This is a genomic window from Streptomyces sp. NPDC004111 (assembly GCF_042874215.1).
In the GTDB taxonomy this organism is placed as follows: domain Bacteria; phylum Actinomycetota; class Actinomycetes; order Streptomycetales; family Streptomycetaceae; genus Streptomyces.
This window is the reverse complement of the sequence record NZ_JBIAMU010000004.1, coordinates 372,890-430,560: the sequence shown is the minus strand read 5'-3', so window position 1 is coordinate 430,560 and position 57,671 is coordinate 372,890. Positions and strand designations below refer to the sequence as shown.

Below are 57,671 nucleotides of genomic sequence, written 5' to 3'. Positions count from 1 at the left end.
CGACGACTCGGCTTCCGACCACCACTGCCGAGTCGCCCGTGAACGTAGCCGTACTCGAACACCCGTCACAAGTCGATGCAGTGCAGATCACGCGAAGGTCACAGTGCTGAGGAAGCGTCAGTTCCGGTGCGCTCCGGCCCGTCGCCGAACTCGACCGGGAGCGTGCGCAGTCCGCGCATGATGAGGCCCCCGCGCCAGCGCAAATCGTCAGGTTCCGCCGCGAGTCGCAGGTCAGGACAGCGGGTCAGCAGGGTCGCGAGTGCTGTCTGGGCTTCGAGTCTGGCGAGTGGTGCACCGAGGCAGTAGTGGATGCCGTGGCCGTAGCCGAGGTGCTGGTTGTCCCGACGGCCGAGATCGAGGTTGTCCGGATCCTGGAACCGCTCCGGGTCCCGGTCGGCCGCCGCGAGGACCACGAGCACCGGGTCGCCGCTCTCGATGCGCTGCCCGCCGAGCGTCAGCTCCTGGGTCGCGTACCGCCAGGTGGCCAGCTCCACCGGGCCGTCGTAGCGCAGCAGTTCCTCGACTCCGGTGGCGAGCAGTTCCCTGTCGCCCGCGGCCAGTGCCTCCTGCAGACGCGCGCGCTGCACCGGGTTGCGCAGCAGTGCGTACGTCCCGTTGCCGATGAGATTGATGGTGGTCTCGAAGCCGGCGAAAAGAATGATGAACGCCATGGCGGCGGCCTCGTTCTCCGTCAGGTGCTCGCCGTGGTCGCTGGCCCGGATGAGGTTGGAGATGAGGTCGTCGCCGAGGTCCTCGCGCTTGCGGTGGATCAGCTCGACGAGGTACGCCCGGATCTTCTTGACCGACCGCGCCACTCCGCCGCGCGGCCCGCCGCCGTGCCGGATCATCATGCCCGCCCAGTCCCGGAAGTCGTCCTGGTCCTCGCGCGGAACGCCGAGCAGGTCGCAGATCGCGTAGATGGGCAGCGGGAACGCGAACTCGTGGATGAGGTCGGCGCTCCCCTTCTCCTGGAAGCCGTCGATGAGCCGGTCGGTCAGCTCCTGCACCCGGGGCGCGAATTCGGCGACGGTGCGCGGCGTGAACGCCTTGGACACCAGCCGCCGCAGCCGGGTGTGGTCCGGCGGGTCGATGTTCAGCAGATGCGTCATCAGGTCGGCACTGCGCTCGCCGGGGATCCCGGTCTTCCCCTTGGCGTGCGCCGACTCCGCGTGGTGCACCGGGTTCTTGCTGAGCCGCTGGTCCGCGAGCGCCTGCCGGGCATCCGCGTACCGCGTCACCAGCCAGGCCTCGACCCCGCTGGGCAACCGGGTGCGGTGCACCGGCGAGTGCTCCCGGAGCCAGGCGTAGGCGGGGTAGGGATCGGTGGCGAACTCCCAGGTGAAGAGTTCGGGCGCGGGATCGGGGACGGGGCCTGCGGGGGGTGCTGTGCTCACTCCTCGACGTTAGCCTGCGCCCCCTCGCCCCGGGTTGCCGAGGTCGTGGGGGGACGTGGGGTCGTGGTCCCGGCGTTCGAGTGTTTCGTTGAGCAGTCTGATCTCCTCGTCGGTGCGGCCGGCGCCCACTCTCATGCGGGCCAGCAGGAGTGCCGCGTCGCTGTCGCCGGCGTCGGCCGCGACGCCGAGCCAGTGTTCGGCGCGGCGCTGGAGGACGCGGCCGAGCAGGCGGGCGGATTCCTTGTGGCCCGCTTCCACGGCGGCCTCCAGGCAGGTGATCGCCTCCGTCCACCGGTGCTGGATGAGCATCAGGTCGCCGAGTGCCGCCGCGGCCTCGGCGTTTCCCGCGTCGGCAGCCCTGCGGTACCAGTGGGCGGCCTCCGTCCGGTCGTCCAGCAGGGCGCCCAGCTTGACCATGCTGTGCACGTCCCCCGCTCCCGCCCTCGGGCGCAGCACCGCGCAGTACCGGCCCACCAGGGCGTCCATGTCGACGCCGTCCTCCCAGGTCGCCTCCTCGATGGTGCGCAGCCACAGGTCGTCGGGGGCGGCGGGGAGATCGGTGGTCAGGGCGCCGTGGACCCGCCAGGTGCCGCGCTCGGTGCCCGGTACGAGCAGGCTCAGGCCGGCCACCCCGAAGGAGAAGCGGGTGGCCCAGTGGCGGGCTTCGTCGAAGGTCTCCTGGGGTGCCGGGCGGGGGCCGGTGGCGGGCCCGGGTTCGTCGTCGTGGCGTTCGTGCAGGCGCTTGAGGAGGTCCTCGGAGACCGCCTCGCGCACTCCGCAGCGGGCGAGGTCGACGGCGGTGCGCACCAGGCGGTGGCCGCGCGGGTGCGCGGTGCGGGTGCCGGGGTCGTTCAGTTCGTCGCGCAGGTGGTGGCCGAGGGCCAGGTACGCGGCGGCTCCCTCGTGTCCGGAGAGGTCGGCGGCCTCGAACAGGCGCGGGTCGTGGGTCCGCCGCATCCGGTGGTGCTCGGCGGTGCTCCACCGGTGCGGGACCCGCACCGTGTCGGCCGTCGCGACCAGGCGGTCGGTGCGCAGTTCGCGGTACTCGGCGGCGGTCATGGTGGCGAGGACCACGACGCCCTGGGCGTGGAGGCGGCCGAGCAGGGCGGCGTCCAGGCCGCGCCTGCCGTCGCGCCGGCCGAGGGGGTCGTAGTGGTCGTGGAGCGCGTCGAGCCACAGGACGTACCGGCCGCTCCCGTCGCCGGTGGCCGCCGCGCGGTGCGTGCGGTAGACGCCCGGTTCGTCGGCGAGGAGTGCGGGCAGGGCGCGCAGGTCGGTGCCGGGGCCGGGGGTGTACAGCCGGCGTCCGTCCAGCCGGGTCACCGCGTTCCAGACGGTGTGCGACGTGCCGGAGAGCGGGTCGGCGAGGAGCAGGACGAAGCCGGGGTGCGCCAGCCGGTCGGCGAGTTCGGCGTCGTGGTCGCGTGCGACGTACGCCGGTACGACGGGCAGTCCGGCGACGCGGCGGCCGGGCCGTACGCCGAACTCGGCCGGGCCGACCTCGCGCACCGGTCGCCAGTCGTGCGCGGCGGGCGGTGAACCGCCGTAGTGGTTCGTGGTGTTGGTGGTGTTCTGGAAGCCGATCATGTCGCCGTGGACGGTGTTGCCGGTGACTTCGACGTTGTCGCCGGTGACGTACCGGTGGTGGTGGACGGAGCCGACGTAGCCGTACTGGCTCACCGCTTCGTTGACGGTGGTGTCGGAGAGGGTGTTGCGGATGCTGTCGATGGTGCGGGGGGCGGCGCGGGTGCGGTCCTCGGCCGTGCCGTCGGGGTCGGCGGGGGTCAGGATGCGGTGGATCTCCGTGACGCCCGCGGGGTCGGCCGCTTCGAGGCGGGTCAGCCAGCCGCGCCACTGCGCGCGGGTGGCGGTCCGGTCGCCGCCGTCGTCCTCGACGAGCAGGGCCAGGTCCCCGGCGGTGTACTTCGGTGCGACCGCGGCCTCGATCCGGCTGCGGATCCGCTCCCACCCGGCGGTGCCCGCCGCGTGCGCCAGCAGGTCCGCGAGATCGTCCAACTGCGTTGCCACGTAAGCCCCCACACCTCTCGTACGGCTCCGCCGCCACATTACTGAGACCCGTCCGTCCGGGCGACGCCGCGACGCGGGCGGGGGACGGCGGTGGCCGGCGGCCGGTCGCCGCTTCCACCGTCGCTCCCCGGGCGGGGCCGCGTCGAGGCCCCGGCGACTGCGATTGCCTGCCCGGGGCGGGGCGTGGTAGAGGCGGGGTTCACATCTCGGCGGCCGGGGGGACGGGCCGGGCGTCGGTCAGTGCGGAGCGCAGTTCGGCCAGTGTCCGGGCGGCGTCCTGGTCGCCCTCGTCGGCGGCGCGGCTCAGCTGCCGCACCCCTTCCGTGGCGCTGCGGACGCCGAGGATCTGGAGGGCCGGCCGGAACGCGGCCCCGTTGTCCCCCGTTTTCCCGGCGACCGCGAACCAGTGCCTCGCGCGTTCCAGGTGCACCTGGGAGAGGAGAGCGGCCGAGGCCGGGTGGCCGGCGCGGGCGGCCTGTTCCAGGTAGCCGATGGTGTCGGTGCCGAAGTCCGCCGCCTCGAAGAGGAGTTCGCCGGCCCTGGCCGCCGCCTCCGGGCTCCCGGCGTCCGCCGCGCCGCGGTACCAGCGCAGGGCTTCGGGGAGTGCGCCCAGCCTGCTGCGGAGTTCCGCGATTCTGATCATGGCGCCGACGTCGCCGTCCGTCGCGTCCTGGAGCAGTTCGTCGCAGTACCGTTCCCGCACCGGGGCCGGGTCGACCCCGTCCGCCTCGGTCATCCGGTCGACGAGCCAGGCCCACACCGGTTCGGTCGCCGTCGGCGGGCACGGGTCGGCCCCCAGTGCGCTGTGCACCCGCCAGGCCTCCGGTTCCTCGTCGTGGACGAGCATGCCGAGTCCGCGGATCCGGAAGTGGTCGCGGGTCGCCCAGTCGAGGGCCTCTTCGAACGTCTCCGCCGACAGTTCGTCGGCCCCGACCCCGTACGCCTCCTCGTGCATCCGCCGCAGCAGCCGCACCGGCACCGCCTGGCGCACTCCGCAGCGGGCGAGGTCGAGGGCGGCCCGGACCAGCAGGTGGCCGCGCGGGTGGGCGGCCGGGGTCTCGGGGTCCTGCCACTCCTCGGCCAGCAGGTGTCCGAAGGCGAGGTGGGCGACGACGCCCTCGCCCTCGGTGCGGTCGTACGCGGCGGCCAGCCGGGGGTCGGCGTCGGCGGACTCCTTCAGCCGGGACAGTTCGGCCGCGCTCCACTGCCGGCCGACCTCGACCGTGCGGGCCGTGGCGACCACGCGGTCGGTACGGCTCTTGCGGTATTCGCCCGTTCTCATGGTGGCCAGCACCGTGACTTCGAGGTCGGTCAGCCGCCCCAGCAGGCGTGGTTCGAGGCCGCCCGTACCGCGGTGGCCCTTGAGTCCGTCGAGCCACAGGAGGCACTTGCCGGTGTCCGTCCCCTGCTTCTGGAACTCCTCGACGAGGGCCGGGAGGGTGCGCAGGTCGGTGCCGGGGTCGGGCGCGCAGATCCAGTGTCCCGTCATCCGGGTCACCGCCCGCCAGGCGGTGTGCGAGGTGCCGGACAGCGGCTCGGCGAGGACCAGTACGAGGCCGGGGCCGGCGAGTTGGGCGGCGAGTTCGGAGTCGCAGTCGCGCTCCACGTACGGCAGTACCTCCGGCAGCCCGGGTACGCGCCGGGCCGGGCGCACCCCGTACTCGGCGAGGCTGGCCTCGGGGGCGGGGACCCAGCCCCGCGGGGCCGGCAGGACGGACCGGGGGCGGTCGTGGCCGCCGTAGTTGATGAGCTGGACGCCGCCGACCGGGCCCCGGCTGACGATGATGTTGCCGCGGGCCAGGACCATGTCGTTCCCGACCCGGGTGACGGAGCCGGCCCCGGCGGTGCGCCCGGCCTTCTCCCCGGGGCCGCCGCTGTCCTTCCCCGCCGGGGGCTCGCCGGAGGGGGCGCGCGGCGGGAGGTCGCAGGAGGGGCCGGGAGCGGGGAGCTCGCAGGAGGGACCGCGCGCGGGGAGGTCGGGTATGGGGCCCGCGCTGTGGAGGGAGTGGAGTCCGAAACCCCGCAGGAGCCGCCGCATTTCCGTGGTGCCCTCGGGGTCGGCCTCGTCGAGCACGGCCAGCCACGGCTCCCAGCGTTTCGCGCTCGTACCGTCCTTGCCGCCGAGGGTGCACAGGTCGAGCCAGCCCTGCCGGAAGTCGCACCCGTGTCTGCGGTAGACGACCTCGCGGACGGCCAGGCGGATCTCGATCCAGTGGGCGGCGTGCGTCGCCTGCTCCATCAGGTCCGCCAGCTCTTCCAGCTCTGTTGCCACACAAGCCCCCAGACATGTCGAACGGCCCTGTCGACACCCTAGTGAGCTGCGCCCCTCTCGGTGGCGACGATGGCGTCACGGTAGGCGCGCGACGCGGCGCGCAGCGCGGTCTCGGGGTCGACGCCCGCCGCTTCCGCGCGGGACGCGAGGGACAGCAGTTCGTATCCGATGCCGCCGTCGCCGGTGGGCAGGGGTACGTCGAGGCCGCCGGACCGGGCCCGCGAGGAGAGTTTCGCGGCGAGGGCGAGGGCGGGCTGGGTGAGCGGGACGCCGTCGGTGACCGAGTCGCGCTGCTTCTCGACGGCCTTGGTGCGCATCCAGTGCGCCTTCACGTCCTCGGGGGTCTCGGCGCTCTCGTCGCCGAAGACGTGCGGGTGGCGGTGGATGAGCTTGTCGATGAGCGTGGCGGCGACGTCGTCGATGGAGAAGGGCTCGTCGCCCTCCTCGCCGGAGGCCTCCTGGGCGATGCGGGCGTGGAAGACGACCTGGAGGAGTACGTCGCCCAGCTCCTCGCGGAGTTCGGTGCGGTCCTCGGTCTCGATGGCCTCGACGAGTTCGTACGCCTCCTCGATGCCGTACTTGGCGAGGCCCTTGTGGGTCTGCTGGGAGGACCAGGGGCACTCGCGGCGGATCCGGTCCATGACGTGGACCAGGTCGAGGAGGCGGGCGCCGGGCAGGTCGTAGGAGCCGGGGAGCAGTTCCAGGTCGGGCATCTGCACGCGGTTGGAGCCCGCGAGGCGGGCGAGGCCGTCGGTGAGGCGCTGGTCGCTCTCGCCGGAGGGCAGGACGACCGCGGTCCGGCCGCCCGCGCAGTAGGCGACGAGTTCGTCGGCGGCCGGGGTGCCGTGCTCGACGGTGACGCCCGCCTCGTGCAGGTAGGGCAGCTGGGGGTGCTGTTCGTCGGCGCACAGGACGCGGTCCGCGGAGCGCAGGGTCTGCCAGGCGGGCCAGGACAGCAGGCCGGGGGCGACCCGGTGGCTGGCGGTGAGCAGGACGATGCGGCCGGGGGCGTCGGGGGTCTCGGTGGTCACGGGTCGACGGTACTCGTGGGTGGGCCTGGCCGCGGCGCTGGTCCCCCGCCCGCCCCTCGCCCGTTCCGCGGACGGTGCCCCGGCGTTCCGCGGACGGCGCCCCTGGTCCTGCGGGGGTGGGCGGGGAGGTACGGGTGCGGCGGGGGCCGGTCGCGCGGTTCCCCGCGCCCCTGGCGTGCTCAGGGGCGCGGTGCGCGCCGGGGTGCCCTACTGCATCTGCTGCTCCGGCTGTCCGCCGGCCTCCGCGTCCGTGCTCTTCGTCTTCTGGGTGATCCACGGCGTGCGGTACGCGGCGAGGCCGATCTGGTCGTCGTTCCAGGCCCCGAAGCGGGGGTTGACGTCGATCTTGAGGGCCTTGGACGCCTTGGCCAGCACCTCGGTGACCTTCTGCTGTCCCTGGGGGCTGGCCAGGTCCGCCTGGTTCGCGGCGGCGAGCTTGCCCAGCAGGATCTCCTGGCGCAGTGCCTGGTCGATCTGGTCGGGGGCGTACCCCTGGCCGAGCAGCTTCGCCGCGACCTTGTCCTCGCCGCCCTCGTACCCGGCGGCGGCGGCGCGTGCGTCCTGGATCTCCTTGCGGGTGACGGTGAGGCCCGCGTCCTGGGCCGCCCGTTCCACGACCTTCGCGAAGATGATGCCGTGCAGCTTGGCGCGCCCCAGCTGTCCGGTGTTGCTGACCAGCTGGGCGCCCTGCGGGGTCTTCGCCTGCGCCGCGCGTACGTCCCTGACCTGTCCCTGGAGGGTGGACACCTCGATGCGCTCGCCGCCCACGAGGGCTGCCGCGCCGGGGTGCGCGTCGCTGCCGCACGCGGTGAGCAGGGGGGCCGCGGCGAGCAGCCCGGCGGAGAGGAGGAGTGTGGTGCGGGTGCGCGTGCGGCGGTGCAAAGGGTGCCTCCCGGGGCGGTGGTCGTGCGGCTCGGTGAACGTCGGGTGGGCGAACAGGCCTTGCGGAGTTGATGTTAGGCAGCCGGAGTGGTCCGGGCCACTGATTCGCCCAACGAGTCCAACGAGTCGCCGGGATACGGGGATGCGCCGGGGGCGGGCCGCGGGCTGGTGTTCGTCTCGCTGACCAGGAAGTGGGGGCGGCGCTTGGTTTCGTAATAGATGCGCCCGACGTATTCGCCGACGACGCCGAGCATCACCATCTGTACTCCGGAGAGTGCGGTGACGGCGACGAGCAGCGTCACATAACCGGGGGTTTCCACGCCGTTGACGAGTGCGTCACCGACGATCCACGCGGTGTACGCCATGGCGCAGCCGAGCAGCAGCAGGCCGAGATAGAGGGCGGCCCGGAGTGGTTTGTTGTTGAAGGAAAGGACGCCGTCCAGGCCGTAGTTGAGGAGCTTCCCGAAGGTCCATTTGGAACGGCCCTGCTCACGGACCAGGTTTTCGTAACTGAACGTGGCGGTCGGGAATCCGATCCAGGCGAAGAGGCCTTTCGAGAACCGGTTGTATTCGGTGAGCTCCAGTACGGCGTCCACGGCGCGGCGGGACAGCAGCCGGAAGTCGCCGACGCCGTCGACCAGTTCGACGTCGACCAGCCGGTTCACGAGCCGGTAGTAGGCGCGGGCGGTGAGGGTGCGGGTGACCCGGTCGCCGGCCCGGGTGCGGCGGGCGACCACCTGGTCGTGGCCCTGGGAATGCAGGGTGATCATGCGCTCGATGAGTTCCGGCGGGTGCTGGAGGTCCGCGTCCATGATCACGACGGCGTCGCCGTCGGCGTGCCGCAGACCGGCCAGCATGGCGGATTCCTTGCCGAAATTCCGGCTGAAGGAGACATAGCGTACGCGCGGATCGGTGGCGGCGATTTCCCGGAGGTGGTCGAGCGTCGCATCACGGCTGCCGTCGTCCACGTACACGAATTCGAATTCGGCCGTGGGGGCGAGCGGCGCGATTTCCCGTGCGACATGGGAGTGGAATCGCCGGACGATGTCCGCCTCGTGGAAACAGGGCACGACGAGGGAGATGAGCATGTGCCATGGCAACGCGGGCAGATGACGTTCCCTCACGGCGCGGGTGACGGGCGGAGGGCGATTCGGTTAACGGAATTGCGGGGTGCTGGTGAAAGCCCTGTTCGCGTGTTTACGGTCGGCCTCATGCGTCCCACCCTCCCGGCATTCTCCCCGCAGAAGCACCCCGTCGCGGCGGCTTCGCTGCTCGCGGCCTTCGTGGCCGCCCTCGCGCACTGCCTGGGGTCCGCGCTCGCCGGCAGCCAGCCGTTCGGGGCGATGAACCGGAACGTGAACGACCTGGGCACCCAGTTCGTCCCGTTCCACGCCCGCCTGTGGGACGTGCTGCACGGCCGCGCGGACGGCGGCTGGCTGATCAACTGGCAGTCGGGGTACGGCTCCAGCTTCCTGCCGGACGTGGGGACGTACCTGTCGAGCCCGTTCGCCCCGCTGGTCGCGCTCTTCCCGCGCGCGCAGATCGACCTCGCGGTGTACGTGACCTCGGTGGCGCGGATCGCGACGGCGGCGGCGGTGATGGCGTGGCTGCTGATGCTGCTGCGGCCCCGCACGGCCGCCGGGGGGAACGGCCGCTGGTGGCTGGCGGGGGTGCTGGGCGCGGCGTACGCGCTGTGCGGGTGGTCGGTGATCGAGGCCTCGTACAACCCGATGTGGCTGGACGGGCTGATCGCCTTCCCGCTGCTGTGCGTGGTGGGGGAATGGGTGCGTACGGGGCGCCGGCTGCGGGTGTGGTTCGGGTCGGGGGTGCTGCTGGTCGCGCTGGTGTGGGCGGCGAACTTCTACACCGCGTACATGGCGACGCTCGGCGCCGGTCTGGTGCTGGGCGCCCGGCTGCTGATCGACGGCGGCCCGCGCCTTCCGCGGCTGCGGACGGCGGCGCGGGCGTGCGCGGTGGTGGCGCTCGGGATCGGGGTGTCGGCGCCGGTGCTGCTGACGGTGTTCGCGGGGACGCGGCACGCCTACCCGGGGATGGGGCTGACGTTCCGGCCGGCCGGCTGGGGCGATGTGCTGGCCCGGCTGCTTCCCGGCACGTACGGCTTCAACTCTCCCGCCATGTATGTGAGTTCCGCCGTGCTGGTGCTCGCGTTCGCGCTGCCGTTCCACCGGCGGGTCCCCGTGCGGGTGCGGGTCGGCTGGGGCGTGCTGGCGGTGGCCGTGCTGGTGTCCATGCAGTGGGGGCCGACGCATCTGGCGTGGCACGCCTTCGCGGAGCCGAACGGCAGCCCCTACCGGCAGACCTTCGTGCTCAGCGGGGTGCTGGTGATCGCCGGGTGGCTGTCGGTCTGCCACGGGGTGCCGGGCCGGCGGGCGCTGGCCGCGGCGGCCGGGTGCCTGGTGCTGGTGGTGCTGGTGGCGGTGGGAAGTCCGTTCGGCGGCCGGTGGGCGTGGCTGGGCACGGCCGCCGGACTGGCACTGGTGGCCGGCGCCCTGGCGCTGCTGGGACGGGCGGGGCGCGGGACGGACGGGGCCGGTCCGGTGCGGGCCGCGGCGTCCGGGCGGCGGGTGTACGCGGCCGGGGCCGCGGTGCTGCTCGTCGGGTGCGTCGTCGGGCAGTCCGCGCTGACCACGGCGTGGGCGGCCAAGCGCAGGGTCGCCACCCAGGACGACCACGCGCCGTACGGCCCCCGGCAGTCGGCGCAGAGCCGGGTGATCGCCGGGGTCGACGACTGGCCGCGCCACCGCACCGAACCGGGGCGCACCCAGACCGTGCACAACGACGCGATGGTGGTCGGTGGTCAGGGCGCCTCGTACTACAGCAGCATGACCTCCGACGTGCTGACCCGGACGCTGAGCGCGCTCGGCGACGGCTGGAACGGCAGCGGGCGCGCACCGCACAGCCTGGACAACCCGGTGACGGACGCGCTGTTCGGGGTCGGAGCACGGCTGCGGTCGACGTACCGGCAGGGCGCCGACACCGACTTCACGGTCGTCCGGCGCGACGCGCCGCCCCTGGTGACGGTACGGGCGACCGGTGGCCCCGCCCCGCGCTTCGGGCACTCCGCCTTCGCCAACCAGGAGTTGCTGCTGGGGTCGAGGGTGTACGAGCGGCTGAACGGCACGGCGGGGGTGTGCACGGCGGGGGCGCCGGTGTTCGTGTGGGCGCCGGGGTTCAAGGGAGTGGCCCGGTCCGCGGGCGGTGACCCGGCGGGCGTCCGCTTCGAGGCAAAGAAGGGGCGGGTACGGGCGCCGATGCAGCAGGTGGGCACGGCGGCCGGGGACGGCCGGGTCCGGATCGACCTGCGCGGGACGGGCGCCCGGGGCGCCGAGGTGGCCTGCCTGCGCGAGGACCGCCTGGCCGCGGCGGTACGGGGACTGAGGGCGAGCGGCGCGGAATCGGTCGAGGCGGGCGACGGAACGGTCCGGGCGGTGCTGCCCGCACACGCCGCTGGCGGCGCACCGGCAACTGACGGCACCGGCGCGACCGGCGGCACGCCCGCGACCGGCGGCACCGGCGGCACCGGCGGGACCAGCGGAGTGCCCGGAACCGGAAGCACGCCCGGGATCGGCGGCACCGGCGGAGTGCCCGGAACCAGCAGCGCCCCCGGAACCGGCGCTCCCGCCTCCGTGGCCGGGGGGAGCGCCGGTCGGACCGCCGTTGTGGCGGTGCCGCGGATCGCGGGGTGGCAGTGCGCCGTGAACGGCGGTGAGCTGCGGCCCGCGGGCTCCTACTTGGGGTTGCTGGCCGTCCCGCTGCCCGACGGTGCGGGGGCCGGTGCCGCGGACGGCACGACGACCGGGCCGATCGAGGTGGGCTGCGAGTTCAGGCCGCCGGGGCTGCGGGCGGGCACGGCCGTGGGGGCCGGTTCCGCCGGAGTGGTGGCCGTGGTCGGGCTGCTGGGCCTGCTGCGCGGACGCAGGCGGGACCAGACCGCGACCCCCAGCAGCACCACGATCCCGGCGCCGCTGCCCGCCAGCCCGGCGGAGAGCCCGGCCTGGCGGTAGGTGCAGGTGAACCCGGTGGTGCCGGCGCCGACGGGGACCGCCAGCAGCCCCTGGAAGGAGGCGGCCGGGGACTCGGGCCGCCCGTCCGCGGCGCACTGCCAGCCGCTCACCGCCGGGACCGCCACGACCGCCGTGCCCGGCGCGGTGCCCGGCTTCAGCCTGGCCCGGATCTCGTGTCCGGACATGGTGAGCCGGTCGGGGGCGGCGGCGCGCAGGTCGCCGATCGCGGTGTGGAGCTTGGCCCGGTCGAGGCAGCCCACCAGGTGGCGGGGCAGGCTCTGGCCGGGCTTGGTGGCGGTGACGGAGAGCGTGAGGCGGCCGTTCTTCGCCACCTTGCCCAGGGTGCGGACGCCCGCGGCGGTCACCTTGTTGCCCCGGCCGAACCAGGTCTTCTCCCGCCCCTTGTCCACGGCCACCCGCCCGGCGAACCAGGGCGCGTGACCGTAGGCCGTACTGCCCGGCGTGCACGCCACCTCGAACGTGGCGCGCACGCCCTTGTGCAGCCGCCACCCGTGACGGCCGGGGGCACCGCCGGCGGCCGGGCGCAGTTCGGGCACCGCGTAGACGGCCGCCCCGATCGCGCTGTTCAGCCGGTCGAAGGCGGTGACGTCACCGCCCTGGTGCACCGGCGGCACGCTCGCGCCCTGCCGCCGCACCGTCACCAGCGGCGCGGCCTCGGCCCGCCGTACGACGGCCCTGCGCGAGCCCTCCGGCTCGTCGGCGATGTAGGTGGTGGCGCCCATCAGGGCCCGGCCGACCGGTTCGGAGAAGCTCTTGGTGTGGCGGCCCTCTATGTACCAGCCCGCGCCGAGCGCCTGGAGGGTGCGGGCGGTCTCGGCGGGGACGTGGCTGCTGTAGTACGAGCCGCCGCTGCCGCCGAGCAGCATCGGGTCGTTGTTGGCGTACTCGTGCGAGCCGGGGTCGGCCCGCTGCCAGGGGGCGGCGTCGGCGGCGCGCAGGGTGTCGCGCATCCGCAGGGTCTCCTCGTCGAGGGTCCGCTTGGGCGCGTACCAGGGGATCCGGTCCCGGACGCCCATCACGGAGTTGACCGTGTAGGCGGTGGAGAGCAGTACGGCGCAGCCGAGTCCGGCGGCGAGGAGTGCCCGTGCCCGGCGGGCGGCCGGGGCGTTCCGCGGCCCGGCGCCTCCGGGGCCCCGGTCCGCCCCTCCCCCGTACCGGTGCAGCAGCATCAGGCCCGCGCACATCACGGGGATGCCGCCGAGCGCCAGCAGCAGGGTCCGGGTGCCGACCGGCTTCTGTCCGGCGGTGAGTGCCACCAGGACGGCGAGCAGGCCCGCTCCCCACAGCAGCTCGCGCGGGGCGGGCCGGCGGGAGAGGGCGAGCCAGGCGATCATCGTGAAGATGCCGCTGAGGACGAAGGTGGCCCGGTAGGGGCTGCCGTTCGGGATGGCGAACGCGTGCCACAGCAGGACGCCCGGCTTCCACACGAACGACAGTGCGACCAGCAGCGCGAGCCCGCACCACAGCACCCGCTCGCGCACCGCGACCGACCGCTGGAAGACGAAGGTGGCCAGCAGGAGCAGCCCGAGGATGCCGAAGCAGACACCGGGCGCGGCGGCGGAGGTGCGCCCGCCGGGGAGCAGCTGGGCGAGGTAGAGCAGCGGGCTGGGCGGTCCCTTGTACGGGATGACGGTGACCGGCTGGGACGCCTTGCTGGAGAGGTACGAGACGATCATCACCGGCGCGACCAGCAGCAGCGCGGTCGCGGCCATGCCGCCGGCCCGCAGCACCACGCGCGCACGCGCGCGCCAGGGCAGGTCGTCGCGCAGCAGCAGCCGTACGACGAGGACCAGCGCGGCGCCCAGCGTCGCCATGGCGGCGGTGTAGAAGTTCGCCGCCCAGCTCAGGGCGACGAGGAAGGTGCCGAGGAACCAGCGGCGGCCCTGCAGGCACCAGTCGGCGGCGATGCCGATGAGCGGGAGGGCGACCGGCCCCCACATCCACATGGGGTCGGCGTACCCGTCGCTGACCACCCAGGCGCACAGCGCGTACCCGACCGCCAGCAGACCGCGCTGCCAGGCGGGTCCGGGCCGCAGCCGGGCCAGGAAGAGGGTCATGACGGTGGCGGCGAGGCCGATGCTCAGCAGGGTGACGAGGAAGACCGGCAGTTCGACCAGGTCGCGCGGGAAGAGCCCGACGAGGAAGGAGAACGGGTTCGTCAGGTAGGTGAAGAAGTCCGGTAGGAAGGGGGTGCCGTAGCCGCTGTTCCAGTTGAAGAGCAGATCGCCCTGGGCCTCGCCGTGCAGCAGGTCCCACAGGTGCGCGTGGTACGGGACGAACTGGTTGCCCAGGTCGTTGACGGCCCGCGACCGTTCCCCGAAGGGGTACGTGCCGCGCAGGGCGATGCCCAGGCAGTAGGCGGCCATGGCGGTGAGACCGGCCAGGACGGCGATGCCGCGCTCGCCGCTCAGACGGCGCAGCAGGGCGGCGGGGCCGCGGGGGCGCGCGGGGGCGGCCTTGCCCGGGGCGGCGCCTTCCGGAGTGGTGCCTTCCGGAGTGGCGCCCTTCGCCGGCTCCCCGCCCTGCGGGTTCCGGTCCTGCGGGTCACGGTCCTGTGGGTCCCGGCCCTGCGGCTTTCCGTCCTCCGGCTTCCCGTCCGCCGGCTGCTCCCCCTGTGTGAGGATGCGCCGGGACAGTACGTACGTCACCGGGATCGCCGCGGCGGCGGCCACCAGGGGCGCGATCCGCTCGTCCATGCCGGCCCATTCCACCAGCACGAACACGCCCACCGAGGTGACCGTGAAATTGGTCAGGTTGGTGAGCGGGAACAGCAGGAATTTCCGCCAGGTGGGGCGGGTGCGATAGGTGAAGTAGGTATTGAGGAAGAACGACCCCACCATGCTGATCATGAAAGCCAGCACATAGGCGGGGTAGTAGGGCAACCACTGGTGCAGGGCGAGATAGCAGGCGTAGAACGTTCCGGTGTTCACCGCGCCCACCAGGGCGAACCGGAGCACCTGGAAGATGTGCGAGGACGTCACTGCCCGATTTCCCTGTTTCCCGTACTGACGGCGTTACCGGTGCCGACCGTACCGATGTTCGTGCGTATCCGGTTCAGGGCGAGCGTGGGCGCGCTGGTTTCCTTCACCAGGAAGTGCGGGCGGCGCTTGGTCTCGTAATAGATCCGGCCGATGTATTCGCCCACCAGCCCCAGCATCACCATCTGTGCGCCGCCCAGGCCGACGATCGCGGCGAGGAGCGTCGCGTAGCCGGGGGTGCGGACGCCGAACGCGAGGGTGCTGATGACGATCCACACCACGTACAGGGCGGCCAGCGCGGCGAGTACGAGGCCGAGGTGAATGGCGACGCGCAGGGGCTTGTTGTTGAAGGAGATGAGGCCGTCGACGCCGTAGTTGACGAGCGCGCCGAAACGCCATTTCGTCTCTCCGGCCTCGCGCGCCACATTGGTGTAGTCGAAGGTGACGGTGTCGAAGCCGATCCAGGAGAAAAGCCCCTTGGAGAAGCGGTTCTGCTCGGGCATCGACAGCAGCGCGTCGACGGCCCGCCGCGACAGCAGCCGGAAGTCGCCCACGCCGTCGGCGAGCTCGACGTCCACCCAGCGGTTGACCATGCGGTAGTACGCCCGGCCCAGGGACCTGCGCAGGCGCGACTCGCCGTCCCTGTCGCGCCGGGCGATCACCTGGTCGTGGCCGCGGCTGTGCAGCTCCAGCATCTTCCCGATCAGCTCCGGGGGATGCTGGAGGTCCGCGTCCATCAGTACGACGGCGTCGCCCTCGGCCTCGCGCAGGCCGGCCAGCATGGCGGCCTCCTTGCCGAAGTTCCGGCTGAAGGAGGTGTAGCGCAGGCCCCCCGGGTGCTTTTCCGCGAGTTCGCGCAGCAGACCGAGGGTGTTGTCGGAACTGCCGTCGTCGACGTAGCAGATCTCGTAGTCGACCGGGAGTGAATCGAGGACCGTCCGCACTTTCGCGTCGAACGACTCGATCACCATTTCTTCGTTGAAGCAGGGCACCACGACCGCCAGGCGCATGGGGTCTCACTTCCGGTGTGTACGAGAACTCCGCACGGGGTTTCCGCAGGGGCTGATTGGTCGCCTATCGAGACAGGGAAAGCGACGAGTCGGTTGCCTCTGTGTGACCCACATCACACCCTTCGGAGAAAAGCGGAAGTCGCGACGCGGCCCAGCAGACGGAGTCGGGAGTCACCGGTCGCCAGGTGTGTTTCGAGGGCTTCCCGGACGCCCGGCCAGGCGGCGTCGCCGTAGTCGTCGAGGACCACGATCCCGCCGTCGGCGACGATCTCCTCGACCCATTGGAGATCGGAGAGCACCCCGTCCCTGGAATGGTCGCCGTCCACCACGACCACCCCGTACTTCCGGTCGGAAACCGCCGCCCGGATTTCCTCGTCCTGCGAGAATCCCTTGAAAATACGGGCCCCTGGGGCCCCGTCGCCGTCCGCCGAGAGAGCGGTTCCGGCCAGTGCGAGGTTGGCCCGCACCACGTCCTCGCGGACCGGGGTGCCGGTCGGATCGGCGTTGTCGAAGGCCGCGTCGGGCTGCAGCTGCGAGCCGATGAGCGGGTCGACGATGGTCAGCCTGGGCTCGGTCCCCTCGCGGTGCAGCATGCGGGTCAGGGCGGTCGCGAAGAGGCCGTGAAGGGTCCCGATTTCGAGCGTGTCGGGGTTCGGCGGGGCCAGAAGCGGAATGGTCGCGAGTTTTCCGCAAACATTGGATGTACCCCCTGCGAGGCGTCCTACACCCAGTGCTTCGAGCGCGACGACGGTCCGGAACGCCGAGGTGACCGCCCGCCGGGCGTGCGCGCTGCCGCTGACCTCCGCGACCTCGGCGACCAGCCCGGTGATCTGGTCGGCGGACGGCATGCGGTGCGCGCCCCGCCCCGTGCGGTCGAGCAGCATGGTGACGGCGTGGCTCTGCTTCTTGAGGACGTCGAGCTCGGCCCGCAGGGCGGCCAGCTCCGTGCTGGTGCCGCGGGTCTGGGTGCGTACGCGCTGGTCTACCAGGGCCGCGAAGGGACGCAGGGCGCGGCGGGCGAGGGGGTGGGTCAGCAGTGGCATGGCCGGGACGCTATGCCGCCCGGCGGATGGGGGCGTGGCCCTGGGGCGACCGCGGGGCGAACCCGGGGTGACGGGCGGACCGGGAGTTTGTCAGGACAACCGGACATGGCGGGGCCGCGCGTCCCGCCCCGCCCCGGGGGATCAGCGCCGGCCGCCGCCGAGCTGGTGCTGGCGCTCCAGCGCCCGGCGCACCTCCGCGACCAGCGGGTGGTACGCCCCGTACACCCGCTCGGCGTCGTACAGCAGCGCCTGCAACTGGCGCACCGCCTCCGTGCGGTCGCCGAGGGCCAGCAGCAGCTGGGCGGCGCGCAGCCGCAGTTCGAGGGCGCGGGAGGGGTCGTTGCCGGTGACGTAGCCGTTCTCGTAGTACGGCAGCAGGGCCCGGTACTCGGCGAGGGCCGCCGCCGGTTCGCCGAGCTGTTCCAGGCACTGGGCGGCGTCGTAGCGGAACTGGAGGGCCTGCGGGTCGGCGGGGCCGCTCTCGGCGGCCCGGTCCTCGGCGAGCCGGCGCAGCTCGGGCAGGGCGCGCCGGTACTGGCCGTCGTCCAGCAGGGTCGCCGCGTACTGCTTGCGCAGGATGCGCACCACCGGGGAGCGTTCGCCGTGCTCGGCGGCGGCGGCCGGGAGGATGCTGCCCAGGAGGTCCACGGCCTGGGTGATGCGGCCCTCGCCCAGCAGCTGCTTGACCTCGTCGACGGCCGCGGCGACGTCGGGCCGGGACGGCGGTGCGGGCGGCGGGGTGTGCACCGGTGGCGCGGGCGCCGACGCGGGCCGCGGCGGCAGGTGTCCCGGCGGCGGCACCTGCACCGGCGGCGGGACGGCCGCCGCCCGGTCCGGCCAGGGCGCGTGCGGGCGCAGGAAGGGGCGGGTGGGGTCGAGGGGTCCGCCCGGCCGGCCGCGCGCGGGCAGCAGCGGGGCGAGCCGCTCGTACACGTCCTGGGCGGAGCCGGGCCGGTGCTGCGGGTCCTTGGCCAGCAGGTCCAGCACCAGTGCTTCCAGCGCGTCGGGGATCTCGGGCCTGCCCTGCCGGATGGGCAGCGGCGGCTCGTAGAGGTGGCGGTGCAGGATGCCCAGCGCGGTCGTGCCGGCGAACGGGACGTCCCCGGTCAGCAGTTCGTGCAGCAGCACGCCCAGCGCGTACAGGTCGGTGTACGGGCCGACGGCGCCGCCCATCGCCTGCTCGGGCGCCATGTACGCGGGGGTGCCGATGGGGGTGCCGGTGTGGGTGAGGCGGGTGGTGTCGGTGTCGAGCACGGAGGCGACGCCCAGGTCGAGCACGGTGAGCGTGCCGTCCGGTCTGACCATGACGTTGCGGGGCTTGAGGTCTCGGTGGACGATCGGCACCGCGTGCACGGCGGAGAGCACGGCGCACAGCTGGGCGGCGACGGCGACCGCCCACGGCCAGGGGTAGGGGTCCTGTTCGGCGAGATGGTCGGCGAGGTCGGCGCCCTCGACGTACTGCATGACGAGGTAGAGGTCGTCGCCGTCGCTGCCCGCGTCGTGCACGGTGACCAGGCCGGGGTGGTCGACCTGGGCGGTGACGCGGCACTCGCGCACGAAGCGGCGGCGCATCTCCTCGGCCTCGGTGGCGGCGGCCATCCGGTCCGGGCGCAGCAGCTTGACGGCGACGCGGCGGTCCAGGCGCTGGTCGTACGCGGTCCACACCTGGCCCATGCCGCCCTGGCCGATGAGGGTGGCCAGCTCGTAACGTCCGGCGATGACACGGCCGTTCACCGGGGGAATCCTCCGTCACCGTCCTGGTGGCGGGGCCCGAACCGGGTGGGGTCCTGCGGCCGGTCCTGGTCCTGGGGCCGGTCCTGGCGCAGCAGTTCGCTCAGTTCGTCCAGCTCGGCACGGACCTGGTTGATGCGGGGCGGCCGGGACGGGTGCTGCTGGGGCTGCGGCTGGGGCGGCTGGGGCTGGTGCCGGGTCTGCTGGAGCTGGTGCGGGGTCTGCTGCGGATGCTGGGGCTGCGGATGCTGGGGCTGCGGCCGGTCCTGCGGCGGGTAGGACTGCTGCTGGGGCGGATAGCCGTAGGCGGGTGTGCCCGTGGGCGCGGTCCCGTACCCGTAGGACGGCGCGGTCGGGTGGCCGGGGGCCGCGGACTGCCAGCCGTGCGGCGGCAACGGGGGCGTGTGCGGCTGCTGGTGGTACTGGATGTCGGCTATCAGGTAGTGCGTGGTGACGCCCACCGCCATCGCCATCAGCAGCAGCAGACAGACCCAGTCCACCGGCCTGAGCGGGGCGTCCGACGTCTCGTTCCCGTTGACCCCGATCACGACGAACGTAGTGATCGCGAGCAGCACCACCAGCGTGAACGCCACCCAGTCCGCGCGCCGTCGCCGCACCACCGCGATCCGCAGCATGGCCGCCCACGACAGGAGTCCGCAGCTGCACAGGGTGAGGGCGACGAACACCACCCGGAGGGTGACCAGCACCCCGGCGCTCGGCCGGCTGCTCGGCGTGGTGGGGCCGGGGCCGTGCATGGCTGCTCCTGTGGGGAATGGCACGTGGCGGACGTGCGGGAACGTTACGACGAGCGTATACAGCGACTCCGACAACATCCCAAGGGTTGTACGGATCCCACAAGTTCCCGCGCACCGCCGCCACCCCGCGGCACGGCCCGGCCGGCTCCCCCGCTTCCCTACTCCGCCCGCACGGTGCCGTCCGCCAGCCCGTCGTACAGCCCCTGCACCAGCTGCTCGCCGAGCCGTCCCGCGATCCGCAGCGCGTCCTCGAAGGCGGCCAGGGTGCGAAAGCGCTCCCCGTAGCGCTGCTGTTCGGCGAGCGGCAGCCGGGGCACCTGGAGGCGCCGCACGTCCAGCCGGGCGGCGGTGGAGGCGTAGCTGCTGGCCCGGCGGTTGTTGGCGGTCCCGCGCAGGAATCCGGCGAGGAACCACGGGTCGACGGCGGCCGGATCGGGCCGCAGCAGATGGAGGTTGCGCCCGAGGACCGCTCCGGCTCCCGTCCCGTCGACCACCCGGGCGACGGCTCCGCCGCCGAGCAGCGGCACGACCACGTCGCCGGCCTCGGTGAGCACCGCGTCGTCGCCGTCCGCGCCCTCCGGCTGCGTGCCCGCTCCGGAGGCGGGGACGCCGGCCAGGACGTCCTGCTCGGTGAGCACCGGCACCCCGTCCGGGCCGCTCGCGCCGCCGCCGGTACGGAGCATAAGGGCGCCCGCCCGCGCCAGTTCCCCGACGGTGGTGACCGGCCAGTGCACGGGACTTGCTGCCTCCTCCGCGGTGCCGGGCTGCGGGTTCAGCTCCGCCGTGAGCCGCAGGGTGTCCGCCAGCCGCTCCCGTACGGAGGCCAGTTCCGCCACTCCGCCGCCGGCCGCCGGGGGCGGCAGGTGCCGGGCGGGGGCGAGGTCGACGTCGTCGTCCAGCAGCTCGACCACGGGCACCGAGCGGCAGACCCCGGGCCGCTCCTCGACGGCGCCCTCCCTGTCGAACGTCTGCCAGGTGTCGAGCACCGCGGTGTGCACGGCCGCCCAGTCGAGCTTGTCGCGGCCGGCCGCGGAGAGGTCGGCGGTGTCGACGACCAGGAGGTCGGCGGCGGGCCGCGCCCCCGGTGCGGGCCTGCGCAGCACCCACAGGTGCAGGGGAACGCCGTAGGGCGGGGCGGCGCCCGCGGGCAGCGCGACCACCGCGCGCAGGGCTCCCCGGCGCAGCAGATCGGCGCGGATGCGGCGGCCGGAGCGGCGGGAGGCGGCGGCGGGCGGCATCAGCAGGACGGCGGTGCCGCCCTCGCGCAGCCGGGCCAGCGCGTGCTGCACCCAGGCCAGCTCGGACTCGGTGCGGGCCGGGAAGCCGTACTCCCAGCGGGGGTCGTAGGCGAGTTCGTCGTGGCCCCAGTTGCGTTCGTTGAACGGCGGGTGGCTGACCACCGCGTCGACGGTGAGCTGCCGATACGCGTCGGCGCGCAGGCTGTCGCCGGCGGCGGCGCGCACCTCGGTGGCGCGCGCCTCGGTGTGCAGGGCGAGCCGCAGCGCGCCGAGCGCGGCCAGGTCGGGGTCGGCGTCCTGGGCGTACAGGGCGGTGGGGCGCTCCCCGTCGGGGGCGTCCAGGGCGCACAGCAGGGCGGCGGTGCCGCTGGCCGGGTCGAGGACGGTGCGGGGGCGGCCGAGCAGGGCGGCCATCAGGGCGGCCGGGCCTGCCGGGGTGAGCGTGTACTGGCGCGGATTGGCGTCGAGGTGACGGCCGATCAGGAACTCGTACGTCTTGCGGACGCCCGACTCGGCGGCCAGTTCGGCGGCGGCGCGAAGCAGCGGCACCGACGGGGCGAGGTCGCGCGCGGTGAGGGAGGGCACGGCCCAGGGCGCGGGCCCGAACCTGCCGAACAGCACCAGTTCGATGCTCCGGGGCAGCAGTTCGGCGCACTTGGCGTCGGAGAGGGCGGCCAGCCGCAGCCACTCGGTCGGCCGGTCCTGCACCAGGGCCAGTGCGCAGCCGGTGTGCACGAGGGCGGTGACGGCTCCGGCGGGATGGCCCGCCACCTGCTGCCAGACCCGCTCGCGCAGCGGTACTTCGGCGAGCTTGCCCTGGTCGCGCAGCCACTCCTCGACCTCGGCGAGCGCGAAGGAGGGACTGGTCTCGGTGCCGCCGACGGGCCTGGGGAAGTCGGGGTGGCGGCGGCGCCAGTTGCTGACGGCGGCCCGGCCGACCCCGGCCAGCCGGGCGATCCCGGCGGCGGTCACCTCTGTTGCGTTCTCGGACGACACCGGCTGCCACTCCCCCTCGTCACTCTGCTGTGCACCCGAGCATACCGACCGAAGACCCGACCTCCCGCTTCACACCGTGAACCGACCGATCCCTGTGAACCGTGTTGACTCGGTTCACAGCATCTGTTGTTATTGACCCATCGCACCGCGGGGCGACTGGAAGTCCCCGAGCTCCGCCACCGCCGCGCACCGCTCTGTCTCTGTCCGGAGGACACCCATGTCTCAGCACACGAACCAGCCGCAGCACCCGCAGGGCCCCGAGTACGGGCAGAGTTACGGCCAGGCGGAGCAGTACGGGCAGTACGGGCAGTCCCCGCAGTACGGCCAGGACCCGCAGCCGCCCCGGCACCACGGGCACGGCGCCCCGCAGCAGGCCCGCAACGGGCTGGGAACCGCGGCGCTGATCCTGGGCATCATCGGCGCGGTGTCCGGCATCGTCCCGCTGCTCTTCTGGCTCGCCGGCATCCTCGGCCTGATCGCCCTGGTCCTGGGCCTCAGCGGCCGGGGCCGCGCCAAGCGCGGCGGGGCCACCAACAAGGGAGTCGCGCTGACCGGCGCGGTCCTGGGCCTGGTGGCACTGATCCTGTCGGTGGTCGGCGCGGTCATCACCTTCAAGGCGGTGGACACCGCGGTGAAGGAGGTCGACAAGGCGCTCGCCGGACAGGAGGCGACCAGCAGCTCCGGCGACAAGACGGCCAAGGGCGGCGACGGCAAGGCCGAGGAGGGCGCCAAGGGCGCGAAGGCACTCGCGGCCGGCGCCACCGCCGAGTACGCGGGCAAGCTGAAGGTCACCGTCTCCGCACCGGCCAAGCACAGCCCGTCCGAGTACGCGGTCGGCCACACGAAGGGCAACAAGGCCTACAAGGTCACGGTGACCATCGAGAACACCGGCACCGAGAAGTTCGACAGCGCCCTCTCGCAGGTGGACGCCCGCGCGGGCGCGGACGGCAAGGCCGCCGAGCAGATCTTCGACGGCGAGACGACCGGCGCGGGCTTCACCGGTTCGATCCTGCCGGGCAAGAAGGCGACCGCGGTGTTCGCCTTCGACGCCCCGGCGGCGGCGAAGAACCTGACCGTCGAGGTCACCCCCGGCTTCCTGGACTTCAAGTCCTCGCACTGGGACCTGAAGCTCTGACCCGCGGCCGGCACGGGCACCTGCCGCCACCCGGGTCCGGCCCCGGCACCGCACACGGTGCCGGGGCCGGACCGTTGCGTTCCGCAGCGGCCCGCGGCTACTTCCTGCCCACCGTCGCCTCCGTCGGGTTGCCGCCGGTGGGCAGCTTCTCGTCCGGGCAGCCGTTCAGCACCTTCTTCATGGCCTCCTTCTCGGCGGCCGTCACCCACACCCCGTACTTCTTCTTCACGCCCACCTGCCCGGCCACGTACGCACACCGGTAGGCCTTGTTCGCCGGCAGCCAGGTGGCGGCGTCCCCGTCGCCCTTCTGCCGGTTCGCCGAGGCCTCGGCGGCCACCAGGTTCAGCGGGTCGTTGGCGAAGGCCAGGCGCTTGGCGGGCTTCCACTGCTGGGCGCCCTTCTGCCAGGCGTCGGAGAGTGCGACCAGGTGGTCTATGTCGACCTTGCTGCGCCCGCGCACGTACTCGATCCGGCCGCCGGTGTACGGGTCCTTCTCCAGCACCCCGGAGGAGACCTTGCACGTGCCTCCGGTGAACTTCACGCTCCCCAGGTCCCGCTTGAGGATGTCGTCACGGGTGCCGCACCCGTTGGCGTCGGTGTCGGCCCAGGCGCGGCCGAACTCCGTCCGCGCGTAACCCGTCTTGGGCGCCCGGCCCTTCACCGTCAGGGTGTCCACGGCGGCCAGTGCGGACCCGGCGCTGCCGACCGCGCCGCCCCGCCCGCCGGTGCCGCCGCCCCCCATCGGGCCGTCCGCACCGCAGCCGGCCGCCCCGAGCACGAACACCGCCCCAAGTCCCGCCGCCGACAGGGTCTTCCAGGTCTTCCTGGCCGTACGAGATATCAAGGAACGCCGCCCCACCGAGAGTTGAGAACCGTCGAACGCACCACCTTAGGAATGGCTGCCCAGAACGAACCGCTCGACTCGCGACATTTCTCCGAAATGTGGTCTAGTCCACACGGGGGCCGGGGGCGCACACCTCGGCGCGCGCATTCCAGTGGCCCGGCGTAGCGTCTGGAATGTCCCGTTCTCTTCCGCAGAAGGAGCCCGCCCATGGGGATCTTCGACAAGTTCAAGGATCAGGCCCAGGACAAGGCGAAGGACATTTCCGACTCCGTCGGTGATGAGATCGACGAGAAGACCGGCGGCAAGTACGCCGACAAGGTGGACCGGGCCCAGCAGAAGGTCGAGGAGGCCCTCGGCGCGGGCGACAGGAAGGACGACCCGGCGCCCTGACCCGCACCCGGTTCCCTACGGGTCCCACCCGGGCCGCGCCCTGCGCGCGCCCGGTGCACACCCGGTGCGCGCCCCACGCGTGACCGGTGCACGCCCGATGCACGAGAACCCCCTGGTACTCCCGCCCGCGAGGCCGATCCGTTCGGCCTCGCGGGCGGTGTGTTGCCCCCGGCGGTGCGCTCCCCCGCCGGTCGGGCTCCGGGGTCTCCCCCCCCCTCGTACCTAGCCCAGGATCGTCGTCAGGAACTCGCCCGTCCACGCCAGCAGTTCCCGGCCCACCACCGGCTTTCCGCCGATCTTCCCCGTCGTCGGCCGCGGCACCAGGATCTGGTGCGCGGTCGCCTTGATGACCGTCCGCGGGTACAGCCGCTTCAGCCGCAGCTCCTGCGACTCCCGCAGCTCCACCGGCGCGAACCTGATGTTCGGGCCCTGGAGGACGATCTCGCCGACCCCGCACGCCCGCGCCAGCATCCGCAGGCCGGCGACCAGCAGCAGGTTCTCCACCGGCTCCGGCAACTTGCCGTACCGGTCGGTGAGTTCCTCGCGCACGGCGGCGATGTCGGCCTCCGTGTTCGCGGCGGCGATCGACCGGTAGGCCTGCAGACGCAGCCGCTCGCCCGGCGCGTAGTCGTGCGGAACGTGCGCGTCCACCGGCAGTTCGATCTTCACCTCCAGCGGCGCTTCCTCCTCCTCGCCGCCCTCGACGGCCGCCCGGTAGTCGGCCACCGCCTCGCCGACCATCCGGATGTAGAGGTCGAAGCCGACGCCCGCGATGTGCCCGGACTGCTCGCCGCCGAGCAGGTTGCCCGCGCCGCGGATCTCCAGGTCCTTCATCGCCACGTACATGCCCGCACCCATCTCGGTGTGCTGGGCGATGGTCGCCAGGCGCTCGTGCGCGGTCTCCGTCAGCGGCTTCTCCGGCGGGTACAGGAAGTACGCGTAACCGCGCTCGCGGCCACGGCCGACCCGGCCGCGCAGCTGGTGCAGCTGGGAGAGGCCGAAGTTGTCGCCGCGCTCCACGATCAGCGTGTTGGCGTTGGAGATGTCGATGCCGGACTCGACGATCGTCGTCGACACCAGCACGTCGAACTTCTTCTCCCAGAAGTCGACGACGACCTGTTCGAGGGCCGTCTCCGACATCTGTCCGTGCGCGGTCGCGATGCGCGCCTCGGGCACGATCTCGCGCAGCTTGGCCGCCGCGCGGTCGATCGACTCGACCCGGTTGTGGATGTAGAAGACCTGCCCCTCGCGCAGGAGTTCACGGCGGACCGCCGCGCCGATCTGCTTCTCCTCGTAGGGACCGACGAAGGTGAGCACCGGGTGGCGCTCCTCCGGCGGGGTGGTGATGGTCGACATCTCGCGGATGCCGGTGACCGCCATCTCCAGGGTGCGCGGGATCGGCGTCGCGGACATCGTCAGGACGTCCACGTTGGCACGCAGCTTCTTCAGCTGCTCCTTGTGCTCGACGCCGAACCGCTGCTCCTCGTCGACGATGACCAGGCCCAGGTCCTTGAACTTCGTCTCCTGCGAGAACAGCCGGTGGGTACCGATGACGAGGTCGACCGACCCGTCCTTCAGCCCGGCCAGCGTGGCCTTGGACTCGGTGTCGGTCTGGAAGCGCGACAGCGCCCGTACGTTGACGGGGAACTGGGCGTAGCGCTCGGTGAAGGTCCCGTAGTGCTGCTGCACGAGGAGGGTCGTGGGCACCAGGACGGCGACCTGCTTGCCGTCCTGGACCGCCTTGAACGCGGCCCGCACCGCGATCTCCGTCTTGCCGTAACCCACGTCGCCGCAGATCAGCCGGTCCATCGGCACCGACTTCTCCATGTCCTCCTTCACCTCGGCGATGGTGGACAGCTGGTCGGGCGTCTCCGCGTACGGGAAGGCGTCCTCCAGCTCGCGCTGCCAGGGGGTGTCGGGGCCGAAGGTGTGGCCGGGGGCCGCCATCCGCGCGCTGTACAGCTTGATCAGGTCGGCGGCGATCTCCTTGACGGCCTTCTTGGCGCGCGCCTTCGTCTTGGTCCAGTCGGCGCCGCCGAGCCGGTGCAGCGTCGGGGCCTCGCCGCCGACGTACTTGGTGACCTGCTCCAGCTGGTCGGTGGGGATGTACAGCCGGTCGCCGGGCTGGCCGCGCTTGGCGGGCGCGTACTCGACGAGCAGGTACTCGCGGGTGGCGCCCTGGACCGTGCGCTGCACCATCTCGATGTAGCGGCCCACGCCGTGCTGCTCGTGCACGATGAAGTCGCCGACCTGGAGGGTGAGCGGGTCGATGGACTTGCGGCGCCTGGCCGGCATCCGGCCGAGTTCCTTGGCGGCGGTGCGCTGGCCGGTCAGGTCGGTCTCGGTGAGGACGGCGAGCTGCAGTACCGGGTCGACGAAGCCGTTGTCGAGCGAGCCGCAGGCGACGTGCACGACGTTCGGGGAGATCTCGGCGAGGTCCGCGTCGAGGCGGGCGGCGATGCCCTCGCCGGAGAGCACCTCGACCGTGCGGGACGCGGGGCCGTGCCCCTCGGTGACGAACACGGTCCGCCAGCCGTCGGACAGCCAGCCCTTGGTGTCGGCGAGCGCCTTCGCGGTGTCGCCCCGGTACATCTCGGGGGCGTGCATGCCCAGCTTGAGGGTGTCCTCCTCCAGGTCCGCGTCGTCGGCCGCGAACGGGGACACCGACCACCACATCATGCCCAGCTCGCGGGCCCGGTCGCGGACGTCGGCGATGCCCCACAGCGAGGCCGCGCCGACGTCGATGGGGGCCTCGCCGCCGCCCGCGGTGGCCGCCCAGGACGCCTGGAGGAACTCCTGGCTGGTCGCGACGAGGTCGGCGGCCCTGGTCCGTACCCGCTCGGGGTCGCAGACGACCGCCATCGAGCCCTCGGGGAGGACGTCGAGCAGCAGCTCCATGTCGTCGACCAGGACCGGAGCGAGGGACTCCATGCCCTCCACCGCGATGCCCTCGGCGATCTTGTTCAGGAGTTCGCCCAGCTCGGGGTGGGCCTCGGCGAGCGCGGCGGCCTTCTGCCGGACGTCGTCGGTGAGCAGCAGCTCGCGGCACGGGGGCGCCCAGACGCCGTGCTCGGCGACCTCCAGGGAGCGCTGGTCGGCGACCTTGAAGTAGCGGATCTCCTCGACGTCGTCGCCCCAGAACTCCACGCGCAGCGGGTGTTCCTCGGTGGGCGGGAACACGTCCAGGATGCCGCCGCGGACCGCGAACTCGCCGCGCTTCTCGACCAGTTCCACCCGGGAGTACGCGGCTGCCGCGAGCGCCTCGGTGAGCTGTCCGAGGTCGGCGCTGGTCCCGGACCTGATGGACACGGGCTCCAGCTCGCCCAGGCCCTTGACCTGCGGCTGGAGCACGGAACGCACCGGTGCGACGATCACGGCGACCGGGCCCGCCGCCGGGTCGTCCTTGCTGGGGTGGGCGAGACGGCGCAGTACGGCGAGCCGGCGGCCCACGGTGTCCGAGCGCGGCGAGAGCCGCTCGTGCGGCAGCGTCTCCCAGGAGGGGAACTCCGCCACCGAGTCCTCGGGCAGCAGTGTGCGCAGGGTCGCCGCCAGCTCCTCGGCCTCCCGGCCGGTCGCGGTGACGGCCAGCACCGGGCGCCCGGCGTCCCTGGCGAGGGCCGCAAGCGCGAAGGGGCGGGCGGCGGCGGGCCCGACCAGGTCGACGTGCATGCGGTTGCCGTCGACCGCGGCCTTCACCGCTTCGGCGAGCGCCGCGTCTCTTACCACTGCATCCAGCAGGCCGTGCAGGCTCATGAAAGCTTCCGTCCGAACGCGTAAGAACTCAGGTGTGGCCGCGCAGGTGGCACCGGGCCTGGCCGGAGCGGGCAACGCGAGCCGCCCGACACGTCTCACGGGCCGGGGGTCTCCCAGCCTACGACGCCGGGCCGCTGGGCGCTGGCGGAGTGGGGCCGGGGCCGCCCTCCCCGGGTACGGGACCGGGGGCGTCCGGGGCGGGGTCGTGCGGCTCCGCCGGGGGCCGCCCCCTTGCCCGCCCGTTCCGCCCCCGGGGGCGGCCCCGCCGCCCGAGGGGACGGCGGCGGCCCCGCCGCCCGAGGGGCGGGGCCGGGGGCTACTCGGTGGCGATGGCGTTCAGCACGTTCATCCGGCCCGCCCGGAACGCCGGGACCAGCGCGGCCAGCAGACCGACCAGCGCGGAGGCCGCGAAGACCGTGAGGATCGTCGCCCAGGGGATCTCCAGGACGGCCATCCCCTCCAGCGCGAGGAGCTTCTGGGCCGCGGTCCCCCAGGCGAGACCGAGACCGAGGCCGAGCAGGGCGCCGAAGAGGGCGATGACCACCGATTCGAGGCGGATCATACGGCGCAGCTGGCGGCGGGAGAGCCCGATGGCGCGCATCAGGCCGATCTCCCGGGTCCGCTCGACGACGGACAGGGCGAGGGTGTTCACGACGCCGAGCACGGCGACGACCACGGCCAGCGCGAGCAGCCCGTAGACGATGTTGAGCAGCTGGTCGATCTGGGCCCGCAGGTCCTCCTTGTAGTCGGTGGAGTTGAGCACCCGGTACTGCGGGTACGGGGCGAGGGCCGCCTTCAGCGACGCGTACGCCGCGTCCGCCCGCCCGTCGGCGGCCTTCGCGAAGACCGTGCTGTCCTGCGGCATCCGGTCGGCGGGGATGTGGCCGGACGCGGTGGCCAGGGAGAGGTACATCGCGCCCTTGTCGACGTTGACGTCGTCCGAGGTGATCGCCGCGACGGTGAGCGGCACGCTCTTCCCGCCGGGGAAGGCAACCGTCAGCCGGTCGCCGACCTTCACCCCGCGCTGCTTCGCGTAGTCCTCGCCGACCGACATCGCCTGCGGCCCGTACGCCGCCGCCAGGTCGCCCGCGACCGTCTCGCGCCGCAGGTCCCGCATGTACGAGGGGTCGGTGGCGGACAGGGCCTTGCGCTCCGCCGTGCCGTCGGGGGCGGTCACCTTCGCGTCGACCACCTTGTAGTGGGTGAGGCGGGCGACCCCTTCGGCCCGCGCGAGCGCCGCCTGCGCCTGCGGCAGTACGGGCTGGCCGTTGCTCGACCGTACGGTGAAGTCGGCGCCCACGGAGCGGTCCAGCTCGTCGGTGGCGGAGGCGACCATCGAGGAGGCCCCGACCGACAGGCAGGCCACCAGGGCGAGCCCGATCATCAGCGCGGAGCCGGTCGCTCCGGTACGTCGCGGGTTACGGAGCGCGTTGCGCTCGGCCATCCGCCCGACGGGCCCGAAGACCCGCAGCACCACGGCGCTGATCGCCCTGACGACGAACGACACCAGCAGCGGCCCGACGGCCACGAACCCGACGAGGGTCAGCACCACACCGCCGCCGAAGAACACGGCGCCGTCACCGGCCGTGGCGGAGCGCGCGCCCAGGTAGAGCCCGGCGCCGCCGAGCAGCGACAGCAGCACGCCCGTCACGGCCCTGATCCGGCCGGACCTGCCGTCCACGGGCGTCCCGGAGTCGCGCAGGGCGGCCATCGGGGACACCTTGCCGGCCCGGCGGGCCGGGAGGTGGGCGGCGACGACGGTGACGACGACACCGAGCACCAGACCGATGACGGGGGTGGTCCACCGCAGCGTCAGGTCGTCGGTGGCCAGCTTCATGCCGACGGAGCTCATGAACTGCATCAGGCCGACGGCCAGCCCCACGCCCACCCCGACGCCCAGCACCGAGCCGGCCACGCCGAGCAGCAGCGCCTCCAGCAGCACCGACCGGTTGACCTGCCGGCGGCTGGAGCCGAGCGCCCGCATCAGCCCGATCTCCCGGGTGCGCTGGGCGACCAGCATCGAGAAGGTGTTGACGATGAGGAAGACGCCGACCAGCAGGGCGACCCCGGCGAAGCCGAGCATCGCGTACTTCATCACGTCGAGGAACGAGCCGAGGTCGCTCTTGTTCTCCGCCGCGGACTCCGCCTTGGTGAGGATCTTGTACTCGCCGGCGGCGGTGCCGGTGGTGCCCGTGCCGCCGGCGCCCAGGACCGCACCGACCCTGCTCTTCAGCTGCTCGTCGGAGATACCGGGGGCGGCGGTGACGTTGATGCCGGTGTAGCGGCCGGTGGCGCCGAGCAGTTCGCGCTGTGCGGTGCGCTCGTCGTAGAAGACGACGGTGGCACCGGGGTTGGTGCTGCGGAAGGAGGCGATGCCGCTGATCCGGGCGGTGAAGTCGCCGGTGACGGCGATGGTGCGCAGCGCGTCGCCCAGCTTCAGGCCGTGCTTGTCCGCGGTGTCGGCGTCGACCATGACCTCGGTCGGCCCGCGCGGGGCGTGCCCGGAGGTGATGTCCATGGAGCGGGCGTCACCGGCGGACCAGCTGCCGGCGATGGTGGGGGCGCCGGTGTCGGGGCCCATGTTCTTGTTGGCGCTGTTGACGACGGTCACCGACATGCTGCTGACCGTGCCCTCCGCCTCCTTCACCCCGTCGGTCCCGGCGACCGTGCGCACCGCGGCGGCGGGCAGGGTGAGCGGGCGGCCGGAGTTCGCCGCGGACTCGTCGCCCTTCTCCGCCTTCGGCGCGACGGAGACATCGGCCGCGGTGGTGGCGAAGAGCTTGTCGAAGGTGGTGTTCATGGTGTCGGTGAAGACCAGCGTCCCGCAGACGAAGCCCACCGAGAGCAGGACCGCGACGGCGGAGAGCGCCATGCGTCCCTTGTGCGCGAAGAAGTTGCGCATCGAGGTCTTCCACACGGTCATGACGTCCGCCCCCGCTCCGGCGCGACGGGCGTGCCGCGGCCCGCCTCGGACAGGGAGAGCATCCTGTCCAGCACCCGCTCGGCGGTGGGGCGGCGCATCTCGTCGACGATCCGCCCGTCCGCGAGGTACAGCACCCGGTCCGCGTAGGCGGCGGCGACCGGGTCGTGGGTGACCATCACGATGGTCTGGCCCAGCTCGTCCACGGAACGGCGCAGGAAGGACAGCACCTCCGCGCCCGCCCGGGAGTCGAGGTTGCCGGTCGGCTCGTCACCGAAGATGATCTCCGGCCGGGCGGCCAGCGCCCGTGCCACCGCGACCCGTTGCTGCTGGCCGCCGGAGAGTTCGGTCGGCCGGTGCTTCAGCCGGTCGGCGAGCCCGACGGTCTCCACCACCTGCTCCAGCCAGCCGGCGTCGGGGCGGCGGCCCGCGATGTCCATGGGCAGGGTGATGTTCTCGATCGCGTTCAGCGTCGGCAGCAGGTTGAAGGCCTGGAAGATGAAGCCGACCCGGTCCCTGCGCAACCGGGTGAGCTGCTTGTCCCTGAGCCCGGTCAGCTCGGTGTCCGCGAGGAAGATCTCCCCCGAGGTCACCGTGTCGAGCCCGGCCAGGCAGTGCATCAGGGTCGACTTGCCGGACCCGGAGGGGCCCATGATCGCCGTGTACTCGCCGCGCGCCATGTCGACGTCGACGTGGTCGAGCGCCACGACCCGCGTCTCCCCCGCCCCGTACGCCTTGACGACCTGCCGCCCCCGGGCGGCAACGGCCGTACGCCCACCCGTGCCCCCGTGCGGGGATACGCCCACTGCCGTTGTCATACCAAGTCCCCTTATTCGGTCCCGTAGTTACCCGTAAGACCAAGCTAAGGAAATTCCCCGCGAGCCACCTCGCCCTGCGGTACGAAGCACGTCTCCACCCCAGTAGGGGAAACCCCTGCAAGCCCCTCAACCCGTGGGTGGAGCGCGTCTCGGGGGCCCCTCCACCCCTTCTGCACCCTCCCCCGCCCGACCTGCGGGTGAGACGCTGTGCCGAGCAAATACGTGCAGAGGGAAGGGATTTCGGTGGAAGGCAGCGGGAGCGGCGGCGCACCAACGGAACGGCCGGGAGACATACCGCCGCGGAAGGACCGGCGCGGCCCCGTGGTCGCCGCCCTCATGCTGGGCATGGCGCTCGCCGCGCTCGACGGCACGATCGTCTCCACCGCGGTGCCGCAGATCGTCGGCGACCTCGGCGGGTTCACGGTCTTCTCCTGGCTGTTCTCCGGCTATCTGCTGGCCGTCACCGTCACCCTCCCCGTGTACGGCAAGCTGTCCGACACCTTCGGCCGCAAGCCGGTCCTGATCACCGGCATCGCGCTCTTCCTCGTCGGCTCCGTGCTCTGCGCACTCGCCTGGAACATGCCGGCCCTGATCGCCTTCCGCATCGTGCAGGGCCTGGGCGGCGGCGCCATCCAGGGCACCGTCCAGACCATCGCCGCCGACCTCTACCCGCTGAAGGAACGGCCCAGGATCCAGGCCAGGCTGTCCACGGTGTGGGCGGTGTCGGCGGTCGCGGGCCCGGTGGTGGGCGGACTGCTCGCCGGGTACGCCGACTGGCGGTGGATCTTCCTCATCAACCTTCCCGTCGGCGCGGTCGCGATGTGGCTGATCGCCAAGCACCTGCACGAACCCGAACGGGAGGGCGCCGGCGGCGGCTCGGGCGGGCGGGAGGGGTCCGCCGCGCCCGCGCGTTCACGTATCGACTGGCCCGGCGCGCTCGCCGTGTTCGCCTGCGGCGGGCTGCTGCTGACGGCGCTGGTGCAGGGCGGCGTGGTCTGGCCGTGGCTCTCCGCCCCGTCGCTGGCACTGTTCGCGGCGAGCGCGGTGCTGGTCGTGGTCGTCGTGGTGGTCGAACGGCGGGCGGCCGAGCCCATCATCCCCGGCTGGGTGTGGCGGCGCCGCACGATCGCCGCGGTGAACATCGCGCTGGGCGCGCTCGGCCTGCTGATGGTCGCCCCGACCGTCTTCCTGCCGACGTACGCCCAGTCGGTACTGGGGCTCGACCCGACGGCGGCCGGGTTCGTGCTGTCGATCATGACGCTGAGCTGGCCGGTGTCCGCGGCGCTGAGCCAGCACGTCTACCGCAGGATCGGCTTCCGCCGCACGGCGATGGTGGGCATCTCGCTGGCCACGCTGATCCTGCTGGCCTTCCCCCTGCTCCCCTTCCCCGGCGAGGCCTGGCAACCGGCCCTGATCATGCTGCTGCTGGGGGCCGCGCTCGGACTGTTCCAGCTGCCGCTGATCGTGGGGGTGCAGTCGACGGTCGGCTGGTCGGAGCGGGGTACGGCGACGGCGTCGATCCTCTTCTGCCGGCAGCTGGGGCAGAGCGTGGGGGCGGCGCTGTTCGGCGCGGTGGCGAACGCGACGCTGGCCTCCCGGCTGGCCGGGGCGCCGGAGGGAATCCGGGGAGGGCTGCCGGGCGACCTGGACTCGGTCTCCCACGCCCTCACCGACCCGGCGTCCGCACTGCCGCCGGCGGCGGCGGACTACCTGCGCCGGGCCGTCGACACGGCGGTCGACCACGTCTACGTGGGCGCGGCGGCAGCGGGCGCCCTCGCCCTGCTCGCCCTGCTGGTCCTGGCCCCCCGCCGCTTCCCGGTCCTCCCGGACCCCACGTCCCCCGCCACCCCCCACCGAAACCACTCCACCACCCCGGACCCCGGCTAAGCCCCTCCAGGGGCGCCGGGAACCGCGCGAGCAACCCACTCACCCCCACACCCCCTCACCCCTCCGCCGCCGTCCTCCCCGTCAGCCCCGCCAAGCTGCTGCGCACATGCGCCATGTGCGCCTGCACTTCCTCCCGCTCCTCCTCGTGCTCCCTGAGCACCCGCTCCGTCTCCCGCTCGACCCGCTCCTCCCGCACCCGCGCCTCCGCGACGATCTCCGCGCTGCGCGCCTCCGCGTCCTCCTGGCGGTGGCGGGCCGCCTCGCCCGCCTCCGCCAGCGCCTTCTTCGCGTCCCCGAGGACCGCCTCCGCCCGTGCCGTCAGCACCGCGAACCGCTCGTCCTCCGCCGCCTCCCGGGCGGCGATCTCCCGCTCCTCGGTGTCCCACCGGTCCGCCTGGTCCTTCTGGAGGTCCGCCAGGATGCCGTCGGTGCGGCGGCGCATCTCCTCCAGCGCGGCAGCCGCCTCCGCCCGCCACCGCTCGGCGTCCGCACGCGCCCCGGACCGCGTCCCGTCCGCCTCCGCGCGGGCCTCGGTCAGCACCCGGTGGGCCGCCTCCTCCGCCGCCGCGCGCAGCCGGTCCGAGGCCGCCCGCGCCTCGTCCCGCGTGTCGTGCGCCGCCCGGCCCGCCGCGTCCCCGACCGCCGCCGCCTCGGCCGCCGCGGTATCCCGCAGCTCGTACGCCTGCTCCTCGGTCAGCGCCAGGATCGAGCGGGCCCGCCCGCCCAGCGACTCGTACGTCTGCGGGGCCAGCCGTGCCACCCGCTCCCGCAGTGCGTCGGCCTCCGCGTCCAGTTCGTTGGCGAGCACCGTCAGCCGGGCAGCCCGCTCCCAGGCGTCGTCGCGCTCCTGGAACAGTGCGGCGATCCGGTGATCCACCTGCTCGGGGCGGTAGCCGCGGCCCCGCGCCCTGGTGAAGCCATGGGGTGACGTCGACGCGTTCATCCTTGTTTCCCCTTACTCCGTCTCCGCAGGAACTCCGGCACATCCTGATGGACTGGACTCCAGTGTCCATAACGCGACACTCCACCGGAAAAGCGCCCCCGCCACGGCATGCGAAAGGCCGGGTCACCGACCCCGTTCCAGGGATCGGCGACCCGGCCTCGTACCGGTCGCCCGGACGGTCAGCGCGCGGGCCCGGCTACAGCAGCCCGTCCCACATCTGCTCCAGCAGCACCGACCACCAGTTCTCCGGCGACGCCAGCGCCGCCGGGTCGAGGGCGGCCAGCTGCGCCTGGAAGTCGACGGTCCAGCGGCCCGCCTGCTCGGGGTTCAGCCCGAACCTCAGCCGCCACATCCGGCCCAGCAGAGCCAGCGAGCGTACGAACTCGGGCAGCCCGGTGTTCACGAACTGCGGCGGCGCCGGCTGCCCGCCGGGACCCCCCTCCACCGGCACGGCCACGATGTTCGCCGTCCCGTACTGGACACAGATCGCCCGCCCGAAGTCCGAACCCATGACTAGGTACGACCCCGCGTCCGAGGCCGGCTGCACCCCGCGCTGCTGCGCCAGCTCCGCGAGCGTCGGCACCGGCTGGCCCGGCACCGCCTGCGCCCAGAAGAACGGACCGAAGTCGACCGGCAGCCCGGCCCACATCAGCGTCACCGCCACGGCCTCCGGCACACCCTGGCGCGACACCGCGCCCTGGTCGAACCGGAAGATCGCCTGCGGCCCGAACGCCGAGGCCAGCTCGTGCGCGACACCCTCCGGCGGAACCGGCGGGATCTGCGGCAGCTGGCTCGGGTGCGGCAGCGGCGCCCGCACCGGAGCGGGCCGCGCGGGCCCGTCCGCGACCTGGTGCAGCTCGCCCTGGTGGGTCAGCAGATGCTGCATGCCCTGCTGACGCGAGGCGTGATCGGTGCCGTACGGGGCGACGCTGGTGATCCGCACCTGCGGCCAGGTCTCCCGGATCATGCGCGCGCAGTAGCCGCCCGGCAGCTCGCAGGACGCCAGCTCCGTGTGCAGCTCCAGCACCTGCTGCGGCGGCACCTGCATCGCCCGCAGCTCGTGCAGCATCTGCCACTCCGGGTGCGGGGTGCCGGGCGCCGAGCGGCGGATCAGCTGCTGCTCGGAACCGTCCTGCGCGCGGTAGCGCAGCACGGCCTGGTACCCCGGGCCGACCGTGGGCAGCCCGGACGGCTGCTGCGGCGGATAGCCGTACGCGGGAGGCGGCTGATGCGCCTGGTGCGGCTGCGGCGGAGGCATGTGGGGCGGCGGCATGTTCGGCGGCGGCGTGTGCTGCCCGTGCGGCGGCGGCATGGCCCCGGGCGCACCGGGAGCACCCGGGGCGCCGGGCGGGCCGGGCGGCTGCGGAGCGCCGGGAATGCCCTGGCCTCCGTGGCTGGGCGGGGACAGCATCGTCGCGGCCTGGTGCACACCACCGGGAGCCGCTCCTGGTGCCCCTGGGGCACCAGGAGCACCGGGCGCACCAGGGGCGCCGGGCGGACCGGGCGGCTGCGGCGCACCGGGCACACCCTGACCACCATGACTCGGCGGAGACAACATCGTCGCCGCATGGTGCACACCACCACCGGGCGGCGGAGTCGCCCCCGGACCCGCAGGAGCACCCGGAGCACCAGGCGCACCAGGCGCACCGGGCGGACCCGGCGGCTGCGGCGCACCCGGGCCGCCGGGCGCGCCCTCGTTGCCGAGGTGCGGAACCATCGCCGTCGGTACGTAGCCCCCGGCCGGCGCCCCCGGGGCTCCCGGGCCGGACGACGGCGTACCCGCACCGTGCCGGGCCCCCGGCGTACCGGGAGCGCCGGGCGGCGGCGGGGTGGACGGGCCCCCGCCCCGGCGGGCACCGGGCGGCAGGGTGGCCTTGCTGGTCGCCGCGTCGGCGATGTCCTCGGCACCGGACGAAGGCCCGGAACGGCCCGGCGCACCGGGACCACCAGGTCCCCCGGGCGCACCGGAGGGACCCTGCGCACCGGGCGCACCGGCGCCCGGCTGCGGGGCCGACGGGTCCGGCACCGCGGGTGCCACGGCCGTGCTCGGCAGCTGGCTGCCGCCCTGGAGCAGCGAGGTCTTGGCCTCCGGGCCGATCCCGGGCGGCGGGGTGTCGTCGTCGTCCGTCCCGACGAGCGGCGGCGCGAACATGGTGGCGGGCAGCGGAACGCCGCCCGCGTCGGAGTTGGTGTCGGTACCGGCCCACGGCGTCGCGCCCGCGGGCGGCGCACCGGCCGTACCGGCGGCCCCCGGAGCCCCACCCGTACCGGAGCTAGGAGCGGAACCCGGCGCCGAGGCCGGAACCCCGTCGGAGGCCGTCGGCTCGTACTCGGCGGAGGCGTCCGAGCCCGCCGCCGGCCACGGCGTCACCACCGGCTCGGGCGCGGAACCGGAACCGGGCCGGGCACCCGCGCCGGCACCGGAGGACCCCGAACCGTCCGAGGCGTCGGAGCCGCCCGACCGCCGGTCCGGAATCCCGATCTTGTCCGCCGCCTCCTGCAGCCACTCCGGAGGCGTCAGCAGGAAGGACGTCTGCTGCAGATCGACCCGCTGCGGCGCCGGAGCGGGCGCCTGCGGTTCGCTCGCGGAGCTTCCGTACTCCTCCTCGTACCGGCGGATCACCTCGCCGACCGGCATCTCCGGCCACAGCGTGGCCTCCCCGCTGTCGCGGGCGACGACCAGGCGCTGCCGACCGCCGTCGGAGACCGGGCCGTTCTCCCGGTCCTGTGCCCACACCACGAATCCGAGGTCGAACTCCCGCACCCGCACCTCCCGGTGCTGGTACGCGGGCACGTCCCCGTTGACCCACTCGTCGCCACGTTCCTGAGCCTGCGCGAAAGTCACCATCGGACACTCACCCCTCGTCCGAGACCGCGACGGCGTGCGCGAAGCCGCCGTCCACCATCAGATCCGCCACCGTCTGCAGCTCCGGCGGGCTGCCCGCCAGCCGCTGCAGGAAGTCGTCGAAGTCCTCGCCGCAGGGCAGCAGCAGCCGCTCCACCCGCTCCTGCACCGACCAGCCGTCCTGGTCGCGCGCGTCGTCGTACGCGCAGAACCACACCGATCCGGTCCGCTCGCCGCGCACCTTCACGGCGAGGATCCCGCCCTGGACGAAGGTGACGCCGAGATAGTCCTTGGTGAGGTGATCGCGCAGACACTTGTTGACGTACACGAGGTCGTTGACCCCGGCCTCGTCGCGCACCGTGAAGAACGGCTGGTCCACCAGCAGCCCCAGCTCCGGGTCGAGCGCCGCCCCGACGGGCGCGCACCCGCCCGCCGCCTTCAGGAAGGAGCGGTAGGCGCCGGGCAGCCGGTAGCCCAGGTCCTCCTCCACGCCCAGCACCTGGCTCTCGGAGACGGCCACGGCGCCCTTCGGCAGCCCGAAGTGGACGGGGCGGGTCTCCTGGAGCGGGCGCGTCCCGCGCTTGTCCTGGTCCACGGCCGTCGTCGCGAGCCCGCCGTGGTGACGCAGCAGTGCCTTCACCTCCACCGGAACGAGCTGCATCCGACGGGTGTACGGCACGTGGTGCCAGGTCCAGCCGTGCGGGGTGGCCACCGGGTCCAGGGTCTCCCACAGCTCGTGGCCCTCGGCGTGCAGCGCGGCGTTGGCGGACACGTAGTCGGTCAGCCGCAGCTCGTCCACGCCGAAGCCCTCGGGGGGCTCGGCGATCTCGGCGGCGGCGCGCGCGTACGGCGTGAAGACCGGGTGACCGTCCGCGTCCACCCGCACACCGTGGGGGTGGCGGGCGGCACGGACCGGGTCCGGGAAGTTCACGAGCTGCCCTGCGTAGGCCGCGTTCGGCGGCGCGGTGTTGCCCCGGCCCTGCGGGCCCGGAGGTGCCCCCTGCCCGAGCCGACCTGTCGTCATGGCGGTTGCCCCCTGCTGCGTCTGGCTGATTCACCACAGCCTATGCGGTGGTGCAACAGGGGGTCCTGCCCGTGGACGGCCGCCGCGACGCCCGCGCGGCGAACCCGTGACGGGCGGTCCACCCCCGGTTCACGGGCGGTCACCCGCACCCGCCCCAGCACCCCACCCACACCTCATCCACACCCCCGGTCCACGCCATCCGCACCCGGCCGTTCGTCCCGTCCGATGCGGGGGACTCGCCCGAACCAGTGCCCCAGCTTCCGCACGACCGGGCACATTTGGCAGGCTGTCCCCCGCAACTCGGGGGATTGCAGGGAGGGAACGCACCACCATGCACACTGCACAAACAGGAAAACCGCCCGCACTGGCGACAATGCGGACAACGGGGACGGCGAACATCACAGGAACGGCAGGGGCGACGAGAACTCCGGCGGCGACCACCGGCACGGGCGCGGGCACCGCGACCGGCCGGCCGTCGGCGACCGCGACGGCACCCGCACCGGAGCCCTCGGACGCCCGTCCCGGGAACAGCACTCCCCAGGACACCCGCTCCGGAAACCGGACCCCCGCCGACCACACCGCCGCACCCGCGCCCCGGAACCCGGACCGGCCCCGGACCCCGGCCACCGCCGAGGCCGCCCCCGGCGACCCCCGCCTCAGCTGGAGCAGCACCGCGGCCGACCACCCGCCGCCCGCACTCCTGCACCGCCGCGACGGCATACTGCCCGCCGTCGCCGCCGCCCTCTCCGTACGCGGCGCCGACACCCTCACCTGCACCGCGGGCAAGGCCGACCAGCCACCCGTACTGCACCCCCTGGTCCAGGACTTCCTGGACACCCTCACCAGCGGCCAGCGCACCCGCTTCACCGGCCGCTGCCCCGAGGCGATCCTGCTCTCCCGGCACCTCTCCGCCGCCGAACGGGGCCGCTCCAAGCGCGCCGCCCGCAAACCCCTCACCGCCAACGAGGCCCGCCGCTCCCTCAAGCACTCCAAGCTCACCGCCCGCCGCATCCGCGAGGACGGCGACCCGCTGCACGGCAGCTACGCCCCGCCGTGCCGCTCCTGCGCACCACTGCTCGCCCACTTCGGCGTACGCCCGGTGGACCCCACCGCCGAGAAGGGCTGACCCGCACCCCATGGCCGCCACCCACCACCAGCCCAACACCAGCACCACCCGCTTCCCCGTCGCGGTCGACGCCGCCCTGCGCGAGGCGGGCTGGCAGCCGGGGCGCTGGGACATAAAGCAGGCGGAGCACTGGGCCGACGTCCTGCGCGACCACGTCTCACCGGCCGGCCACCGGCACACCGTCTTCCCCGCGGCGGTCGAGGCCTGGGCCGAATTCGGCGGCCTGCACGTCAACCCGCCCGGCCACGGCCGCCAGATCGCCCCCACCCCGGTACTCCTCGACCCCCTGCACGGCCTCCACCTGGCCCGCACCTTCGCCGACCTCGGCCGTGCCCTCGACACCGAGGTCTGCCCGCTCGGCCAGGAGAACCACGCCACCGGCGAGGCCCACGCCACCCTCGCCATCGACACCGCCGGCCGCGTCTACAGCCTCGACCACACCGGCGACTGGTTCCTCGGCCACACCCTCGACCAGGCCCTCGCCACCCTCATCACCGGCACCCAGCCGCACCGCCTCACCACCGCCTGACCCCCCGCCGCCCCAGGGCCCACCGCCCACCGCGGCAGGACCGCAGAAGTCGCACGAAAAAGGTCCGGCGCCGCCCGTAGGCTGGTCCGTATGACCGTTACGGGGGCAGACCGGAACGACGCGGACCTGACCAGTCCGCGCTTCTGGTGGTGGGAGCGACGACGCAGTGTCGTCCTCGACGCAGGACTGGCGGCGGTATCGGCCGTCGAGTGCGCGATGGAAGGGGCGAACTTCGCCGCCGAGACCGGGGCGCCGTCGGTGCTCGGCGCGCTCGTCGGCCTGCTGGTGGGCTCGACCCTGCTGGTGCGGCGCCGGTGGCCGATCGCCGTCGTCCTGGTGTCGCTGGCGGTGACTCCGGCCGAGATGGGCTTCCTGCTCAGCCTGGTCGGCCTCTACTCGCTGGCCGCCTCCGACGTCCCCCGCCGCATCACGACCGCCGTCGCGGGCATGTCGTTCACGGGGACGTTCATCGTCTCCCTGGTACGGATGCGCTCCCTGGCCGGCGAACGGGACATCGACTTCGACCCGGGCAACGGCTACACCGCGATCCTCTCCTTCGTACTCGCCCTGGGCATGACGGCACCGCCCGTCCTCCTCGGCCTGTACGTGGGCGCACGCCGCCGCCTGATGGAGAGCCTGCGCGAACGGGCCGACTCCCTGGAACGGGAGCTGTCCCTGCTCGCCGACCGCGCGGAGGAGCGCGCCGAGTGGGCCCGTACGGAAGAGCGCACCCGGATCGCCCGCGAGATGCACGACGTCGTCGCCCACCGGGTCAGCCTGATGGTCGTGCACGCCGCCGCCCTCCAGGCGGTCGCCCTCAAGGACCCCCAGAAGGCCGTCAAGAACGCCGCCCTGGTCGGCGACATGGGCCGCCAGGCGCTCACCGAGCTCCGCGAGATGCTCGGCGTCCTGCGCGCCCCCGAGGCCCCCGCCGGCACCGTCCGCGCCGACCTCCGCGACCCGGCACCCGTCCCGCTGGCGGCGGTGGGCGCGGCGGCCGCCGCCGCGGCCGAGGCGGCCGAGGGCGGCCCCTGCCTCGACGACGTCGACACCCTCGTCGAACAGTCCCGGGCGGCCGGCATGACCGTCGAACTCTCCGTCGACGGCGACCCCGTCCCCTGCGGCGCCCTCGTCGAGCAGACCGCGTACCGCGTCATCCAGGAAGCCCTCACCAACGTCCACAAGCACGCCCCCGGCGCCAAGACCTGGGTCCGCATCGCCCACCGCGGCACCGAGATCGCCATGCAGGTGGAGAACGGCCCCTCCGACACCACCGCCGCCGAACCGGGCCTGCCCAGCGGCGGAAACGGCCTGGTCGGCATGCGCGAACGCGTCCAGTCCCTGGGCGGCGTCTTCGTCGCCGCCCCCACCGACTCCGACGGCTTCCGCGTCTCGGCGGTCCTCCCGGTCAGGAACGGCACGGCGGCGGAGTAGTCCCGCCCGACGGCGGGACGGGCCCGCCCCGCACGCCCACCGCGTGCACACCCGATCCGCGCGAAAGAGCCGATCTTTACCGTCGCATCGGAGGGGCTCGGTACGGCATAGTGTTGGGTGCCGATCCGGCAGACAGACGCAATGTCCGTTTAGTCGCGACAGTCCCCCGTGGTGTAATTGGCAGCACTGTGGCTTTTGGTGCCATCTGTTCGGGTTCGAGTCCTGACGGGGGAGCTCGGCACTTCGCGGGTCCTGACCAACCGGTCGGGACCCGCGCTCGTTTCCGCCCCGTAACCCCCCGGTATCCTGCGGAGGTCCACCCCCGAAGAAGCCGAAGGGCACCACCGTGAGCGCCAATAGCCCGGCAGCCGTCGTCGTCCTCGCAGCGGGTGAGGGCACCCGCATGAAGTCGGCAACACCGAAGGTTCTGCACGAGATCAGCGGGCGCTCGCTCGTCGGCCACGTCACCGCCGCCGCGCGTGAACTCGACCCTCGGGAACTGGTGGTCGTCGTCGGCCACGCCCGCGAGAAGGTCGTCGCCCACCTCGGCGAGATCGACCCCGACGTGCACACCGCCGTACAGGAGCAGCAGCTCGGCACCGGGCACGCGGTGCGGATGGCGCTGGAGGCGCTCGGCGGCAGCCCGTCCGGGACGGTCGTCGTCGTGTGCGGCGACACCCCGCTGCTGACCGGCGGGACGCTGACCGCGCTGGCCGCCACCCACGCCGCCGACGGCAACGCCTGCACCGTGCTGACCGCCGAGGTCCCGGACTCCACCGGGTACGGGCGGATCGTGCGCGACCCGGGCACGCAGGCCGTCACGGCGATCGTCGAGCACAAGGACGCGAGCGACGAGCAGCGGGCGATCCGTGAGATCAACTCCGGTGTGTTCGCGTTCGACGGCGAGCTGCTGGCCGACGCGCTGGGCAAGGTGCGCACGGACAACAGCCAGGGCGAGGAGTACCTGACGGACGTCCTGGGCATTCTGCGCGAGGCCGGGCACCGGGTGGGTGCGTCGGTGGCCGGCGACCACCGCGAGATCCTCGGGATCAACAACCGGGTGCAGCTGGCGGAGGCCCGCCGGCTGCTCAACGCGCGTCTCCTGGAGCGCGCGATGCTCAGCGGTGTGAGCATCATCGACCCGCAGACGACGTTCGTGGACGTGACGGTCACCTTCGGCCAGGACGCGATCGTGCACCCGGGCACCCAGCTGCTGGGCAGCACGCACATCTCCGCCGAGGCCGAGGTGGGCCCGAACACCCGGCTGAAGGACACCAGGGTCGGTATCGGCGCCCGGGTGGACAACACGGTCGCCGACTCCGCCGAGATCGGTGCCGCCGCGCTCGTCGGCCCGTTCGCGTACCTGCGTCCGGGCACCAAGCTGGGTGTGAAGTCGAAGATCGGTGCGTACGTGGAGACGAAGAACGCCTCCATCGGGGAGGGAACGAAGGTTCCCCACCTGAGCTACGTGGGCGATGCGACGATCGGCGAGTACTCCAACATCGGTGCCGCGAGCGTCTTCGTGAACTACGACGGCCAGGCCAAGCACCACACGACGATCGGGTCCCACTGCCGGACCGGTTCGGACAACATGTTTGTGGCTCCTGTCACGGTCGGGGACGGTGCGTACACCGCCGCCGGGTCGGTCATCACGAAGGACGTTCCGGCCGGCTCGCTGGCCGTGGCCCGTGGACAGCAGCGGAATATCGAGGGTTGGGTGGCCCGCAAGCGTCCGGGCAGCGCGGCTGCCCAGGCCGCTCAGTCGGCGTCGTCCGAGGGTTCCGGCGAAAGCTGACCGGAAACAGGTGCCCCGTGCACCACGTACCGTGTTAAGTGCACACCATTTCGGCTGGCTCGCAGGCTGCTGGCGGCCAGAAACACTCTGAGGAGACCGTGCTGTGACCGGGATCAAGACGACCGGCGAGAAGAAGATGATGCTCTTCTCCGGACGGGCACACCCCGAGCTGGCCGAGGAGGTCGCGCATCAGCTGGGTATCGGCGTCGTGCCGACGAAGGCCTTCGACTTCGCGAACGGTGAGATCTACGTCCGCTTCCAGGAGTCCGCTCGCGGTGCCGACTGCTTCCTGATGCAGAGCCACACGGCTCCCATCAACAAGTGGATCATGGAACAGCTCATCATGATCGATGCGCTGAAGCGGGCCTCGGCCCGTTCCATCACGGTGATCGTGCCGTCCTACGGCTACGCCCGCCAGGACAAGAAGCACAAGGGCCGCGAGCCGATCTCGGCCCGTCTGGTCGCCGACCTGCTGCAGACCGCCGGTGCGGACCGCATCCTCACCGTGGACCTGCACACGGACCAGATCCAGGGCTTCTTCAACGGCCCGGTCGACCACCTGACCGCGCTGCCGGTCCTGGCGGACTACGTGGGCGCGAAGGTCGACCGCACGAAGCTGACGATCGTCTCCCCGGACGCCGGCCGCGTGCGGGTCGCCGACCGCTGGTGCGACCGGCTGGACGCCCCGCTGGCCATCGTGCACAAGCGCCGTGACAAGGACGTCGCCAACCAGGTGACCGTCCACGAGGTCGTCGGTGAGGTCAAGGGCCGCGTCTGCGTCCTGGTCGACGACATGATCGACACGGGCGGCACGATCTGCGCCGCCGCCGAGGCGCTGTTCGCGCACGGTGCGGAGGACGTCATCGTGACGGCCACCCACGGCATCCTGTCCGGCCCGGCCGCGGACCGCCTGAAGAACTCCAAGGTGAGCGAGTTCGTCTTCACGAACACGCTGCCCGACCCGTCCGACCTGGAGCTGGACAAGATCACGGTGCTGTCGATCGCGCCGTCGATCGCGCGCGCGGTGCGCGAGGTCTTCGAGGACGGTTCGGTGACGAGCCTCTTCGAGGAGCAGTCCTAGTACGTCGCAGTAGTACGAGGAGGGCCGCCGGGTACGTCGCCCGGCGGCCCTTCGTCGTACCCGGCGGTGATCGATTGGGCTGTCCGGGGTGGGCCCGGGTACAGTGGCGAAGTTGCTCGGCGAGGGAGGCTCGTACCTCCGTTATCGACGCGCTCTTCGTAGCAGGCTCCGCAGCGGGCCGTTCGTGTGGCCGGGTGACGACCAACCCCGTTTCCACCATTTACGAGGAGCGCAATCATGGCTGAAGTCAAGATCGCCGCCGAGGTCCGCAACGACTTCGGCAAGGGTGCCGCCCGTCAGACCCGTCGTGCCGGCAAGGTTCCCGGTGTCATCTACGGCCACGGCGCCGAGACCGTGCACATCACCCTCCCGGGTCACGAGCTCATGATGGCGCTCAAGACCAACAACGTCCTGCTGAGCCTGGACATCGAGGGCCGCAACGAGCTCGTCATCCCGAAGGCCGTCCAGCGTGACGCCATCAAGCGCACCCTGACCCACGTCGACCTGCTCGCGGTCAAGCGCGGCGAGAAGGTCACGGTCGAGGTCGCCGTGCACACCGAGGGCGACCTGGCCCCGGGCGCCAACCTGCTGGAGCACGTCCTGACGACCCTGTCGGTCGAGGCCGAGGCCACCCACATCCCCGAGTCCGTCACCGTCTCGGTGCAGGGCCTGGACGCCGGTGACGCGATCCTCGCCAAGGACGTCGAGCTGCCCAAGGGCACGACGCTGGTGACCGACGCCGAGGCGACCGTCATCCAGGTCGTCGCCGCGCAGGCCGAGGAGGCCTCCGCCGACGCCGAGGCCGAGGGCGCCGAGGCCTGAGCCTCGTAGCTTTCAGCTCTTGGAGCTGGTCAGCCGCCGTTCCGTGCCTCCGGGCGCGGGGCGGCGGCTTCCGTCTGTGCGGGCCATCGGTATGAAGGAGACATGAAGATGACGACCCCCCATCCGGCCGCCCCGGACCCTTCGGCCCCCTGGCTGGTGGTGGGCCTGGGCAATCCCGGCCCCGAGTACGCGGCGAACCGGCACAACGTGGGCTGGATGGTCGCCGACCTGCTGGCCTCCCGGATCGGTGGCAGGTTCAAGTCGCACAAGGCGCGCGCGCAGGTCCTGGAGGGGCGGATCGGTCCGCCGGGACCGAACAACCGGCGGGTGGTGCTGGCGAAGCCGCTGTCGTACATGAACCTCTCGGGCGGTCCGGTGACGGCGCTGCGCGACTCCTACAAGGTGCCGACGGCGAACATCGTCGCGATCCACGACGAGCTGGACATCGACTACGGGGTGCTGCGGCTGAAGCTGGGCGGCGGCGACAACGGTCACAACGGTCTGAAGTCGATGACGAAGTCGATGGGTCCGGACTACCACCGCGTCCGTTTCGGCATCGGCCGGCCGCCGGGCCGGATGCAGGTCGCCGACTTCGTGCTGAAGGACTTCTCGTCGGCGGAGAAGAAGGAGCTGGACTACTTCGTGGACCGGGCCTCGGACGCGGTGGAGGCGCTGGTCATCGAGGGGCTGGAGCGGGCGCAGTCGACGTACAACTCGTGACGCACCACGCGTAGGGCGGGCGCGGCCGGGGGGGGCGGGTGTGCGCGTGGGCGGGGAACGGCGAGTGGCGGTCACCGACGGGTGTCGGTGACCGCCACTTTCATGTCGACAGGTCGACAGCAGGTGACCTGCCGGTGGGTCAGCCGGTGTTGCGCAGGCCGGCCGCGACGCCGTTGACGGTCAGCAGCAGGGCGCGGGAGAGCAGCGGGTCGGGTTCCTGGCCGGCTGCCGCCGCGTCGCGCTGGCGCTTGAGCAGGGCGACCTGGAGGTAGGAGATCGGGTCCAGGTAGGCGTCGCGGATGGCGAACGTCTGCTGGAGTACCGGGCTCGTGTCCAGCAGTTCGTTGCCGCCGGTGATGCGCAGCACTTCCTGCACGGTGAGCGCGTGCTCGGCCTCGATGGCGTCGAAGACGTGCTTGAGCTCGTCGGGCACCAGGGTGTCGACGTAGTGGCGGGCGATCCGCAGGTCGGTCTTGGCGAGCGTCATCTCCACGTTGGAGAGGAAGTTGCGGAAGAAGTGCCAGTGCTCGTGCATCTCTTCCAGGACGCTCTCCAGGCCCGCTTCGCGCAGTGCCTTGAGGCCGGAGCCGACGCCGAACCAGCCGGGCACGATCTGCCGGGACTGGGTCCAGCCGAACACCCACGGGATGGCGCGGAGGCCGTCGAGGGAGACGCCGGAGCCGGGGCGGCGGGCGGGCCGCGAGCCGAGGTGGAGGTCGGCGAGCTGGTCGACGGGGGTGGAGGCGAGGAAGTACGTCGGGAGGTCCGGGTCCTCGACGAGCTTGCGGTACGCGGTGTGGGCGGCCTCGGAGACCGTGTCCATGGCCGCGTCCCAGCGGGCGAGCGCCTCGTCGGACTGGCGGGGCGCGGTGTGCAGGGCGGAGGCCTGGAGGGTGGCGGCGACCGTCAGTTCCAGGTTCTCGCGGGCGAGCGAGGGCACGAGGTACTTGTCGGAGATGACCTCGCCCTGCTCGGTGACCTTGATCTCGCCCTCCAGGGTGCCCCAGGGCTGGGCGAGGATCGCGTCGTGCGAGGGGCCGCCGCCGCGGCCGACGGTGCCGCCGCGGCCGTGGAAGAGGCGCAGCCGGACGCCGTAGCGGTGGGCGACGTCGCGCAGTCGGCGCTGGGCGCGGTGGATCTCCCACTGGGAGGTGGTGATGCCGCCGAACTTGGAGGAGTCGGAGTAGCCGAGCATGACCTCCTGGACGTCGCCGCGCAGGGAGACGAGGCGGCGGTAGGAGGGGTCGGCGAGCATCTCGTCGAGGATGACGTCGGCGGCGCGCAGTTCGTCGGTGGTCTCCAGGAGCGGCACGATGCCGATCCTGGCCCAGCCGGCGTGCAGGTCGAGCAGTCCGGCCTCGCGGGCCAGGACGGCGGCGGCGAAGACGTCGTCGGCGCCCTGGCACATGGAGATGATGTACGACTCGACGACCTCGGGTCCGAAGCGTTCCAGGGCGTCCTTGACGGTCAGGAAGACGCCGAGGGTCTTCTGGCCGGCCTCGTCGAGCGGTGCGGGCACGGGGGCCAGCGGGCGGCGCGAGCGGAGTTCCTTGGCGAGCAGCTTCTGCCGGTACTCGCGGGGCATGTCCGCGTACCGCCAGGACTCCTCGCCCAGGCGGTCGAAGAGCTGGCCGAGTGCGTGGTGGTGGGCGTCCGCGTGTTCGCGGACGTCCATGGTGGCCAGCTGGAGGCCGAAGGCGGCCAGGGTGCGGATGGTGCGGTCCATCCGGCCGTCGGCGAACAGTTCGCCGCGGTGGGCGCGCAGCGAGGTCTGGATGAGGGTGAGGTCGTCGACGAGTTCGCTGGTGCCGAGGTAGTCGCAGCCGGGCCGGTGGGTGGTGCCGGCGGCGAGGCGCTCGCGGGTGTTGACGAGCTTCTGCCGGATGCAGGTGGCCTTGAGCCGGTAGGGCTCCTCGGCGTTGAGGCGCTTGTACCGGGGGCTGATCTCGGGGAGCCGTTCCAGGTCGGCCTGGAGGGAGGCGAGGAGTTCGTCGGTGGCGCCGGTGTAGCGGATGGAGTTGGAGAGCTGTCCGCGCAGCTTGTCGACGAGTTCCAGGGCGTCGGTGATGCCGTGCTCGTGCTGGAGGATCAGTACGTCGCGGGTGACGGCGGGGGTGACGTTGGGGTTGCCGTCGCGGTCGCCGCCGATCCAGGTGCCGAAGGTGAGCGGGCGGGTGCCGGGCGGGAGGGCGACGCCGACCCTCTCGAGTTCGGCGGCCAGGTCCTCCAGGACGTCGCCGACGGCGCCGGCGTGCAGTTCGTCGAGGTAGTAGATGGCGTTGCGGGCCTCGTCGGCGGGCTCCGGGCGGACGACGCGCAGTTCGTCGGTCTGCCAGATCAGGTCGATGTTCTCGGCCAGCCGGCGGTCGTGGCGGCGCCGGTCGGAGGCGATGACCGGGGTTTCCAGCAGTTCGGCGATGCGCCGCAGCTTGTTGAGGACGGAGCGGCGGGCGGCCTCGGTGGGGTGCGCGGTGAAGACGGGGCGCACGTTGAGGTTCTTGACCGTCTGTTCGAGGTGCTCGGGGTCGGCGTCCTTGAGCAGGTCGGCGGTGCGGGCGAGCAGCCCGCCCTCGACGGCGCGCAGCTCGCGCAGCTCGCGGCCGCGGTGCACCTGTTCGGTGACGTTGGCCAGGTGGAAGTAGGTGGAGAAGGCGCGCACGAGGCTGGCGGCGGTCTCCAGGTCCATGTCGCCCAGCAGTTCGGCGGCGGCCTCGCCGTCGGTCCGGGTGAGGGCCCGGACGCGTTCCACGAGCTCCAGCAGCTCGGGGCCCTCCTGCCTCACGAGCGTCTCGCCCAGGAGGTCGCCGAGGCGGCGGATGTCGGCACGCAGCTCGGGGCTGGTGTTGGGGGTCGTCTGGTCGGCACTGCTCACAGGTGCGGCTCCTTGCAGTGGGGATGCACATCAGGCAGGAACTCGGACCGCGCTGTCCGACGGGTCCAGGATATGGGTCGTCGGTGGGTGGCCCGATATTCGGGTACCCGGCGGCCTCGTACAGCGGGCCTCACCGCTGCCATACTTACGAGGCCGTAGGTTACGGAACCGTAGCCAGGTGCCTGCCGTTCTCCTCACCCCCCAGGGGACTTTTATGACCACCAGCCCCGATCTGATCAACGAGCCCGCCCCCGCGCCGGGGGCCGCCGACGGGCAGGTTCCGTCGGCGACGCGCGGTGGCGAGTCGAAGCGTTCCATCGAGCAGATCGCGCTGCTCCTGTTCATCACCGTCCCCTTCGTCGCCCTGCTGGCGGCGGTTCCGCTGGCGTGGGGCTGGGGGGTGAGCTGGCTCGATCTGGGGCTGATGGTGTTCATGTACTTCCTGGGCTGCCACGGCATCACGATCGGTTTCCACCGCTACTTCACGCACGGCAGCTTCAAGGCGAAGCGGCCGTTGCGCATCGCGCTCGCGGTGATGGGTTCGATGGCGGTGGAGGGGCCGCTGGTGCGGTGGGTGGCCGATCACCGCAAGCACCACAAGTTCTCGGACGCGGAGGGCGACCCGCATTCGCCGTGGCGGTTCGGGGAGGACCTGCGGTCGCTGCTGAAGGGCCTGTGGTGGGCGCACATCGGCTGGATGTTCGACGAGGAGCAGACGCCGCAGGACAAGTACGCCCCGGATCTCGTGAAGGACCCGGCGATCCGCCGGATCTCGCGGGACTTCATCTACTGGACGGTGCTGTCGCTGGCGATCCCGCCGCTGGTGGGCGGTCTGGTGACGATGTCGTGGTGGGGTGCGTTCACGGCCTTCTTCTGGGGTTCGCTGGTGCGGGTGGCGCTGCTGCACCACGTGACGTGGTCGATCAACTCGATCTGCCACGCGGTGGGCAAGCGTCCGTTCAAGTCGCGGGACCGGTCGGGCAATGTGTGGTGGCTGGCGGTCCTCTCCTGCGGTGAGTCCTGGCACAACCTGCACCACGCGGACCCGACGAGTGCCCGGCACGGTGTGCTGAAGGGCCAGGTCGACTCGTCGGCGCGGCTGATCCGCTGGTTCGAGAAGGCGGGCTGGGCGTACGACGTGCGCTGGCCGACCGCTTCGCGGCTGGCCTCCCGGCGCAGGGCCGACCGGGCGGGAACGGCATGATGGAGCCCGTGGCGACCGACGACAGCAGCAGCACTGGCAGCACCGGCAGGACGACCCCGTCCGCGGGGGGCGCGAAGCCCCGTACCCCGGCACGGCGGGCCCGCCGGGTGCGGATGACGGGGGCGGAGCGCCGGGAGCAGTTGCTGGACATCGGCCGCACCCTGTTCGCGGAGAAGGGGTTCGAGGGGACGTCGGTGGAGGAGATCGCCGCGAAGGCGGGGGTCTCCAAGCCGGTGGTCTACGAGCACTTCGGCGGCAAGGAGGGGCTGTACGCGGTGGTCGTGGACCGGGAGATGCGGTCCCTGCTGGACATGGTGACCAGTGCGCTGACCGCCGGGCATCCGCGCGAGCTGCTGGAGCAGGCGGCGTTCGCGCTGCTGGACTACATCGAGACGTACACCGACGGCTTCCGCATCCTGGTGCGCGACTCCCCGGTGGCGCAGTCCACGGGTACCTTCGCATCGCTGATCTCCGACATCGCGACGCAGGTGGAGGACATTCTGGGGCTGGAGTTCAAGGCGCGCGGTTTTGATCCGAAGCTGGCGCCGTTGTACGCGCAGGCGCTGGTGGGCATGGTGGCGCTGACGGGTCAGTGGTGGCTGGACGTGCGCAAGCCGAAGAAGGCGGAGGTGGCCGCCCATCTGGTGAATCTCTCCTGGCACGGTCTGGAGAACCTGGAGGCCAGGCCGCGGCTGATAGGGCACCGCAAGAACTGATCCGGCGCACCGGTTGTTCCGGCCCGGCGGCCTGTCGGCTGCCGGGCCTTCGTGCGTCTCAGCCCGGGTCGTCGGTGCGCTGGAGGAATTCCAGCCGGTTGCCGACGGGGTCGGTGGAGTAGAAGCGCTTGTGGCCCGGCAGGTTGTCGTCCCAGACGACCTCGGCGCCGTGGGAGGCCAGCCGGTGGGCGTACGCCTCGATGGCGGTGACGCGGATGCCGGGGTGGGCCTTCTTCGCCGGGCGGAAGTCCGCTTCGACGCCCAGGTGGAGCTGGACGCCGCCGGCTTCGAACCAGCAGCCGCCGCGGGCGGCGAGTACGGGTGGTTTGGGGATCTCGCGCATGCCGAGGACGTCGGTGTAGTAGGTGCGCAGGGCGTCTTCGCTGCCGGGCGGGGCGGCGAGCTGGACGTGGTCGAGTGCGTCGATCATCGGGTCACCGCCACGGCGAAGGTCCTGCGGAACGGGAAGACGGTGCCCGCAGGCGTCGCCGGGTAGGCCTCGCGGAGGAGCTGTGCGTACTCGGCGGTGAAGTCGGCGCGGGCCCGGTCGTCGTCGGCGAGTGCGGTGAGCACGGGGCGCAGGGCGGTGCCCTTGACCCAGTCGAGTACGGGGTCCTCGCCGGGGAGGATCTGCAGGTAGGTGGTCTCCCAGACGTCTGCCGCGCAGCCGAGGGCGGTGAGGCGGGAGAGGTAGTCGCCGGGGGTCTCGACGGCGGTGCGTCCGCGGGCCGCGCCGAGCCTGTCGCGCCAGCGCGGGGATTCCTGGAGTTCGGCGAGGAGGGTGTGGCTGGGGGCGTCGAAGTTGCTGGGGACCTGGAAGGCGAGGGTGCCGCCGGGGGTGAGTGCCCGGAGCCAGCCCGCCAGCAGGTCCGCGTGGCCGGGGACCCACTGCAGGAGCGCGTTGGAGACGATGAGGTCGTACGTCGCGGGGGGCGGGGCCCAGGTCGCGGCGTCGGCGTACGCGAAGTCGAGGCGGTCGCTCGCGTGACTGCGCGCCTTGTCGAGCATTTCTCGGGAGTTGTCGAAGCCGGTGACGTGCGCCTGGGGCCAGCGCGCGGTGAGCAGTGCGGTGACGTTGCCCGCGCCGCAGCCGAGGTCGGCGATGCGGGCGGGGGCGGCGGGCGGGTCGACGCGGGCCAGCAGGTCCAGGAAGGGGCGGGTGCGGTGGCCCTCGTGCCGGAGGTACTGCTGCGGGTCCCAGGTGGGGGTGGTGGGCGCAGGGGTGGTGTTCATGGGGTCAGCCTGCGCGCCATATATCTTGATGTCAAGAGACTTGACTTAGAGAGACTTGATTTGAAGAGACTCGATCTGAAGAGACTTCATGTCGACAGACCCCCTACACTGATCCCCATGGAGGACGAGGTCGACCGTCTGGTCGCAGCATGGCGCCGAGAGCGCCCCGACCTCGACGTGGAGCCGCTTGAGGTGCTCAGTCGGGTGTCCCGTCTGGCGCGCCATCTGGACCGGGCCCGTCGGCTCGCGTTCTCCGAACACAGCCTGGAGCCGTGGGAGTTCGACGTGCTGACCTCGCTGCGGCGGGCCGGTGCCCCCTATCAGCTCTCCCCCGGGCAGCTGCTGACACAGACCCTGGTCACCTCGGGCACGATGACCAACCGGATCGACCGGCTCGCCAAGAAGGGCCTGGTCGAGCGGCTGCCCGACCCCAACGACCGGCGCGGGGTACTGGTGCGGCTCACCGACGAGGGACGCGACCGCGCGGACCAGGCACTGGCCGGGCTCCTCGCCCAGGAGCGCGCCATCCTGGCCGAACTGTCGCGCGGACAGCGCGGTGAACTGGCCGGCCTGCTACGCCAGTTGACCGCCCCGTTCGACAACGTCCCCGGGTCCGGCTAGCTCCGCGGGACCGACCCCGGCCCGGCGCGCCAGGGCGACGGCGGCGAGCGTGGAGTGCACGCCCAGCTTGCCCAGCACGTTCTGCATATGGGTGCGGACCGTGTGCGGGGACAGGAAGAGCCGTTCGGCGACCGCCTTGCGGCCGAGCCCGGCGACCATGCAGCGCAGCACCTCCCGCTCGCGCGGGGTGAGCGACTCCACCAGCCGTTCGCTCTCGGTGCGGTGCTTGCGGGCCGCGGTCAGTTCGCGCAGTACGCCGGTGAGCAGCGCGGGCGGCAGATGGGTCTCCTCGCGCAGCACGCCGCGGATCACGGCCAGCAGCCGTTGCAGCGAGCAGTCCTTGGCGACCCAGCCCGAGGCGCCCGCCTGGAGCGCGAGGGCGGCCCGGCGCGGGTCGTCCTTCTCGGCGAGGACCACGGTGCGCACCGCCGCGTGGCCGCTGCGGACACCGGCGACGAGCGAGATGCCGTCGACCAGCCCGTCCCGCTCGGCGGCACTGTCCGGCACGGCGACCGCGACGGCCGCCGGGTGGTGCGGCGGGCCGCCCGGCGCGAGCGCGGTGCCGAGGTCGGCGTCGATGAGCATCACGTCGAACTTGCGGCCTTCCGCCGCTCCCCGCTCCAGACACCGCAGCGCGGCGGGACCGCTGCCCGCTGCGGCCACGTCGACGTCCGGTTCCGCCGCGAGGGCGGCGGCGAGCGACTCGGCGAAGATTCGGTGGTCGTCGACCACCAGGACCCGGATACGAACCACAGCCTCTGACACCCCCATGGGTCGGAGGGCGGACCTGCGCGGACACGGCTCCCGGGCCGGGCACTCGTGCACTCACGGCCGCCGCCGTGTGCCGATCAATACCCCGACCCGGGCGCCGTATCCGACTGTCTCGCCCCCTGATCAGCACCGGCCCCCACCGGTGCTCAAGCCTCAGAGTACGGGCGGGGGCGGAAGGGGGAAGGCTATTTGCAGAACTGTTTGGGCTCGGAGCCCGACGTGGGCCCACTGTGTCCGGTTGTGGCGGAAGGAGAGAGGGAATGGGCAGTTCCTGTCGCCAACCCCCCTTCCGTTTCAGGCCAGTTGGCGTGCTCCTGCCGAAGGGGTGGCGGGGAAGACGCGCGGCGCGCGGTGGCCCGCCGCCTCGAACGCGGACGCGACGCGGTGGCTGACGTCGGCCACCGCCGACTCCTCCACGAGGACGATCGCCGAGCCGCCGAAGCCGCCTCCGGTCATCCGTGCGCCGTGCACTCCGGGCGTGCGCGCCGCCGTCTCCACGACGAGGTCCAGTTCGGGGCAGGAGATGCGCAGGTCGTCCCGGAGGGAGGCGTGGCCTTCGAGGAGGACGGGGCCGATCGCGCGGACGTCGCCCGCGTCGAGGTGCCCGGTCACCAGCCCGACCCGGTGGTTGTCGGTGACGACGTGGCGCACGTAGCGGCGGACGCTCTCCCCCGTCAGCTTGCCCAGCGCGGCGTCCAGTTCCTCGTGGGGCACGTCCCGCAGGTGGCTGACGCCCAGCTGCCGGGCGCCCTCCTCGCAGCCGGCGCGGCGTTCGGCGTAGGCGCCGTCGCCCAGGGCGTGGGTGACCCGGGTGTCCACGACGAGCAGCGCGAGGCCGTGCGCGGGCAGGTCGAAGGGGATCTGCCGGCGGGAGAGGTCGCGGGTGTCGAGGTGCAGGGCGTGGCCCTCCTCGCAGCAGGCGGACGCCGTCTGGTCCATGATCCCGCACGGCACGCCGACGAAGGCGTTCTCCGCGTACTGGCACAGCTGGGCCAGCTCCGGCCGGCCGAGCGGCAGCTCGTACAGGTCCCGCAGGGCGAGGGCCAGGCCGACCTCCAGGGCCGCCGAGGAGGAGAGGCCCGCGCCGGTGGGGACGGTGGAACGCAGGTGCACGTCCGCGCCGCCCGCGACCTCCGCCGCGTACCCCCGTCGGCCCAGCGCCCAGACGACGCCCGCGGGGTAGCGCCACCAGCCGCCGGACGCGTCGAGCGGCTTCAGCTCGTCGACGCGCAGCTCGACGACGCCGCCCCTGCCGCCGTCCGTGCCCGCCGCGCTGTCGCCGGAGTGCAGGCGCAGCACACCGTCGGTGCGGCGGGCCACGGCGAAGCGGGCGGTGTGCGGGAGGGCGAGCGGCATCACGAAGCCGTCGTTGAAGTCGGTGTACTCGCCGATGAGGTTGACCCGGCCGGGCGCCGCCCAGACGCCCTCGGGCTCGCGGCCGTACAACGCGCGGAACTCCGCTGTGGGCCGGGCTTCCGCGGGGTCGGCTCCCGCGGGTCGGACCTGTGTGGGTCGGGCTTGGTCCATCGCTGTCTACTCCCCCTTGCCGCTGCTGTCGCTGCCGCGCTCGATGTGCCGGGCGAACCGCCAGGCGTCGCCGATGATGTCCGCCAGGTCCGTCCGGGAGGGGGACCAGCCCAGGGCGGTCCTGGCCCGTTCCGCGGAGGCGACGAGGACGGCGGGGTCGCCCGCGCGGCGGCCGGCCGCGGTCTCCGGGACCGGGTGCCCGGTGACCTTGCGGACGGTGTCGATGACCTCGCGGACGGAGAAGCCGTTGCCGTTGCCGAGGTTGCAGATCAGGTGCTCGCCCGGCTTCGCGGCGGCGGCGGCCAGGAGGTGCGCCTCGGCGAGGTCGGCGACGTGGATGTAGTCGCGGACGCAGGTGCCGTCCGGGGTCGGGTAGTCGTCGCCGTACACCGAGATCGTCTCGCGGCGGCCCTGGGCGACCTGGAGGACGAGCGGGATCAGGTGCGACTCGGGGTCGTGCCGCTCGCCGTGGTCGCCGTACGCGCCGGCCACGTTGAAGTAGCGCAGCGAGACCGCGGCCAGCCCGTGGGCGGCGCACTCGCCGCCGATCATGTGGTCGACGGCCAGCTTGGAGGCACCGTACGGGCTGGTGGGCGCGGTCGGCAGGTCCTCGGTGATCGGGCTGCGGGCGGGGTCGCCGTACGTCGCGGCCGTCGAGGAGAACACCAGCCGGCGCACCCCGGCGTCGCGCATCGCGGCGAGCAGGTCCACGGTGCCGCCGACGTTGTTGCGCCAGTACTTCTCCGGGTCGGCGACGGACTCGCCGACCTGCGAGAACGCGGCGAAGTGCAGGACCCCGTCGTAGCTGGGGTCCAGATGGCGGGCCGCGTCCTGGATGCGGCCCTCGACGAAGGCGGCGCCCGCCGGGACCCCTTCGGCGAAGCCGGTGGAGAGGTCGTCGAGGACGGTCACCTCGTGCCCGGCCTCCAGCAGGTGTGCGGCGACGACGCCGCCGACGTATCCGGCGCCGCCGGTAACCAGGTATTTCACTTCTCGCTCGCAACCTCTCGCAGTCGTGCCGCCGCGGCCTCCGGCGAGACGTCGTTGATGAACGCGCCCATGCCGGACTCGGAGCCCGCGAGGGCCTTCAGTTTGCCCGGCGTGCGGCGGATGGTGAAAAGCTCCAGATGCAGCGCGAACTCCTGCCGCAGCGGGTGCGTGAAGGGCGCCTGGTGCCAGCCGGAGATGTACGGGGTGGGCGGCGCGCCCTCGCCGAAGAGCCGGTCGAAGCGGCGCAGCAGCTCCAGGTAGAGGGCCGGGAACTCGGCGCGCGCCGCGTCGTCGAGACCGCGCAGGTCGGGCACCCGGCGGGTGGGGTAGAGGTGCACCTCGTACGGCCAGTGCGCGGCGTAGGGGACGAACGCGGTCCAGTGTTCACCCTCAAGGACGATGCGCGTGCCGTCGGTACGCTCCCGGGCGACCACCTCGTCGAAGAGGTTCGCGGCGCCGCCGGTGCGGGCGGCGTGGGCCTCCAGCGAGCGGAGCATCAGGGCGGTGCGGGGGGTGGTGAAGGGGTAGCCGTAGATCTGGCCGTGCGGGTGGCCGAGGGTGACGCCGATCTCGGCACCGCGGTTCTCGAAGCAGTACACCTGCTCCACGGAGGGGAGTTGGGCCAGCTCCGCGGTCCGGTCCGTCCACGCTTCCAGTACCAGCGCCGCCTGCTCCTCGCTCAGGTCGGCGAAGGAGGAGTGGTGGTCGTCGGTGAAGCAGACCACCTCGCAGCGGCCGAACTCACCGGCGAGGGAGGGGAACCGGTTCTCGAAGACCGCCACGTCGTAGCCGTCGGAGGGGATTTCGCTCTGGTGGCCCTCGCGGGAGGGGCAGAGCGGGCAGGCGTCGGCGGGCGGCAGGTAGGTGCGGTCCTGGCGGTGCGAGGCGATGGCGACGTGGTCGTCGAGCAGGACGTCGTGCCGGACCTCCGAGGTGGTGACCACCGGGGCGAGCGGGCGCGGGTCGTGCGCGTCCCTGGCCCGGTCGTCGGACAGGTCGTAATAGAGGAGTTCACGACCGTCGGCGAGCCGGGTCGAAGTCTTCTTCACTTTCACCTCACGTACCCACAGGTGCCACCAGAATCGAACACAACAAAGCACAGGCCAACAGCATCGTCAATGCCGACGGCCCGCCATGTGCGTTTCCCCGACGGCTCCCGGGGCGCCGCCCCAGGTCACCGCACCCGGGATCGGGTCACCTCACCCGGACGCGGATCACCGCCCCGGACGCCGGATCACCGCCCCGGGCCGGCGCTCCCGGCCCCGGTTCGGCGCTCCCCGGTCACTGCTCCTGCGGGGCGACCGAGGCCCGGTCGAGGAGGCCGGTGCGGGCGGCGAGGGCGGCGGCCTCCAGCCGGGAGCCCACGCCCAGCTTCATCAGCACCCGCTGGACATGGGTGCGCGCGGTGCTGGGGGCGATTCCCATGCCGGCCGCGATCAGCCGGGTGTCCTCGCCGTCGGCGACCCGCACCAGCACCTCGACCTCGCGCGGGGTGAGCATGTGCAGCAGCCGCTGCCCCTCGTCGTCGGGCTGGGCCGCCGGGTTGAGCAACTCGGCGAAGGCGCCCTGGAGGAGACCGGGCGCCACCGCCGCCTCCCCGGTGCGCGCCTTCACCATGGCGCGTTCGACACCCTCGATGCGCTCGTCGTGCCGTACGTATCCGGCCGCGCCCGCGGCGAAGGCGGCGGCGATGCCGCGCGGACTGGGCACGGGCCCGAGCACCACGACGGCGACCTGGGGCCGCTCGCGCTTGATCCGTACGATCGGGTCGAAGGTGCCCGGCACGGCGGGCGTCGCCGTGCCGAAGAGACAGACTTCCGGGGCACGGCTGACCACCAGTTCGGCCGCGCCCGCGGTCGGCGCGGCGGCGGCGAGCACGCGGTGCCCGCGCAGTTTGAGCGCCGAGGCCAGTGCCTCGGCGAGCAACCGGTGGTCGTCGACCACCATGAGCCGCACGCCCATCGGAAAACCCCCACAATCCCCCAGGAGCAGGCCCCCCGGCCTCCTGCCCCGGCAAGCTACACGCTTGTTCGACGTCGCGCGCCCCTTACCCGTAAGAAGCCGCCCGGATTGCCGAAATACCCTCGATTAGGGACTAGTTGCAGCCCCGTCGGCGGTATGGAGGCCGGACCGGAGGGCGCGGAAACGGGGTGGGGGGGCCGGCGGCGGGCGGGGGCGCCCGGGGGCCCCACCCCGAGGCGCGCGGGGGGGAGGTCGTTGGGAGCCGCCAGCTGCGACGAGGGAAGTGGAGGACGATGTAAGTGTCG

General features: G+C 72.8%; 39 protein-coding genes, 1 tRNA gene and 2 pseudogenes. 15 read left to right on the top strand and 27 right to left on the bottom strand.

What is annotated here, in order from left to right; all coding sequences use genetic code 11:
• Positions 1-98: 98 nt before the first annotated feature.
• The 6 genes from ACFYVL_RS11595 to ACFYVL_RS11570 all read right to left on the bottom strand — a co-directional run bounded on the left by ACFYVL_RS11595 (position 99) and on the right by ACFYVL_RS11570 (position 8,695).
• Complete coding sequence (locus ACFYVL_RS11595) at positions 99-1,394, bottom strand: cytochrome P450 (RefSeq protein ID WP_389243259.1); 1,296 nt, start codon at positions 1,392-1,394, stop codon at positions 99-101.
• Between the two features lie 9 nt (positions 1,395-1,403).
• Positions 1,404-3,422 carry a hypothetical protein gene (locus tag ACFYVL_RS11590; protein ID WP_389243257.1) on the bottom strand — a complete coding sequence of 673 codons (2,019 nt, stop codon included), beginning with the start codon at positions 3,420-3,422 and terminating at the stop codon, positions 1,404-1,406.
• Positions 3,423-3,621: 199 nt separating this feature from the next.
• The gene (locus ACFYVL_RS11585) at positions 3,622-5,694 is read right to left on the bottom strand and encodes a tetratricopeptide repeat protein (protein WP_389243256.1); all 2,073 of its coding nucleotides are present in this window, start codon (positions 5,692-5,694) and stop codon (positions 3,622-3,624) included.
• A 38-nt stretch (positions 5,695-5,732) separates the two neighbouring features.
• The gene (locus ACFYVL_RS11580; RefSeq protein ID WP_389243254.1) at positions 5,733-6,725 is read right to left on the bottom strand and encodes a nucleoside triphosphate pyrophosphohydrolase; all 993 of its coding nucleotides are present in this window, start codon (positions 6,723-6,725) and stop codon (positions 5,733-5,735) included.
• Positions 6,726-6,932: 207 nt separating this feature from the next.
• Complete coding sequence (locus tag ACFYVL_RS11575) at positions 6,933-7,607, bottom strand: SurA N-terminal domain-containing protein (protein WP_389243252.1); 675 nt, start codon at positions 7,605-7,607, stop codon at positions 6,933-6,935.
• Between the two features lie 74 nt (positions 7,608-7,681).
• The gene (locus ACFYVL_RS11570) at positions 7,682-8,695 is read right to left on the bottom strand and encodes a glycosyltransferase family 2 protein (RefSeq protein ID WP_389243250.1); all 1,014 of its coding nucleotides are present in this window, start codon (positions 8,693-8,695) and stop codon (positions 7,682-7,684) included.
• A 123-nt stretch (positions 8,696-8,818) separates the two neighbouring features.
• Here ACFYVL_RS11570 and ACFYVL_RS11565 point away from each other — a divergent pair, with 123 nt between their 5' ends.
• Complete coding sequence (locus ACFYVL_RS11565; RefSeq protein WP_389243248.1) at positions 8,819-11,632, top strand: YfhO family protein; 2,814 nt, start codon at positions 8,819-8,821, stop codon at positions 11,630-11,632.
• Between the two features lie 26 nt (positions 11,633-11,658).
• Here the strand turns inward: ACFYVL_RS11565 and ACFYVL_RS11560 are convergent.
• The 6 genes and pseudogenes from ACFYVL_RS11560 to ACFYVL_RS11535 form a co-directional block, all read right to left on the bottom strand.
• Positions 11,659-14,592 (bottom strand): annotated as a pseudogene (locus ACFYVL_RS11560) (YfhO family protein); the annotation flags it as partial.
• Positions 14,593-14,630: 38 nt separating this feature from the next.
• The gene (locus ACFYVL_RS11555; protein WP_389243246.1) at positions 14,631-15,641 is read right to left on the bottom strand and encodes a glycosyltransferase family 2 protein; all 1,011 of its coding nucleotides are present in this window, start codon (positions 15,639-15,641) and stop codon (positions 14,631-14,633) included.
• 113 nt (positions 15,642-15,754) lie between these two features.
• The gene (locus ACFYVL_RS11550; RefSeq protein ID WP_389243244.1) at positions 15,755-16,684 is read right to left on the bottom strand and encodes a class I SAM-dependent methyltransferase; all 930 of its coding nucleotides are present in this window, start codon (positions 16,682-16,684) and stop codon (positions 15,755-15,757) included.
• Between the two features lie 141 nt (positions 16,685-16,825).
• Complete coding sequence (locus ACFYVL_RS11545; protein WP_389243243.1) at positions 16,826-18,418, bottom strand: protein kinase; 1,593 nt, start codon at positions 18,416-18,418, stop codon at positions 16,826-16,828.
• A complete protein-coding gene (locus tag ACFYVL_RS11540; RefSeq protein ID WP_389243241.1) occupies positions 18,415-19,170 on the bottom strand; it encodes a hypothetical protein in 756 nt (251 codons plus the stop codon). The genes ACFYVL_RS11545 and ACFYVL_RS11540 overlap by 4 nt, the downstream gene beginning before the upstream one ends.
• 158 nt (positions 19,171-19,328) lie before the next feature.
• Complete coding sequence (locus tag ACFYVL_RS11535) at positions 19,329-21,380, bottom strand: N-6 DNA methylase (protein WP_389243446.1); 2,052 nt, start codon at positions 21,378-21,380, stop codon at positions 19,329-19,331.
• Between the two features lie 241 nt (positions 21,381-21,621).
• Between ACFYVL_RS11535 and ACFYVL_RS11530 the strand changes: the two genes are divergently transcribed.
• Entirely contained in the window at positions 21,622-22,539 is a 918-nt protein-coding gene (locus ACFYVL_RS11530) for a DUF4190 domain-containing protein (protein WP_389243239.1), read from the top strand.
• Between the two features lie 97 nt (positions 22,540-22,636).
• Here the strand turns inward: ACFYVL_RS11530 and ACFYVL_RS11525 are convergent, their stop codons facing one another.
• Positions 22,637-23,281, bottom strand: a complete 645-nt coding sequence (locus ACFYVL_RS11525) for an HNH endonuclease family protein (protein WP_389243444.1) — start codon at positions 23,279-23,281, stop codon at positions 22,637-22,639.
• Between the two features lie 309 nt (positions 23,282-23,590).
• On the opposite strand from ACFYVL_RS11525, the gene ACFYVL_RS11520 reads away from it, so the two are divergent.
• Positions 23,591-23,773: an antitoxin gene (locus ACFYVL_RS11520; RefSeq protein WP_389243237.1), complete on the top strand. Its 183-nt coding sequence runs from the start codon at positions 23,591-23,593 to the stop codon at positions 23,771-23,773.
• 222 nt (positions 23,774-23,995) lie between these two features.
• On the opposite strand, the gene mfd is transcribed toward ACFYVL_RS11520, so the two are convergent.
• The 3 genes from mfd to ACFYVL_RS11505 form a co-directional block, all read right to left on the bottom strand.
• On the bottom strand, positions 23,996-27,526 hold the full coding sequence (gene mfd, locus ACFYVL_RS11515) for a transcription-repair coupling factor (protein ID WP_389243235.1): 3,531 nt from the start codon (positions 27,524-27,526) through the stop codon (positions 23,996-23,998).
• Positions 27,527-27,842: 316 nt separating this feature from the next.
• Positions 27,843-30,449: an ABC transporter permease gene (locus ACFYVL_RS11510; protein ID WP_389243233.1), complete on the bottom strand. Its 2,607-nt coding sequence runs from the start codon at positions 30,447-30,449 to the stop codon at positions 27,843-27,845.
• Positions 30,446-31,264 (bottom strand): ABC transporter ATP-binding protein, encoded by an 819-nt coding sequence (locus tag ACFYVL_RS11505; RefSeq protein WP_389243231.1) that lies wholly within the window; start codon positions 31,262-31,264, stop codon positions 30,446-30,448. The genes ACFYVL_RS11510 and ACFYVL_RS11505 overlap by 4 nt, the downstream gene beginning before the upstream one ends.
• Before the next feature lie 336 nt (positions 31,265-31,600).
• Between ACFYVL_RS11505 and ACFYVL_RS11500 the strand changes: the two genes are divergently transcribed.
• Positions 31,601-33,151 carry an MDR family MFS transporter gene (locus tag ACFYVL_RS11500; protein ID WP_389243442.1) on the top strand — a complete coding sequence of 517 codons (1,551 nt, stop codon included), beginning with the start codon at positions 31,601-31,603 and terminating at the stop codon, positions 33,149-33,151.
• A gap of 55 nt (positions 33,152-33,206) precedes the next feature.
• Here ACFYVL_RS11500 and ACFYVL_RS11495 read toward each other — a convergent pair whose 3' ends face one another.
• The 3 genes from ACFYVL_RS11495 to ACFYVL_RS11485 form a co-directional block, all read right to left on the bottom strand.
• The gene (locus ACFYVL_RS11495; protein ID WP_389243229.1) at positions 33,207-34,094 is read right to left on the bottom strand and encodes a cellulose-binding protein; all 888 of its coding nucleotides are present in this window, start codon (positions 34,092-34,094) and stop codon (positions 33,207-33,209) included.
• Positions 34,095-34,290: 196 nt separating this feature from the next.
• Positions 34,291-36,942, bottom strand: a complete 2,652-nt coding sequence (locus tag ACFYVL_RS11490) for an SUKH-4 family immunity protein (protein WP_389243227.1) — start codon at positions 36,940-36,942, stop codon at positions 34,291-34,293.
• 7 nt (positions 36,943-36,949) lie between these two features.
• Positions 36,950-37,963 (bottom strand): SMI1/KNR4 family protein, encoded by a 1,014-nt coding sequence (locus tag ACFYVL_RS11485; protein WP_389243225.1) that lies wholly within the window; start codon positions 37,961-37,963, stop codon positions 36,950-36,952.
• 643 nt (positions 37,964-38,606) lie between these two features.
• On the opposite strand from ACFYVL_RS11485, the pseudogene ACFYVL_RS11480 reads away from it, so the two are divergent.
• The 8 genes and pseudogenes from ACFYVL_RS11480 to pth form a co-directional block, all read left to right on the top strand.
• Positions 38,607-39,089 (top strand): annotated as a pseudogene (locus ACFYVL_RS11480) (YwqJ-related putative deaminase); the annotation flags it as partial.
• Between the two features lie 10 nt (positions 39,090-39,099).
• Positions 39,100-39,618, top strand: a complete 519-nt coding sequence (locus ACFYVL_RS11475) for an SUKH-3 domain-containing protein (RefSeq protein ID WP_389243223.1) — start codon at positions 39,100-39,102, stop codon at positions 39,616-39,618.
• A gap of 90 nt (positions 39,619-39,708) precedes the next feature.
• Positions 39,709-41,052: a sensor histidine kinase gene (locus ACFYVL_RS11470; RefSeq protein ID WP_389243221.1), complete on the top strand. Its 1,344-nt coding sequence runs from the start codon at positions 39,709-39,711 to the stop codon at positions 41,050-41,052.
• Positions 41,053-41,214: 162 nt separating this feature from the next.
• Positions 41,215-41,286, top strand: a tRNA-Gln gene (locus ACFYVL_RS11465).
• Positions 41,287-41,398: 112 nt separating this feature from the next.
• Positions 41,399-42,847 carry a bifunctional UDP-N-acetylglucosamine diphosphorylase/glucosamine-1-phosphate N-acetyltransferase GlmU gene (gene glmU / locus ACFYVL_RS11460; RefSeq protein WP_389243219.1) on the top strand — a complete coding sequence of 483 codons (1,449 nt, stop codon included), beginning with the start codon at positions 41,399-41,401 and terminating at the stop codon, positions 42,845-42,847.
• Positions 42,848-42,950: 103 nt separating this feature from the next.
• Complete coding sequence (locus tag ACFYVL_RS11455) at positions 42,951-43,928, top strand: ribose-phosphate diphosphokinase (protein ID WP_389243218.1); 978 nt, start codon at positions 42,951-42,953, stop codon at positions 43,926-43,928.
• 237 nt (positions 43,929-44,165) lie between these two features.
• Positions 44,166-44,750: a 50S ribosomal protein L25/general stress protein Ctc gene (locus ACFYVL_RS11450; RefSeq protein ID WP_389243217.1), complete on the top strand. Its 585-nt coding sequence runs from the start codon at positions 44,166-44,168 to the stop codon at positions 44,748-44,750.
• Between the two features lie 108 nt (positions 44,751-44,858).
• Positions 44,859-45,470: an aminoacyl-tRNA hydrolase gene (gene pth, locus ACFYVL_RS11445; protein WP_389243216.1), complete on the top strand. Its 612-nt coding sequence runs from the start codon at positions 44,859-44,861 to the stop codon at positions 45,468-45,470.
• 139 nt (positions 45,471-45,609) lie between these two features.
• On the opposite strand, the gene ppc is transcribed toward pth, so the two are convergent.
• The gene (gene ppc / locus ACFYVL_RS11440) at positions 45,610-48,342 is read right to left on the bottom strand and encodes a phosphoenolpyruvate carboxylase (RefSeq protein WP_389243214.1); all 2,733 of its coding nucleotides are present in this window, start codon (positions 48,340-48,342) and stop codon (positions 45,610-45,612) included.
• A 214-nt stretch (positions 48,343-48,556) separates the two neighbouring features.
• Between ppc and ACFYVL_RS11435 the strand changes: the two genes are divergently transcribed.
• Both ACFYVL_RS11435 and ACFYVL_RS11430 read left to right on the top strand, forming a co-directional pair.
• Positions 48,557-49,546, top strand: coding sequence for an acyl-CoA desaturase (locus ACFYVL_RS11435; RefSeq protein ID WP_389243212.1), 990 nt, complete (start codon positions 48,557-48,559; stop codon positions 49,544-49,546).
• On the top strand, positions 49,543-50,262 hold the full coding sequence (locus ACFYVL_RS11430) for a TetR family transcriptional regulator (RefSeq protein WP_389243210.1): 720 nt from the start codon (positions 49,543-49,545) through the stop codon (positions 50,260-50,262). The genes ACFYVL_RS11435 and ACFYVL_RS11430 overlap by 4 nt, the downstream gene beginning before the upstream one ends.
• Positions 50,263-50,320: 58 nt before the next feature.
• Here the strand turns inward: ACFYVL_RS11430 and ACFYVL_RS11425 are convergent, their stop codons facing one another.
• Positions 50,321-50,692: a VOC family protein gene (locus ACFYVL_RS11425; RefSeq protein ID WP_389243208.1), complete on the bottom strand. Its 372-nt coding sequence runs from the start codon at positions 50,690-50,692 to the stop codon at positions 50,321-50,323.
• A complete protein-coding gene (locus ACFYVL_RS11420; RefSeq protein WP_389243206.1) occupies positions 50,689-51,495 on the bottom strand; it encodes a trans-aconitate 2-methyltransferase in 807 nt (268 codons plus the stop codon). Before ACFYVL_RS11420 ends, ACFYVL_RS11425 begins: the two co-directional genes overlap by 4 nt.
• 117 nt (positions 51,496-51,612) lie before the next feature.
• Between ACFYVL_RS11420 and ACFYVL_RS11415 the strand changes: the two genes are divergently transcribed.
• Positions 51,613-52,116: a MarR family winged helix-turn-helix transcriptional regulator gene (locus ACFYVL_RS11415; RefSeq protein ID WP_389243204.1), complete on the top strand. Its 504-nt coding sequence runs from the start codon at positions 51,613-51,615 to the stop codon at positions 52,114-52,116.
• Here ACFYVL_RS11415 and ACFYVL_RS11410 read toward each other — a convergent pair.
• The 5 genes from ACFYVL_RS11410 to ACFYVL_RS11390 all read right to left on the bottom strand — a co-directional run bounded on the left by ACFYVL_RS11410 (position 52,069) and on the right by ACFYVL_RS11390 (position 57,366).
• Positions 52,069-52,869: a LuxR C-terminal-related transcriptional regulator gene (locus tag ACFYVL_RS11410; protein WP_389243202.1), complete on the bottom strand. Its 801-nt coding sequence runs from the start codon at positions 52,867-52,869 to the stop codon at positions 52,069-52,071. The genes ACFYVL_RS11415 and ACFYVL_RS11410 overlap by 48 nt on opposite strands.
• Before the next feature lie 312 nt (positions 52,870-53,181).
• Positions 53,182-54,414 carry a galactokinase gene (gene galK, locus ACFYVL_RS11405; RefSeq protein ID WP_389243200.1) on the bottom strand — a complete coding sequence of 411 codons (1,233 nt, stop codon included), beginning with the start codon at positions 54,412-54,414 and terminating at the stop codon, positions 53,182-53,184.
• 6 nt (positions 54,415-54,420) lie between these two features.
• Entirely contained in the window at positions 54,421-55,404 is a 984-nt protein-coding gene (galE, locus tag ACFYVL_RS11400) for a UDP-glucose 4-epimerase GalE (protein WP_389243198.1), read from the bottom strand.
• The gene (gene galT, locus ACFYVL_RS11395) at positions 55,401-56,453 is read right to left on the bottom strand and encodes a galactose-1-phosphate uridylyltransferase (protein WP_389243195.1); all 1,053 of its coding nucleotides are present in this window, start codon (positions 56,451-56,453) and stop codon (positions 55,401-55,403) included. Before galT ends, galE begins: the two co-directional genes overlap by 4 nt.
• A gap of 232 nt (positions 56,454-56,685) precedes the next feature.
• On the bottom strand, positions 56,686-57,366 hold the full coding sequence (locus tag ACFYVL_RS11390) for a LuxR C-terminal-related transcriptional regulator (protein ID WP_389243193.1): 681 nt from the start codon (positions 57,364-57,366) through the stop codon (positions 56,686-56,688).
• Positions 57,367-57,671 lie beyond the last annotated feature (305 nt).

Excerpts from the sequence above, each read along its gene's own strand:
- galK (WP_389243200.1), bottom strand. The coding sequence starts at position 54,414 with ATGGACCAAGCCCGACCCACACAGGTCCGACCCGCGGGAGCCGACCCC.
- ACFYVL_RS11475 (WP_389243223.1), top strand. The coding sequence starts at position 39,100 with ATGGCCGCCACCCACCACCAGCCCAACACCAGCACCACCCGCTTCCCC.
- ACFYVL_RS11520 (WP_389243237.1), top strand. The coding sequence starts at position 23,591 with ATGGGGATCTTCGACAAGTTCAAGGATCAGGCCCAGGACAAGGCGAAG.
- ACFYVL_RS11500 (WP_389243442.1), top strand. The coding sequence starts at position 31,601 with ATGCTGGGCATGGCGCTCGCCGCGCTCGACGGCACGATCGTCTCCACC.
- ACFYVL_RS11530 (WP_389243239.1), top strand. The coding sequence starts at position 21,622 with ATGTCTCAGCACACGAACCAGCCGCAGCACCCGCAGGGCCCCGAGTAC.
- ACFYVL_RS11470 (WP_389243221.1), top strand. The coding sequence starts at position 39,709 with ATGACCGTTACGGGGGCAGACCGGAACGACGCGGACCTGACCAGTCCG.
- ACFYVL_RS11435 (WP_389243212.1), top strand. The coding sequence starts at position 48,557 with ATGACCACCAGCCCCGATCTGATCAACGAGCCCGCCCCCGCGCCGGGG.
- ACFYVL_RS11425 (WP_389243208.1), bottom strand. The coding sequence starts at position 50,692 with ATGATCGACGCACTCGACCACGTCCAGCTCGCCGCCCCGCCCGGCAGC.
- ACFYVL_RS11490 (WP_389243227.1), bottom strand. The coding sequence starts at position 36,942 with ATGGTGACTTTCGCGCAGGCTCAGGAACGTGGCGACGAGTGGGTCAAC.
- ACFYVL_RS11495 (WP_389243229.1), bottom strand. The coding sequence starts at position 34,094 with ATGAACGCGTCGACGTCACCCCATGGCTTCACCAGGGCGCGGGGCCGC.
- pth (WP_389243216.1), top strand. The coding sequence starts at position 44,859 with ATGACGACCCCCCATCCGGCCGCCCCGGACCCTTCGGCCCCCTGGCTG.
- ACFYVL_RS11540 (WP_389243241.1), bottom strand. The coding sequence starts at position 19,170 with ATGCACGGCCCCGGCCCCACCACGCCGAGCAGCCGGCCGAGCGCCGGG.
- ACFYVL_RS11565 (WP_389243248.1), top strand. The coding sequence starts at position 8,819 with ATGCGTCCCACCCTCCCGGCATTCTCCCCGCAGAAGCACCCCGTCGCG.
- ACFYVL_RS11450 (WP_389243217.1), top strand. The coding sequence starts at position 44,166 with ATGGCTGAAGTCAAGATCGCCGCCGAGGTCCGCAACGACTTCGGCAAG.
- ACFYVL_RS11570 (WP_389243250.1), bottom strand. The coding sequence starts at position 8,695 with ATGCTCATCTCCCTCGTCGTGCCCTGTTTCCACGAGGCGGACATCGTC.
- ACFYVL_RS11550 (WP_389243244.1), bottom strand. The coding sequence starts at position 16,684 with ATGCCACTGCTGACCCACCCCCTCGCCCGCCGCGCCCTGCGTCCCTTC.
- ACFYVL_RS11555 (WP_389243246.1), bottom strand. The coding sequence starts at position 15,641 with ATGCGCCTGGCGGTCGTGGTGCCCTGCTTCAACGAAGAAATGGTGATC.
- ACFYVL_RS11525 (WP_389243444.1), bottom strand. The coding sequence starts at position 23,281 with ATGGGGGGCGGCGGCACCGGCGGGCGGGGCGGCGCGGTCGGCAGCGCC.
- ACFYVL_RS11485 (WP_389243225.1), bottom strand. The coding sequence starts at position 37,963 with ATGACGACAGGTCGGCTCGGGCAGGGGGCACCTCCGGGCCCGCAGGGC.
- ACFYVL_RS11505 (WP_389243231.1), bottom strand. The coding sequence starts at position 31,264 with ATGACAACGGCAGTGGGCGTATCCCCGCACGGGGGCACGGGTGGGCGT.
- ACFYVL_RS11510 (WP_389243233.1), bottom strand. The coding sequence starts at position 30,449 with ATGACCGTGTGGAAGACCTCGATGCGCAACTTCTTCGCGCACAAGGGA.
- ACFYVL_RS11390 (WP_389243193.1), bottom strand. The coding sequence starts at position 57,366 with ATGGGCGTGCGGCTCATGGTGGTCGACGACCACCGGTTGCTCGCCGAG.
- ACFYVL_RS11430 (WP_389243210.1), top strand. The coding sequence starts at position 49,543 with ATGATGGAGCCCGTGGCGACCGACGACAGCAGCAGCACTGGCAGCACC.
- mfd (WP_389243235.1), bottom strand. The coding sequence starts at position 27,526 with ATGAGCCTGCACGGCCTGCTGGATGCAGTGGTAAGAGACGCGGCGCTC.
- ACFYVL_RS11420 (WP_389243206.1), bottom strand. The coding sequence starts at position 51,495 with ATGAACACCACCCCTGCGCCCACCACCCCCACCTGGGACCCGCAGCAG.
- ACFYVL_RS11415 (WP_389243204.1), top strand. The coding sequence starts at position 51,613 with ATGGAGGACGAGGTCGACCGTCTGGTCGCAGCATGGCGCCGAGAGCGC.